General features: G+C 73.3%; 50 protein-coding genes and 1 pseudogene (1 of these 51 only partly in view). 20 read left to right on the top strand and 31 right to left on the bottom strand.

Annotated elements, in window-relative coordinates; genetic code table 11:
* The 3 genes in view from ngcE (GA0070562_RS27805) to GA0070562_RS27795 are tightly spaced (at most 24 nt apart) and all read right to left on the bottom strand, a layout consistent with a single transcriptional unit that may run on beyond the window.
* Positions 1 to 856, bottom strand: partial view of an N-acetylglucosamine/diacetylchitobiose ABC transporter substrate-binding protein gene (ngcE, locus tag GA0070562_RS27805; protein ID WP_091427483.1) — the 5' portion only. Its footprint begins 557 nt before the window's first position; 856 of the gene's 1,413 nt are visible here — the first part of the coding sequence; it begins with the start codon at positions 854 to 856; the stop codon falls past the left edge of the window.
* 24 nt (positions 857 to 880) lie between these two features.
* Entirely contained in the window at positions 881 to 1,630 is a 750-nt protein-coding gene (locus GA0070562_RS27800; protein ID WP_091427482.1) for an SIS domain-containing protein, read from the bottom strand.
* Positions 1,627 to 2,574: a MurR/RpiR family transcriptional regulator gene (locus GA0070562_RS27795; protein ID WP_091427480.1), complete on the bottom strand. Its 948-nt coding sequence runs from the start codon at positions 2,572 to 2,574 to the stop codon at positions 1,627 to 1,629. The genes GA0070562_RS27800 and GA0070562_RS27795 overlap by 4 nt, the downstream gene beginning before the upstream one ends.
* Before the next feature lie 157 nt (positions 2,575 to 2,731).
* On the opposite strand from GA0070562_RS27795, the gene GA0070562_RS27790 reads away from it, so the two are divergent.
* On the top strand, positions 2,732 to 3,721 hold the full coding sequence (locus tag GA0070562_RS27790; protein ID WP_091427478.1) for an N-acetylglucosamine kinase: 990 nt from the start codon (positions 2,732 to 2,734) through the stop codon (positions 3,719 to 3,721).
* A 138-nt stretch (positions 3,722 to 3,859) separates the two neighbouring features.
* Here the strand turns inward: GA0070562_RS27790 and GA0070562_RS27785 are convergent, their stop codons facing one another.
* The 4 genes from GA0070562_RS27785 to ngcE (GA0070562_RS27770) form a co-directional block, all read right to left on the bottom strand.
* Positions 3,860 to 4,456: a hypothetical protein gene (locus tag GA0070562_RS27785; RefSeq protein ID WP_091427477.1), complete on the bottom strand. Its 597-nt coding sequence runs from the start codon at positions 4,454 to 4,456 to the stop codon at positions 3,860 to 3,862.
* Positions 4,457 to 4,541: 85 nt separating this feature from the next.
* The gene (locus GA0070562_RS27780) at positions 4,542 to 5,447 is read right to left on the bottom strand and encodes a carbohydrate ABC transporter permease (RefSeq protein ID WP_091427473.1); all 906 of its coding nucleotides are present in this window, start codon (positions 5,445 to 5,447) and stop codon (positions 4,542 to 4,544) included.
* Entirely contained in the window at positions 5,444 to 6,352 is a 909-nt protein-coding gene (locus GA0070562_RS27775) for a carbohydrate ABC transporter permease (protein ID WP_013287344.1), read from the bottom strand. Before GA0070562_RS27775 ends, GA0070562_RS27780 begins: the two co-directional genes overlap by 4 nt.
* Entirely contained in the window at positions 6,352 to 7,767 is a 1,416-nt protein-coding gene (gene ngcE / locus GA0070562_RS27770; protein ID WP_091427471.1) for an N-acetylglucosamine/diacetylchitobiose ABC transporter substrate-binding protein, read from the bottom strand. Before ngcE (GA0070562_RS27770) ends, GA0070562_RS27775 begins: the two co-directional genes overlap by 1 nt.
* A 163-nt stretch (positions 7,768 to 7,930) precedes the next feature.
* Between ngcE (GA0070562_RS27770) and GA0070562_RS27765 the strand changes: the two genes are divergently transcribed.
* Positions 7,931 to 9,361, top strand: coding sequence for an acyltransferase family protein (locus tag GA0070562_RS27765; RefSeq protein ID WP_091427469.1), 1,431 nt, complete (start codon positions 7,931 to 7,933; stop codon positions 9,359 to 9,361).
* A gap of 3 nt (positions 9,362 to 9,364) precedes the next feature.
* Here the strand turns inward: GA0070562_RS27765 and GA0070562_RS27760 are convergent, their stop codons facing one another.
* Complete coding sequence (locus tag GA0070562_RS27760) at positions 9,365 to 10,660, bottom strand: aspartate aminotransferase family protein (RefSeq protein WP_091427468.1); 1,296 nt, start codon at positions 10,658 to 10,660, stop codon at positions 9,365 to 9,367.
* A 117-nt stretch (positions 10,661 to 10,777) separates the two neighbouring features.
* On the opposite strand from GA0070562_RS27760, the gene GA0070562_RS27755 reads away from it, so the two are divergent.
* A complete protein-coding gene (locus GA0070562_RS27755) occupies positions 10,778 to 11,740 on the top strand; it encodes a hypothetical protein (RefSeq protein ID WP_091427466.1) in 963 nt (320 codons plus the stop codon).
* Between the two features lie 57 nt (positions 11,741 to 11,797).
* Here the strand turns inward: GA0070562_RS27755 and GA0070562_RS27750 are convergent, their stop codons facing one another.
* Positions 11,798 to 12,484 (bottom strand): Tat pathway signal sequence domain protein, encoded by a 687-nt coding sequence (locus GA0070562_RS27750; protein ID WP_091427464.1) that lies wholly within the window; start codon positions 12,482 to 12,484, stop codon positions 11,798 to 11,800.
* A 345-nt stretch (positions 12,485 to 12,829) separates the two neighbouring features.
* Between GA0070562_RS27750 and GA0070562_RS27745 the strand changes: the two genes are divergently transcribed.
* From GA0070562_RS27745 to GA0070562_RS27735, 3 genes are all read left to right on the top strand, one after another.
* Positions 12,830 to 13,585 (top strand): TetR/AcrR family transcriptional regulator, encoded by a 756-nt coding sequence (locus GA0070562_RS27745; RefSeq protein ID WP_091427462.1) that lies wholly within the window; start codon positions 12,830 to 12,832, stop codon positions 13,583 to 13,585.
* Between the two features lie 183 nt (positions 13,586 to 13,768).
* A complete protein-coding gene (locus GA0070562_RS27740) occupies positions 13,769 to 14,398 on the top strand; it encodes a DUF6230 family protein (RefSeq protein WP_091427461.1) in 630 nt (209 codons plus the stop codon).
* A gap of 1 nt (position 14,399) precedes the next feature.
* A complete protein-coding gene (locus tag GA0070562_RS27735; RefSeq protein ID WP_091427459.1) occupies positions 14,400 to 14,930 on the top strand; it encodes a DUF6114 domain-containing protein in 531 nt (176 codons plus the stop codon).
* Positions 14,931 to 14,934: 4 nt separating this feature from the next.
* On the opposite strand, the gene murD is transcribed toward GA0070562_RS27735, so the two are convergent.
* Positions 14,935 to 16,281 carry a UDP-N-acetylmuramoyl-L-alanine--D-glutamate ligase gene (gene murD / locus GA0070562_RS27730; RefSeq protein ID WP_091427457.1) on the bottom strand — a complete coding sequence of 449 codons (1,347 nt, stop codon included), beginning with the start codon at positions 16,279 to 16,281 and terminating at the stop codon, positions 14,935 to 14,937.
* A gap of 87 nt (positions 16,282 to 16,368) precedes the next feature.
* On the opposite strand from murD, the gene GA0070562_RS27725 reads away from it, so the two are divergent.
* A complete protein-coding gene (locus GA0070562_RS27725) occupies positions 16,369 to 17,718 on the top strand; it encodes a MurL-like N-terminal domain-containing (RefSeq protein WP_091427455.1) in 1,350 nt (449 codons plus the stop codon).
* 348 nt (positions 17,719 to 18,066) lie between these two features.
* Here GA0070562_RS27725 and GA0070562_RS27720 read toward each other — a convergent pair whose 3' ends face one another.
* From GA0070562_RS27720 to GA0070562_RS27710, 3 genes are all read right to left on the bottom strand, one after another.
* On the bottom strand, positions 18,067 to 19,806 hold the full coding sequence (locus GA0070562_RS27720) for a PucR family transcriptional regulator (protein WP_455644521.1): 1,740 nt from the start codon (positions 19,804 to 19,806) through the stop codon (positions 18,067 to 18,069).
* A gap of 155 nt (positions 19,807 to 19,961) precedes the next feature.
* Entirely contained in the window at positions 19,962 to 21,413 is a 1,452-nt protein-coding gene (gene argG / locus GA0070562_RS27715) for an argininosuccinate synthase (RefSeq protein WP_091427451.1), read from the bottom strand.
* Between the two features lie 44 nt (positions 21,414 to 21,457).
* Complete coding sequence (locus GA0070562_RS27710; protein ID WP_244255551.1) at positions 21,458 to 22,270, bottom strand: TrmH family RNA methyltransferase; 813 nt, start codon at positions 22,268 to 22,270, stop codon at positions 21,458 to 21,460.
* 103 nt (positions 22,271 to 22,373) lie between these two features.
* On the opposite strand from GA0070562_RS27710, the gene GA0070562_RS27705 reads away from it, so the two are divergent.
* Entirely contained in the window at positions 22,374 to 24,206 is a 1,833-nt protein-coding gene (locus tag GA0070562_RS27705) for a thiamine pyrophosphate-requiring protein (RefSeq protein ID WP_091427445.1), read from the top strand.
* Positions 24,207 to 24,219: 13 nt separating this feature from the next.
* Here GA0070562_RS27705 and GA0070562_RS27700 read toward each other — a convergent pair whose 3' ends face one another.
* Positions 24,220 to 24,780 carry a dihydrofolate reductase family protein gene (locus GA0070562_RS27700; RefSeq protein WP_091427442.1) on the bottom strand — a complete coding sequence of 187 codons (561 nt, stop codon included), beginning with the start codon at positions 24,778 to 24,780 and terminating at the stop codon, positions 24,220 to 24,222.
* 137 nt (positions 24,781 to 24,917) lie between these two features.
* Here GA0070562_RS27700 and GA0070562_RS27695 point away from each other — a divergent pair, with 137 nt between their 5' ends.
* Complete coding sequence (locus tag GA0070562_RS27695; RefSeq protein ID WP_254663883.1) at positions 24,918 to 25,535, top strand: nucleoside/nucleotide kinase family protein; 618 nt, start codon at positions 24,918 to 24,920, stop codon at positions 25,533 to 25,535.
* A gap of 12 nt (positions 25,536 to 25,547) precedes the next feature.
* On the opposite strand, the gene GA0070562_RS27690 is transcribed toward GA0070562_RS27695, so the two are convergent.
* The 4 genes from GA0070562_RS27690 to GA0070562_RS27675 form a co-directional block, all read right to left on the bottom strand.
* Positions 25,548 to 27,800, bottom strand: coding sequence for a transglycosylase domain-containing protein (locus GA0070562_RS27690; protein WP_420811448.1), 2,253 nt, complete (start codon positions 27,798 to 27,800; stop codon positions 25,548 to 25,550).
* Positions 27,801 to 27,852: 52 nt separating this feature from the next.
* A complete protein-coding gene (locus GA0070562_RS27685) occupies positions 27,853 to 28,656 on the bottom strand; it encodes a hypothetical protein (protein ID WP_091427438.1) in 804 nt (267 codons plus the stop codon).
* Between the two features lie 128 nt (positions 28,657 to 28,784).
* Complete coding sequence (locus tag GA0070562_RS27680; protein WP_091427435.1) at positions 28,785 to 29,891, bottom strand: SPFH domain-containing protein; 1,107 nt, start codon at positions 29,889 to 29,891, stop codon at positions 28,785 to 28,787.
* Positions 29,892 to 29,896: 5 nt separating this feature from the next.
* On the bottom strand, positions 29,897 to 30,370 hold the full coding sequence (locus GA0070562_RS27675; RefSeq protein WP_091427433.1) for an NfeD family protein: 474 nt from the start codon (positions 30,368 to 30,370) through the stop codon (positions 29,897 to 29,899).
* A gap of 98 nt (positions 30,371 to 30,468) precedes the next feature.
* On the opposite strand from GA0070562_RS27675, the gene GA0070562_RS27670 reads away from it, so the two are divergent.
* Positions 30,469 to 31,779, top strand: coding sequence for a serine hydrolase domain-containing protein (locus GA0070562_RS27670; RefSeq protein WP_091427430.1), 1,311 nt, complete (start codon positions 30,469 to 30,471; stop codon positions 31,777 to 31,779).
* Between the two features lie 356 nt (positions 31,780 to 32,135).
* Here the strand turns inward: GA0070562_RS27670 and GA0070562_RS27665 are convergent, their stop codons facing one another.
* Complete coding sequence (locus tag GA0070562_RS27665) at positions 32,136 to 32,948, bottom strand: DUF3097 domain-containing protein (protein ID WP_091427428.1); 813 nt, start codon at positions 32,946 to 32,948, stop codon at positions 32,136 to 32,138.
* A 161-nt stretch (positions 32,949 to 33,109) separates the two neighbouring features.
* Between GA0070562_RS27665 and GA0070562_RS27660 the strand changes: the two genes are divergently transcribed.
* The gene (locus GA0070562_RS27660) at positions 33,110 to 33,904 is read left to right on the top strand and encodes a hypothetical protein (RefSeq protein WP_091427425.1); all 795 of its coding nucleotides are present in this window, start codon (positions 33,110 to 33,112) and stop codon (positions 33,902 to 33,904) included.
* 63 nt (positions 33,905 to 33,967) lie between these two features.
* On the opposite strand, the gene GA0070562_RS27655 is transcribed toward GA0070562_RS27660, so the two are convergent.
* The 7 genes from GA0070562_RS27655 to GA0070562_RS27625 all read right to left on the bottom strand — a co-directional run bounded on the left by GA0070562_RS27655 (position 33,968) and on the right by GA0070562_RS27625 (position 40,903).
* A complete protein-coding gene (locus GA0070562_RS27655; RefSeq protein ID WP_091048117.1) occupies positions 33,968 to 34,747 on the bottom strand; it encodes an HAD-IIA family hydrolase in 780 nt (259 codons plus the stop codon).
* Between the two features lie 33 nt (positions 34,748 to 34,780).
* Complete coding sequence (locus tag GA0070562_RS27650) at positions 34,781 to 35,812, bottom strand: ferrochelatase (RefSeq protein ID WP_091427422.1); 1,032 nt, start codon at positions 35,810 to 35,812, stop codon at positions 34,781 to 34,783.
* A gap of 57 nt (positions 35,813 to 35,869) precedes the next feature.
* Positions 35,870 to 36,637 carry an enoyl-ACP reductase FabI gene (gene fabI / locus GA0070562_RS27645; protein ID WP_091427420.1) on the bottom strand — a complete coding sequence of 256 codons (768 nt, stop codon included), beginning with the start codon at positions 36,635 to 36,637 and terminating at the stop codon, positions 35,870 to 35,872.
* Positions 36,638 to 36,660: 23 nt separating this feature from the next.
* Entirely contained in the window at positions 36,661 to 37,365 is a 705-nt protein-coding gene (gene fabG / locus GA0070562_RS27640; protein WP_091427418.1) for a beta-ketoacyl-ACP reductase, read from the bottom strand.
* 558 nt (positions 37,366 to 37,923) lie between these two features.
* A complete protein-coding gene (locus tag GA0070562_RS27635; RefSeq protein WP_091427416.1) occupies positions 37,924 to 38,874 on the bottom strand; it encodes a VWA domain-containing protein in 951 nt (316 codons plus the stop codon).
* Entirely contained in the window at positions 38,871 to 39,818 is a 948-nt protein-coding gene (locus GA0070562_RS27630; RefSeq protein WP_091427414.1) for a DUF58 domain-containing protein, read from the bottom strand. Before GA0070562_RS27630 ends, GA0070562_RS27635 begins: the two co-directional genes overlap by 4 nt.
* Positions 39,797 to 40,903 (bottom strand): AAA family ATPase, encoded by a 1,107-nt coding sequence (locus GA0070562_RS27625; protein ID WP_091427411.1) that lies wholly within the window; start codon positions 40,901 to 40,903, stop codon positions 39,797 to 39,799. Before GA0070562_RS27625 ends, GA0070562_RS27630 begins: the two co-directional genes overlap by 22 nt.
* 253 nt (positions 40,904 to 41,156) lie before the next feature.
* On the opposite strand from GA0070562_RS27625, the gene GA0070562_RS27620 reads away from it, so the two are divergent.
* The 3 genes from GA0070562_RS27620 (at position 41,157) to GA0070562_RS27605 (ending at position 43,703) form a co-directional block, all read left to right on the top strand.
* The gene (locus GA0070562_RS27620) at positions 41,157 to 41,366 is read left to right on the top strand and encodes a hypothetical protein (protein WP_091427410.1); all 210 of its coding nucleotides are present in this window, start codon (positions 41,157 to 41,159) and stop codon (positions 41,364 to 41,366) included.
* 73 nt (positions 41,367 to 41,439) lie between these two features.
* Positions 41,440 to 41,967: a PH domain-containing protein gene (locus GA0070562_RS27615; protein WP_091427408.1), complete on the top strand. Its 528-nt coding sequence runs from the start codon at positions 41,440 to 41,442 to the stop codon at positions 41,965 to 41,967.
* 443 nt (positions 41,968 to 42,410) lie between these two features.
* Entirely contained in the window at positions 42,411 to 43,703 is a 1,293-nt protein-coding gene (locus tag GA0070562_RS27605; RefSeq protein ID WP_091427662.1) for a PH domain-containing protein, read from the top strand.
* Positions 43,704 to 43,794: 91 nt separating this feature from the next.
* Here GA0070562_RS27605 and GA0070562_RS27600 read toward each other — a convergent pair whose 3' ends face one another.
* Positions 43,795 to 44,865, bottom strand: a complete 1,071-nt coding sequence (locus tag GA0070562_RS27600) for a phosphatase PAP2 family protein (protein ID WP_091427406.1) — start codon at positions 44,863 to 44,865, stop codon at positions 43,795 to 43,797.
* 112 nt (positions 44,866 to 44,977) lie between these two features.
* On the opposite strand from GA0070562_RS27600, the gene GA0070562_RS27595 reads away from it, so the two are divergent.
* Together GA0070562_RS27595 and GA0070562_RS27590 are read left to right on the top strand one after the other, a co-directional pair.
* Positions 44,978 to 45,382 carry a thioesterase family protein gene (locus GA0070562_RS27595; protein WP_091427404.1) on the top strand — a complete coding sequence of 135 codons (405 nt, stop codon included), beginning with the start codon at positions 44,978 to 44,980 and terminating at the stop codon, positions 45,380 to 45,382.
* A complete protein-coding gene (locus GA0070562_RS27590) occupies positions 45,379 to 46,206 on the top strand; it encodes an MBL fold metallo-hydrolase (RefSeq protein WP_091427402.1) in 828 nt (275 codons plus the stop codon). The genes GA0070562_RS27595 and GA0070562_RS27590 overlap by 4 nt, the downstream gene beginning before the upstream one ends.
* 13 nt (positions 46,207 to 46,219) lie before the next feature.
* Here GA0070562_RS27590 and GA0070562_RS27585 read toward each other — a convergent pair whose 3' ends face one another.
* Entirely contained in the window at positions 46,220 to 47,122 is a 903-nt protein-coding gene (locus GA0070562_RS27585; RefSeq protein WP_091427401.1) for an aminoglycoside phosphotransferase family protein, read from the bottom strand.
* A 7-nt stretch (positions 47,123 to 47,129) separates the two neighbouring features.
* Complete coding sequence (locus GA0070562_RS27580; protein ID WP_091427400.1) at positions 47,130 to 47,639, bottom strand: MarR family winged helix-turn-helix transcriptional regulator; 510 nt, start codon at positions 47,637 to 47,639, stop codon at positions 47,130 to 47,132.
* An 82-nt stretch (positions 47,640 to 47,721) separates the two neighbouring features.
* Between GA0070562_RS27580 and GA0070562_RS27575 the strand changes: the two genes are divergently transcribed.
* Positions 47,722 to 48,948 carry a multidrug effflux MFS transporter gene (locus tag GA0070562_RS27575; protein WP_091427398.1) on the top strand — a complete coding sequence of 409 codons (1,227 nt, stop codon included), beginning with the start codon at positions 47,722 to 47,724 and terminating at the stop codon, positions 48,946 to 48,948.
* A gap of 16 nt (positions 48,949 to 48,964) precedes the next feature.
* Here the strand turns inward: GA0070562_RS27575 and GA0070562_RS27570 are convergent, their stop codons facing one another.
* Positions 48,965 to 49,894: a carbohydrate kinase family protein gene (locus tag GA0070562_RS27570; protein ID WP_091427397.1), complete on the bottom strand. Its 930-nt coding sequence runs from the start codon at positions 49,892 to 49,894 to the stop codon at positions 48,965 to 48,967.
* A 336-nt stretch (positions 49,895 to 50,230) separates the two neighbouring features.
* On the opposite strand from GA0070562_RS27570, the gene GA0070562_RS27565 reads away from it, so the two are divergent.
* Positions 50,231 to 51,367: a lytic polysaccharide monooxygenase auxiliary activity family 9 protein gene (locus GA0070562_RS27565; protein WP_091427395.1), complete on the top strand. Its 1,137-nt coding sequence runs from the start codon at positions 50,231 to 50,233 to the stop codon at positions 51,365 to 51,367.
* Between the two features lie 55 nt (positions 51,368 to 51,422).
* On the opposite strand, the gene asnB is transcribed toward GA0070562_RS27565, so the two are convergent.
* Positions 51,423 to 53,384 carry an asparagine synthase (glutamine-hydrolyzing) gene (asnB, locus tag GA0070562_RS27560; RefSeq protein WP_091427393.1) on the bottom strand — a complete coding sequence of 654 codons (1,962 nt, stop codon included), beginning with the start codon at positions 53,382 to 53,384 and terminating at the stop codon, positions 51,423 to 51,425.
* Between the two features lie 113 nt (positions 53,385 to 53,497).
* Here asnB and GA0070562_RS27555 point away from each other — a divergent pair, with 113 nt between their 5' ends.
* Positions 53,498 to 54,973: an aminopeptidase P family protein gene (locus GA0070562_RS27555; RefSeq protein WP_091427392.1), complete on the top strand. Its 1,476-nt coding sequence runs from the start codon at positions 53,498 to 53,500 to the stop codon at positions 54,971 to 54,973.
* A gap of 264 nt (positions 54,974 to 55,237) precedes the next feature.
* Positions 55,238 to 56,334 (top strand): annotated as a pseudogene (locus tag GA0070562_RS27550) (hypothetical protein); the annotation flags it as partial.

Below are 56,334 nucleotides of genomic sequence, written 5' to 3'. Positions count from 1 at the left end.
TGCCCGGCAGCAGCAGCTTGTCCTTGACGAGCTTCTCCCACGGCTCCAGCGCCGCGACGATGCCGTCGGCCTTCCAGGCGCCGTCCTTCAGGTTGTCGATGTCGACGACGGCCTGCTTGCCGACCGCCTTCCAGATGCTGGCGAACAGCGCCCAGCGCGGGTAGTAGCCGTGGACCGCGTCGTGCACGTACGGCGCCATGCCCTTGGCCTTGATCTTCGGCGCGAGCGCGAAGAACTCGTCCCAGGTGGTCGGCGCGGTCCATCCCTCCTTCTTGAACAGGGCGGCGTTGTACCAGTTGCCCCAGACCGTGTACGCGACGTTGACCACGTAGAACTTGCCGTTCTGCGTACCGTCGGCGACGGTGCCCGGCAGCAGGCTGTCGGCGACAGTCCCCTCGCTGTCCCAGGCCGGCGCGGTGAGCAGGTCGTCGAGCGGCTCGATGGCGCCCTCGTTGATGAGCGTGCTGCGGTCCATCATGTCGGCGCCCGAGTTCATCACCAGGTCGCTCGGCTGCGTCGCCATCTTCGGCTGCTCTTCGGTCTTGATCTTCTGGGTCGAAGACATGTTGACCGTGACGTTCGCGTGCTTGGCGTTGAAGATGACCTTGTCTTCCTTGGCCCACTGGTCGCCCAGGCCACCGTTGAAGACCACCACCTTGACCGCGCTGCCGTCCTTGACGCCGAACGGGTTGTCCTTGCTCTTGGCCGCGCCGCCGCCGTCGGACTTGCTCGGCTCGCTGCCGGCGCAGGCGCTCAGCAGACCGGCCGCCGGTACGGCCAGCAGACCGGCCGCCGCGGCACGCCGCAGCAGCGTCCGACGGCTGACGTCGCCGAACTTCTCGGGGGAAACCGACATCTTGTCTCTCCTTGTGGTGTCGGGTCAGGCGGTCCGCCGGAGACGCCCGGCGTACCGCGACTCGAGGGCGAGGTTGTGCTCGTCCCCACCGGGGACGTTGGCGGAGAGGTAGACAGGGGGCACCTCTCCGGCCTGGTGGAACCGTCGTACGACCTCGGCGGTCAGCAGCTGCGCCAGCAGCGCCGCGGTGACCGACGAGACCGCACAGACCGCGCCGCCGCCCTCGAGCGGCAGCAGTGCGTCGCCGTACGGCGCGCCGTTGTCCAGCACGACGTCGGCAAGGTCGGCGAGCCGGTGCCCGGAGGGGTGCCGAGGAGCTACCCGGGCGGTGTGCTCGACCGAGGTGACAGCGATCAACGGGTGGCCGCCGCGCTTGACCAGCGTCGCCAGCTCGACCACCGAGCCGTTGATGCCGGACTGCGAGGCGACCACGAACACGTCCCCCGGCTGCGGCGCCGCCAGGGCGTAGAGCTGGTGCGCCACGGCCGGGTCGCGTTCCAGCTTCGGGTCGGCGAGCACGTCGCGGGGCGCGTCGCCGTGCAGCACGAGGTCGTGCAGGGAGAGCCGGTTGGTGGGGACCAGACCGCCGGCCCGGGCGACCAGCTCGGCGGCGAACGCCTCCGAGTGGCCGGCGCCGAAGGCCTGGAGGACGCCGCCCGCGCGCAGCCCGGAGGCGATCAGGTCGGCCGCCCGGTCCACCGCCACGGCCTGGCTGTCCACCAGCCGGTCGAGCACCGGGCGGACCGCGTCGGCGTACCGCTGGGCACTGATCATGAAAGGGCCCCCTTCGCGGCCTTGTGCCCGTCGACGGCCTGGGCGGTACGCCGGAAGGCCGCGTGGGCACGGTCGTGGGTGCGCTGCGCCACCGCGATGTAGAGCAGGTCGAGCACGACGAGCTGCGGGTGCCGGGCGGAGAGCGCGTCCGGCCGGAACGTGGTGGCCTGGCTGGCGGTGACCAGCACGATGTCGGCCAGCTCGGCCAGCGGCGAGCGGGGGAAGCCGGTGAGCGCGACGGTGGTGGCGCCGCGGCTGCCGGCCTCGGCGAGCAGCTCGATCGTCTCCCGGGTCTGCCCGGTGTGCGAGATGCCGAGCGCGACGTCCCCGGCGCCCAGCAGCGCGGCGCTGGCCAGTCCCTCGTGCACGTCGCTCCAGGCCCACGCCGCGACGCCGATGCGGTGCAGGCTGAACTGCATCTCCTCACCGACGAGCGCGCTGCCGCTGGCCCCGAAGATGTTCACGCGGTTCGCTCCGGCGATGGCCACCGCCGCCCGTTCCACCTCGGCCAGGTCGAGCAGCGCGGCGGTGTCGTGCATGGCTCGCGTGTCGGCGGCCATGATCTGGTCGAGCACCCGGGACAGCGGGTCGCCGGGCTGGATCTCCCGTCCGATGTCGACGGTCCAGCCGGCCGAGCGGGCCCGCCCGGTCTCGGCGGCGATGCCGAGCCGCAGGTCGGCGTAGCCCTCGAAGCCCATCGCCCGGCAGAACCGGGTGATGGTCGCCGGTGACGTGCCGCTGCGCTCGGCCAGCTCGACGATTGTCGCCCGCGCCGCCGCCTCCGGGTCGCTGAGCACGTGCTCGGCGACCCGGCGCAGCGCCCCGGTCAGCTCCCCCGTACCGGCCCGGACCCTGGCCAGCACCCCGTCGGCGCCCAGCCGGTCGGCCGGACCGGCATCGACCACCGCGGTCGCCGCGGAAGTCTCCACCTCGTGCTCGGCCATCGGCGGAAGCCTTTCGGAAAAGAGTGTTAACTGTTAGTGGTAAAAGTTCTTACTGAAGGCCCCTCCGTGTCAAGAGCGTGGGCGAAGTTTTCAAACTGTTACCTGGCGCACCGCCGCGATCTTGCGCCCGGCGACGCGGCCGACCAGCATGAGGACCATGTCGGACACCGTCGTGGTCGGCCTCGACGTCGGGGGCACCTCCACCCGCGCGACAGCGCTGAGCCTCGACGGCACGCGTCTGGGCACAGGCCGCGCCGGCGGCGGCAACCCCACCAGCCACGGCGCCGAGCGGGCCGCCGCCGAACTGCTCACCGCCCTGCGCGCGGCGCTCGCCGACATCGACCCGCTCCGGGTACGCGCCGGCGTCATCGGCCTCGCCGGCGCCGGCCGCCTCCTGGCCGACCCGCACGGCCGCGACGCGTTCGACCACGCGTGGGCCGAGGCGGGACTGCGCTGCCCGTACGCCGTGCACGGCGACGCCCTGGTCGCCTACGCCTCCGGCACCGCCGCCCCGGACGGCACCGTGCTGGTCGCCGGCACCGGCGCCATCGCCGCCCAGGTACGCGACCTGCGGCTGGACCGCACCGCCGACGGCCACGGCTGGCTGCTCGGCGACGCGGGCTCCGGATTCTGGCTCGGCCGCGAGGCGGTCCGGCGGCTGCTGACCGACCTGGACCGCGCGCAACCCCCCGGTGAGCTGGGACGCCGGGTGCTGGCGGAGCTGACCGGCACGACCGAGGTGGACGATCAGCCGCGCGCCACCGCCGGCGCCGTGGTGCAGGCGGTGACCCGGCGGCCACCGGTGGAACTGGCCCGCCTCGCGCCGGTCGTGGTGTCGTCGGCCCGCGACGAGGAACCGACGGCGGTCGCGCTGATCGCCGAGGCCGCGGCCCTGCTGGCGGAGAGCGTCTCCCGCATCCGCCCGCCCGGTGCCACCGACCCGGTGGTGCTCGGCGGCGGGCTGCTCACCGGCGACACCCCGCTGGCCGGCCCGGTACGCGCGGAACTGGCCGAACGGTGGCCGGGCGCACCGCTGCACAGCGCCGGGGACGGGGCGGCTGCCGCTGCCTGGCTGGCCGCCCGCGACCTGCCCGAGGTGACCGACCCGGCGGCACTGCACACCCGCCTGGTGCCCTCACCCACCTGACCCACCCGCCGCGCCGCCCTGCGCCGTGCGGTAGCGCTCGGGTGGAACGCCATGGGTGTCACAACGTCGGTTTGACACCCATGACGTTCCACCCGCCGTTTCCGGCAGACGTTCGCGTGCGCAGGGCTCCCGGGCTGATCAGTATCGGTCTTGGGGGTTCGGCTGATTCGGGTGCCAGCCCTGCGGAGCGGGCTGGCCAGGGTGGGCCTGCGGCGCGGGGCCGTACTGCGCGGGCTGACCCGGGTGGCCCTGGGGCGCGCTGCCCTGAGCCGGCTGAGTCGGGTGCCAGCCCTGCGGAGCGGGCTGAGCCGGGTACCCCTGCGGCGCGGCGCCGTACGGGGCGGGCTGACCCGGGGCGGGCGGGTACGCCGGACCGGGCTGACCGTGCCCCGCACCCGGGTACATGCCCTGCTGCTGTCCGCCCGGGTACTGCTGCCCGCCCGGGTACTGCTGCGCGTCCGCGAACTGCGGCGCGGCGGCCTGCTCGCGGGCCTCCTTGCGTGCCTTCACGGCGCGCACGATCAACAGGATCGGCAGCACGAAGACGTAGAAGAAGATCCGGTAGCTGTCGCCGTCGAAGAGGAAGAGCAGGTAGAAGCCGTACCCGAAGAAGGCCAGGCCGATGACCACGTTGAGGATCCGGGAGCCCTTGCCCTGTTCCTTGACGGCTATGCCCACCGCGATCATCGCGATGCCGCCGAGCAGCAGCAACAGCGTGTAGAGGAGGAAGAACATGAGATTCCTGTCGATAGATGAGCGTGCCGGCCCACCCTAGGTCAGCTCGATCTTCCCCACTGCCCCGTTGCCTGTGGCAACCACCTCACTTGAGCTGCCCGGCGGTCAGTCCGGACTGGACCTGACGCTGGAACGCCACGTACACCACGAGCACCGGCAGCACCGCGATGGTCAGGCCGGCGAACAACTGGGCGTAGTCACCGGCGTAGCCCTGGCTCACCGCGAGCGAACTCAGCCCCTGGGCGAGCATCCGGTCCTGCCCGTCGCCCGGCAGCAGCACCTGCGGCAGCAGGAACTGGTTCCAGTGGCTCAGGAAGTTGAAGATCCCGACACTGATCAGTCCCGGTCTCGCCATCGGCAGCATCACCCGGAAGAACAGCCGGAAGTGCCCGCAGCCGTCGATCAGCGCGGCCTCCGCGACCGAGGTCGGCAGCGTCCGGAAGAACGCGGTCAGGAAGAACACCGTGAACGGCAGCGAGTACGCCGTGTAGACCAGGATCAGGCCCGGCCAGGTGCCGAGCAGGCCGACGCTGCGGACCACGAAGAACAGCGGCACCAGGGCCAGGAAGACCGGGAACATCATGCCGCCGACGAACAGGTAGTAGACCACCTGCCGGCCACGGAACTCGTAGCGCGCGAAGACGTACGCGGCGGTGGCGCCGAGCAGCATGGTCAGGCTCAGCGAGCCCGCCACCACGACCAGGCTGTTGAAGAAGAACCGGCCGATGTGGGCGCTGGTCCAGGCGCGCGACCAGTTGTCGAACCGCAGCGCCTCGGGCAGCCCCCACGGCTCGGAGATGATCTCGCCGTTGCTCTTGAGTGAGCTGAGCACCATCCAGGCCAGCGGCAGGACCGTCATGGCCCCCCAGAGCAGCAGGAAGCCGTGCGAGAAGACGTTCGCCACGCCCAGCTCGCGCCGCGGCGGCCGGTCACCCGGGGTGGCCGCGCGGGTCGCCTCGGCGGCCGGGGCGCCGGTGTCCACTGTGGTCACGAGTACTCGATCCGATCACGCCGGGCGGTGCGCAGTGCCAGTACCGCCACCGAGAGGGTCAGGAAGAACATCGCCACACCGATCGCCGAGGCGTACCCGAACTTGTTCTCGCTGCCGAACGACGTGTCGTACATCCGCAGCCCGATCACGTCGGAGGAGAAGTTCGGCCCGCCGTTCGTCATGAGCTGGACCAGGATGAAGCCGTCCAGCGCCGCGATGGCCAGGTAGATCCAGGCGACCTGGATGGTGTCCCAGAGCAGCGGGATGGTGATCTTCCGCAGCATCGTCGTACGGGACGCGCCGTCGAGCAGCACCGCCTCGTAGATGTCGCGCGGAATCGCCTGCATGGCGGCGCCGAAGAGCACCACGTAGAAGCCGACGTTGCTCCACACCATCACCGCCAGCACGCACCAGAACGCGAAGCGCGGGTCGCCGAGCCAGGCCGGGGTGGCCAGCCCGACGGCGCGCAGGGCGCCGTTGAGCAGGCCACTGGTCGGGCTGTAGATCTCCTTCCAGAGCAGCGCGATGATCACCACCGAGAGCACCTGCGGGAAGAAGTAGACGAGCCGGTAGACCGAGGTGCCCCGCACCCCGGTCACCCCGGCCCGGCCCTTGCGTCCGCCCATGGTGAGCATGCTGGCGAAGAACAGGCCCAGCCCGATCGTCACCACCGGCACCACGGCGAGCAGGATCGCGTTGTTCTTCAACGCGTTCCACACGTACCCGTCGTGCAGCAACGTGCGGAAGTTCGCCATGCCGACCGGGTCGGCCTGCGCGGAGTAGCCCATCCAGTCGGTGGTGGAGATCTGAAAGGCCTGGAGGTACGGCGACAGCACGAAGATGCCGTACAGCGCCAGTGGGGGCAGCAGGAACGTGAGGATCAGGGGGAGGCGGCCCTGTCGCATCACGCCGACCGCTTGTACTTCTTGACCGAGCTGTCCTGGGCGATCGAGTCGGCGCCCTTCTGGCACTGGTCGAGGAACTCGGCCGGGGAGATCCGGCCGCTGAAGAACTCGCCGCAGGCCGCGTCGACCAGGTTGCGCTCCAGCTTGCGGTAGTAGTTGTTGTAGACCCAGTTGAAGCCGTTGGACCCGGACGCGTCGAGCGCCTTGACCACGGTGCCGAGCCCGTACGGCAGGTCGATGCCCTCGGTGGCGCCGGCGACCACGGGCAGGCTGGCGACCTTCCGGGTGAAGTCCTGGGCGCCCTTGCGGGAGAGCATGGTCCGGAAGTACTCCAGGCCACCGGCGACGTTGCGCGCCTTCGCCGGCACCATGAACGGCTCGCCCGCGGTGCCGCGGATCGCCTCGTACGGCAGCTTGTCGCCGCTGCCCAGGCTCGGCGTCGGCGCGACGGCCATGTTGAACCCGGGCGGCGTGACGTCCTTCTGCTCGCTCTCCAGCCAGGAGCCGCAGGAGATGAACGCGGCCTTGCCCTGGCACCACGCGGTCTGCGACTGCTTGTGGTCCAGGCCCGGGGAGCCGTCCAGGATGAACTTGTCCTTGACGATCTGGTGCCAGGCGTCGGCGGCGGTCTTCATCGCGTCCGACTTCCAGGCGTTGGGCTCCAGGTTGTCGATCGCCAGCGCGACCGACGGGCCGCCGAGCTTGATCGCGGTGGAGATCAGCGGCCAGCTCATGTAGCGGGGGTGCACACCGGCGTACGTCCAGGGGGCGATGCCCGCGGCCTTGATCCGGCGGCAGAGCGCGATGTGGTCGTCCCAGGTCTTGGCGTCCTCCCAGCCGCGGTCGGCGAACAGCTTGGTGGAGTGCCAGATTCCGTACACCGTGTAGGTGTAGTTGAGCACCAGGAAACGGCCGTCGTAGGAGCCGACCTCGACGGTGCCGGGCAGCAGCGTGTCCTTGACCGTCTTGCCGGGCGTGTCGAGGCTCGGCGCGGCGAGCAGCTCGCCCAGGTCGGCGAGCGCGTTCTGGGAGACCAGGCCGTTGAAGTCGATCTGGCCGGCGCCGGAGTTGTTCACCACGTCCGGCGGGCTGCCGTCGACGAACCGGGGCTGGAGCGTCTTGCTGATCTCCGCGGTGGCCGAGTGCTTGATCTCCGCCTTCGGGTACCGCTCCTTGTACATGGCCTCGTGGGCCTTCGCGTAGTCCTCCCCGAAGCCGCCGTTGAAGATCACTACCTCGAGCGGGGCGTCCTCGGCCACGCCGAGCGGGTTCTGCTCGCTCTTGGTGCCCTTGTACGCGCCCTTGTCGCCCTCGTCGCCGCCACCGGAGGTGGCGCAGCCGGCGAGCAGCCCGGCGGCGGGGGTGGCCAGCAGACCGGCGGCGGCGCTGCGCCGTAGGATCTCACGCCTGTTCATCGCATCTCCTCGGTCCGGGTACGCGCGGTGAGCACCCTGTCGCTTGTCTTCACAAGACGCATTTCCAATGAAGAATTTCTACGACAGTGCGACGGGGACCACAAGACCTCTCGACCGATCCGTTATCCGTACCGGTCGGCGCCGGCTGGCCTAGCCTGACCACATGCGCCGCCTGCGGCAGCTCGCGCAACGCACGCCGCCGGGGCGCGAGCGCTACATCGACCTGCTCCGGGCGCTGGCCATCACCATGGTCGTGCTCGGCCACTGGGGCGTCACCGCCATCGGGTACGACGACGGCCGCCCGGCCGGCCACTCGGCGCTGGCGGATCTGCGCTGGGCCTGGCCACTGACCTGGGTGGCCCAGGTGATGCCGGTGTTCTTCCTGGTCGGCGGCTACGCCAACGCCGCCTCGCTGGCCGCCCGCCGGCGCCGGGGCGGGTCGGCGGCCGGGTGGCTGGTGGACCGCAGCGCCCGGCTGGTCCGCCCGACCACCGTGTTGCTGCTGGTCCTCGCGGCGGGCGCGGCGATCGCGACGCTACGCGGCGCCGACGCGACGCAGGTGCGCGCGGTGGTCTGGTTCGCCACCATCCCGCTGTGGTTCCTGGTCGCCTACGTCGCGGTGGTGGCGCTGACTCCGCCGATGTACGCGCTGCACCGCCGGTTCGGGCTCGCCGTGCCGGTGGCGCTCGTGGTCCTCGTGACACTCGGCGATCTCGGCCGGCTCCTCGGCCCGGCCGCGCTCGCCGACGGCAACTACCTGTTCGGCTGGCTGGCCGTACACCAGCTCGGTTTCGCCTGGTACGACGCCACCCGGGCGGCCAACCGCCGCCCAGGCGACGCGACCGGCGCCGGGGCGACCGCCGGCGACGCGGCCGCTGCCGGAAGCCAGGGCCTGTTGCGCCGCGGGCTGCCGCTGTCCCGGCGGGCGGGCGCGGTCCTGCTCGGCGGTGGGCTGGTCGCGCTGGTGCTGCTCACGGCGGTCGGGCCGTACCCGGTGGCGATGCTCCACGTGCCCGGCGAGCGGCTGGACAACGCGGCGCCGCCGAGCCTGGCGCTGATGGCCGCGGCCGCCGCCCAGCTCGGCCTGATCCTGCTGCTGCGCCGCCCGGCCGGGCGATGGCTGCGCCGGTCCGGCCCGTGGCAGGCGGTACTCACGGTCAACGCGGTGGTGCTCACCCTCTTCCTCTGGCACCTGACCGCCGCGGTGCTGCTCGTCGGGCTGCTGGACGCGCTCGGCGTGCTGCCCACTCCCCCGGTCGGCTCGGCGGCCTGGTGGGCGTGGCGCGTACCGTGGCTGCTCGCGCTGGCCGCGGTGCTGGCCGTCCTGGTCGCCGTCTTCGGCCCGGTCGAGGCCCGCACCCGCCGACCGCCCGCGACCGGGCCGGCCGGGGCGGGTGGCCGGCGGCTGCGCGCCGGCCTGGCCGTCGCCGGGTACGCGGGCGTGCTCGCCGGCCTGCTGCTGAACAGCCTGGCGCCCAAGACCGCGCCGGAGCCGCTGGGCCTGCCCGCCCCGGCGCTGGTGGCGTACCTGGCCGGGGCGGGCCTGCTGCGGCTGCTCAGGTCCGGACGGGCAGGACGGCACCGGCCGGGTTGACGCTCACCCCCCGATCGAGCTGCGGATGGCGTCGACCATGATCGCCAGGCCCTCCCGGGCCTCGTCCTCGGTGAGCGTCAGCGGCGGGCCCATCCGGATCACGTTGCCGTACAGGCCGCCCTTGCCCACCAGCAGGCCGCCGGCCCGGCACGCCTCGAACACGCGGGTGGTCAGCGCCGCGTCCGGCTCGACGGTTCCCGGGTGGACGAACTCGACGGCGAGCATCAGGCCCTTGCCGCGCACCTCGGCGACCTGGTCCAGCCCGGCGGTGGCCGCGCGCAGGCCGTCGCCCAGGATCGCGCCGACCCGGGCGGCGTTGGCCTGGAGGTCGTGGTCGAGCAGGTAGTCGAGCACCGCGTTGCCGGCGGCTGTGGAGACCGGGTTGCCGCCGAACGTGGAGAAGCTGATCGCCGGCACCGACTCCAGCACCTCGGCCCGGCCGACCACCCCGGCCAGCGCGAAGCCGTTGCCGATGCCCTTGGCGAAGGTGAGCAGGTCCGGCGTCACGCCGTGCGCCTGGTAGCCCCAGAAGTGCTCGCCGGTACGGCCCCAACCGGTCTGCACCTCGTCGCTGATCAGCAGGATGCCGTGCTCGTCGAGCACCTTCTTCCAGGCGGCGAAGAGCCCGTCCGGGCCGTGCACGAAGCCGCCGACGCCCTGGACCGGCTCGGCGATCAGGCAGGCCACGTCGCCGGCGGTCTGGGTGGCGAGCACCTCGCGCAGGTCCTCGACCGCCGCGTCGACCCGGTCGGCGGCATCCAGCCGGGCCAGCAGCCCGCGCAGCCGTTCCCCGGAGTGCAGCCAGGCCACCTGTAACGGGTTGAGCGCGCTGGCCGACCAGCCGCGGTTGCCGGTGACGCCCATCGTCGCGTACGACCGGCCGTGGTAGCTGTTGCGGACCGCGAGGATCTGGTGCGAGCGCCGGTGGTTGGTGGCGACCAGCAGCGCGGCCTCGTTCGCCTCGGTGCCGGAGTTGGTGAAGAAGACGCGGGCGTCCGGGATGCCGGAGAGCCGGGCGATCTTCTCGGCCAGCTCGACCTGCTGACGAATCAGATAGAGCGTCGAGGTGTGCACGAGGCCGGTACGCAGCTGCCGCTCGACCGCCTCCCGGATCTCCGGGATGTCGTGACCGACCATCGTGGTCAGCACCCCGCCGAAGAAGTCCAGATAGGTCCGGCCGGCCGCGTCGGTGACCCGGCGGCCGGAACCGGCGACGAGTTCCAGGGGTTCGGCGTAGTAGAGCGGCATCCAGGTCGGGAGCACGGCCCGGTGCCGGGCCAGCAGGTCGTCGGAGGTCATCGGCGCACCCTTCAGCGGAGGTGGATCCCCGCACGCTCCCACCACGACCGGGGCCGGGACAACCGGCACTGCGCGAGTCGGCCCGGCGGTAGCATCCGCCGGGTGCGGACGGAACAGGTGACGCTGCCGGGCGGCGCGGCGGGGACGACGCGGGAGCGGCTCCTCGCCGGGGTCCGGTCCTGGGTGGAGTCCACGCCGGTGCGGCGTCTCGTGACGCACTTCGGCGGCGACTGGCCCGACGGCGACCTGGCGGCGGTGCTGGCCGGGCTGGACGCTTTCTCCGCCCGCCGCTGGGACTTCCGGCAGGGACGGGAACGCCCGGACGCCCGCGAGCCGGCGTTCGACCCAGCCACCGCCGGGCTGGTGCTGAGCGCCGCCGCCGAGCTGGGCCTGGTCCGCGCCGTCACGCCGGCCCGATCCGGGTACGCGCACCTGCTGGTGCTCGGCGGGCTGGCGCACGCCTGCCTGCGGCGCACCGCCTACGCGGCGGTGCTGGCCCGGACGGCGGCGGAGGTGACCGGCGAGGTGGCGGTGCTGGGCAGCTTCCGGCCCCTCTCCGCGGCGGAGTCCCGCACGCTCGACGCCGCCGGGCTGTCCGGCTGCGCCACCGAGGTGGACGTCCTCGACGCCGGCGTGCGGCTGGCGTTCGGGGTGACCGAGCCGGACGACGAGCGCGGCGAGCCGGCCGGTCATCCGCACCGGGCCTGGTCCTCGCGCACCTACCGGCCGGCCGGGCTGCCCCCGGTACGGGTGCTCGCCGCGCCGTCGAGCGAACCGGACCGCCGTCGCGCGCACACCGCCGACACGCAGCGGTTCTGGGCCGAGCACGTGCGGCTGCGCGCGGGCGACCCGGTGCTGATGGTGACCGCCCCGATCTACGTGCCGTTCCAGCACTGCGACGCGCTGCGGACGCTCGCCGTGCCGTACGGGTGCGGCATCGAGACGGTAGGGGTGGATCCGGCCGCGCGCGCCGCGGTCGACGTACCGGAGCCGACCCTGACGCCGGGCCGCTACCTCCAGGAGATCCGGTCGGCGCTGCGGTCGATGCGCGCGCTGCACGCGACGCTGGCGGCCGGCTGAACCGGCGCGCGGGCCGGTGCCCGGCGAATCGCCGCGCACCGGCCCGAGTGCCGGGTGTCAGTTGACGTAGACCGCCGGGCTGCCGGTCTTGCTGGTGTCCCTCACCGGCGAGTACGTCGCGGTGAAGTACGCGGTGCCGAAGCAGAGCGACGGGCCGGAGAACTTGGTGAGCGGCTGGTTGGTGAAGCTGATCGAGTTGGTGCCGTTGGACGCCGCACCGGTGAGCGAGTTCGTGCTCGTCCGGTAGACGCAGGTGATCGTTCCGAGCAGCGAGTTGAGCACGACGGTGCTCTGGATCGGCGCCGCCGTCGTCCCGGAGATCTTGACGACGCCGGCGCTGGTCACCGAGGTGGTGTAGGGCAGGTTGTTGACCGTCACGCTCTGCACGCCGGTGGTGCCGAAGACGTTCGTCGTGCAGCTGGAGAACGACTGCGCGGTCAGGCTCTCGGTCGCGGTGCCGGGAGCGGTCGGGTTGGTCAGCACCTTGGCGCTGAAGCTGGACGCGGCGCACTTGATGCCGGTGGTGCCGCTGGTCGAGTTGTAGAACGTGGCGTTGGTGCCGCTGCGCAGGCTGGCCTGGATGACGTCGCCCACCGACACGGCGGTGCCGGCGACGGTCGGGTAGGTCAGCACTGCGCTGGCGAGCGAGGTGGTGGGTGCGGCGGAGGCGGGGGCAGCGCCGACCAGACCGGTCAGCAGCGTCAGGGCGGCGAGACCCGCGCCGATACGTCCGTACCTGGGCATGGTTGTTCCTTCCGGCGGTGGGACAGGAAACGGTGCCGGCGGCGTCCGGAGTGGACGGAGCCGGTGGTGCGGCGGCCGGGATGGGGCCGCCGGTGGTGGTGCGCCGTTGCGGCCTCAGTGGGCCGGGCGGCGTGGCGCAGTGCGGCGTCGCCGCGTCACCTGGATCTCTCCGGCCTTGGGGGGACGGGTCCGCGCGGCGATAATGGCAGCCATCCGGCCCTCCTTCGACGCGTTCGGGTGACCGATCAGGAGAGATCACCAGCGGTGACGAGGCATGAACTGAGCGTGTCGAAAGTTATAAACCCCGGAGGGTCGTAAAGTCAACGCATCAAGAAAGGTCGATGAGTGACAGTCCCGAGCCCGCCGTCGCCGGCACCCGTGCCCCTGCCCGGGGCCCGCCACGGCCGCGACCCGGACCGCGCCATCAAGCGCGGCCCGCGCCGGGTGCCGGCCGAGGAGGTGGCGGCGACCCAGCGCGACCGCCTCTTCGACGGGCTGGTCCGGGAGGTCGCCACCCGGGGGTACGACAACGCCCGGGTCAGCGACATCTGCCACGCCGCCGGGGTCACCCGGCCCGCGTTCTACGCGCTGTTCAGCGGCAAACAGGACGCGTTCCTGGCCGCGTACCGGCACGGCATCGCGGTGGTCTCGCACCTGATGGAGGACGCCTACCGCGACGCCGGTCCGGCCTGGCCGGAGGCCGCCCGGGCGGCGCTGCGCACGCTGCTCGACGTGCTGGCGAGCGTGCCCGCCTTCGCCCGGATGGCGCTCGTCGAGGTGGACGCGGCCGGCCCGGACGCCCGCCGGGAGCGCGACGCGCTGCTGCGCAGCTTCCGCCGGTTCTTCGCCGGCACCGGACCGGATCCGGCCGGCGTGGACCGGGAGGCACTGTTGTCCACTGTGGTCGGCGGCATCCACGCCACCATCCGCGAGCGGGTGGCGCAGGGGCGGGCGGAGGAGCTGCCGCTGCTGCTGCCGGCGCTCACGTACGCGGCCACCGCGCCGTTTCTCGGCCCGTCCGAGGCGGGCCGTGTGGCGCGGGCGGCGGGGACGGACGACGGCCCGGCCGCCACCGCGCCCTGCGCACCCGGCCAGCCCTGACCGGTCGGAAACCGCAGCGGTTTTTCACTTTGGCCGCTTTTGGCAAATGCCGCTCAACGATCTGCTACAGGCAGTTGACCGCCCCTTTACTCAGCGGTAACTTCGGCCTGCGCCCCTCGGCGCGCACATCCTGCGAATCGACTCGCATCGTCGCAGGTGAATTGATCTCGAAAGGGGCCGGGCATGCCGGAGCAGATCGAGCAGATCGAGACCGATCAACCGAGAAGCGGCGTGCGCTGGCGCCGGTTCGCCGTCACGTTCGGCGCCGTGGCGGCCGGCGCGGCCGGCATGGTGGTGCTGACCGCGCAGGGTGTGCTCGGCGCGCAGTTCGCCATCTCGGGCATGCCGTTCACGGTCACCGCCGACAAACTGGAGGGCACCGGGTTCGAGCAGTTCGCCACGCTCGACCAGATGATCCCGGACAGCCCCAACCAGGGCGACACCGGCGGGCAGGTGCTCGTGATCGTCTCGGCCATCGACAAGGCCGAGCTGACCAATCTCTGCCAGAGCATCAACCTGGGCGGGACCAACCTGCGGATCACCGCCGGCAATTCCGGCAAGCCGGTGAGCGCCCGCACGCTGGTGGTCGACGGTGACGAGATCGCCGGTAACGCCTCCTTCAAGAACATCGACGTCGGGCAGGACGCCAGCACCGTCGACAAGGTCCCCGGGGTCAAGGGCAACCCGGGCGTGTTCGCCCAGCAGGCCGACACCGTGACCATCACCAACCTGCGGCAGAACAACTACGCCACCACCGCCGCCGTCTTCACGCTGCCCAACCTGCGCATGGGCTTCAGCTCCGAAGGGTGCTGACGTGACAGCGGGACAGCACTCGGCGCCCGCCGCCGGCGTCCGTACACGCTGGCGGCGCTGGCGCCGGGCGCGGCCGTTCACCGCCGGGCTGCTCATCGCGCTCGGCGGCGCGGAGATGCTCGTGACGCTGCGCGCGCCACTCGGGGTGCTGCTGCACGTCGGGCCGCAAGGGCTGGCCGCGTACCTGGTCCCGGCCATCCTGGTCATCTGCGGCGTGCTGCTGATCACCACGCCGCAGCAACGCGTCTTCTACGCGGTGCTCTCCCTCGTGCTCGGGCTGGTCTCCTGGCTCACCTCGAACCTGGGCGGGTTCCTGATCGGCATGCTGCTGGCGCTCGTCGGCGGCGCGCTCGCGTTCGCCTGGACGCCGGTCAAGGCGCGGGCGGCCCGCAGCGCCCCGGAGGCGAAGCCGGCGGAGACCGTCCCCGAGCCCCGGGAACCGGTCGACAGCTCCGCGCCGACCGAGTCCCTCGACGCGATCCTGTCGGCCGAGCCGGGGCCGCCGAGGAACGCCCGGGCGGAGCGCGGCTGACCGCTCAGCGGGCGGTGTCGGCCACCGCCTGCGCGAACACCTCGGAGCGGTGCTCGAAGTTGCGGAACCGGCCGTAGCTAGGCGCGGCCGGGGACAGCAGCACCACCCCGCCGGCCGGGGTGAGCTTGCGGGACAGCCCGACGGCGGCGACCAGGTCGTCGGCCAGTTCGGTACGCACCGACGGCAGGCCGGACAGCGCCTCCACGATGCGGGGGCCGCTGTCCGGCACGCCGATCACGGTGATCTCCCGGTCGGCCAGGTGCGCGCGCAGCGGGCTGTAGTCCAGCCCTCGGTCGGCGCCGCCGACGATCACGGTCAGCGGCCGTCCCTCGTACGCGTCGATCGCGTGCATGGCCGCGTACGGGCTGGTGGCGAGCGTGTCGTCGACGAACGTGAGCCCGGACGGGTCGGCGATCTCGGTGAGCCGGTGCGCCAGACCCTGGAACTCGGCGACCGCCACGGCGAGGCTGTCCTTGCGTGCCACCACGTCGACGCCGAGCGCGTCCAGCACGGCCAGCGCGACGCAGAGGTTGCCCTCGTTGTGCCGCCCGACCAGCGGCAGCACCGCGCGCGGGAACAGCGGCGTGTCCCGCAGGTGGAACCACTGCGCGCCGTCCGGCCCGGTGGCCACGTGCGTGGTGTCCGGCGAGCCGGCCCGTACCGCGGCCCGGTCGCCCAGCTCCGCCGCCAGGCGCGGGTCGGCGCCGTTGACCACCACGGCGTGCGGGCCGTGCGCGATCAGGTTCAGCTTGTCCCGGTAGTACTCCCGCTCGCCGCCGTGCGCGTCCAGGTGCTCGGGGAACAGCGCGGTCACCACCGCCACCCGCGGCGAGTCGGTCAGGTCGGAGCACTGGTAGCTGGACAGCTCCAGGACGTACAGCTCCGCCTCCGGCAGGTCCAGCAGCGGCACCCCGATGTTGCCGCCGAACACGTTCGGCCGGTCCATCGCGGTGAGCAGATGGCTGATCAGGCTGGACGTGGTGCTCTTGCCCTTGCTGCCGGTCACCCCGACGGTCCGGTCCGCGTGGTCGGCCATCCACAGCGCGCTGCCCTGCGTGACGGGCACGGACCGGCGGCGCAGCTCCACCATCCACGGGTGGGTGTTCGGCACGCCCGGCGAGCGGACCACCACGTCGGCGGCGGCCAGGCGCTCGAAGCCCTCCTCGCCGGTGACGAGCGGCGCCGCCGCGGCGAGCGGACCGTCCCAGGGCAGCGTGAGGAAGTTGGCGCTGTCGTCGACGACGACCAGGCCGGCCGGCCCGTGCGCGGCGATCGCGGTCACCGCGGCCCGGCCCTCGCGGCCGGCGCCCCAGACGGCGACATGACGTCCGCGCAGATCAGACAGGCGCACGGGCTCTCCTCGGACTCGGTCGACGCACGGCGGGCAGGGTCCGGCCCAGCCGGACACGGACGGACGAACCAGGGCCTAGTATGGCGTGTGCCCAACGAGCAGCTGCGGCGGATGGACGCCTTCACCTTCCCGTCCTACTCGATCGACTACGCCACCGGCGAGGTCCTGTTCGACTACGCCCTGACCGGTCCCGACGGCGAGCAGCGGTTCACCGAGGTGATCACGCTTCCGCTGCCGGCCGAGCCGGTCTCCGACGCCACAGCGGCGACCCTGGCCCGGGTGCTGGAGCTGCTGCACGTGGTCGCCGGCGTCAGCTACTACAAGGCCGCCGCGCCGCCCCGGCTGGTGCTGCCCGCGCCGCTGGGCGCCGCCGCCGTCGAGCTGGTCACCGCCGTCTACACCAAGGGCCTCGCCGAGTACGCGTACCGCAACGAGCTGCCGCACGTGCTGGAGCTGCGTCCCGAGGTGCCGTCCGGCACCGTGGACCCGGCCGTGCCGGTGGACAACTCCGACCTCCGTCCGCTGTCGGCGGTGGGCGGCGGCAAGGACTCCATCGTCACGCTGGAGGCGCTGCGACGCGCCGGCCTCGACCCGGTGCCGTTCTCGGTCAACCCGAACCACGTGATCGTGTCGGTGAACGAGGCGTCGGACCTGGTGCCGCTGGCCGCCCGGCGGCGACTGGACCCGGTGCTGTTCGAGCTGAACGCCGCCGGCGCGCGCAACGGGCACATCCCGGTCACCGCGATCAACTCGCTGATCGCCGTGGCCACCGCCGTCCTGCACGGGCTCGGCCCGGTGGTGATGTCGAACGAGCGTTCCGCCTCCGACCCGAACCTGATCTGGAACGGCCACGAGATCAACCACCAGTGGTCCAAGGGCGTCGAGGCGGAAGGGCTGCTGCGGGCGGCGCTGGCCGAGCACGCCGGGCTCGTCGAGCCGTACTTCTCGCTGCTGCGCTCCCTGTCCGAGCTGCACATCGCCCGCCTGTTCGCCGAGATCGACCGGTACGACGCGGTGGTGACCAGCTGCAACGCGGCGTTCAAGCTGCGGGACGCGAGCGAGCGCTGGTGCCGCGACTGCCCGAAGTGCCGGTTCGTGTTCCTGGCCATGGCGCCGTTCATGCCGCGGGAGCGGCTCACCGGCATCTTCGGCGGCGACCTGCTGGCCGACGAGTCCCAGGTCCCCGGCTACCGGGAGCTGCTCGGCATCGACGGGCACAAGCCGTTCGAGTGCGTGGGCGAGGTGGAGGAGTCGGTGGTCGCGCTCAGCCTGCTCGCCCAGCAGGAGCAGTGGCGCGACGCACCTGTGGTACGCGCCCTGGTGGCGGCGCTGCCCGACACCGCCTGGCAGGCGGCCGCGACCTCCGACGTGTTCACCCCCGGCGGCGACAACTTCGTCCCCGCCCCCTACGCCAAAACCCTCACCGCCCTGACCTGACCCCCGCCCTCTCCCCTTCCCTCCCGCGCCCGCCCCGCCCGCCCCGTCGCGTCGATCATGAAGTTGGCGGGGCAAATTCGGGGCAGAACACCGGTTCAACCTCATGATCAACGCTCGCCCCCCTCGCGATCTTGGAGCTGTGGCGCCGCGCAGACCTCGCGTCAGGGGGCATTCCGGGCACCACAACTCCAAGATCGGCGAGCAAGCCCCAGCCCCGCGCGCCCCGTGGGCGATCATGAAGTTAGGCCGGCGAAATGTCCGGATCGGTGCCGTCAACTTCATGATCGTCGCGGCCGGTGAGGGGGCGGGCCCGGGGGCGGGCCGGAGGGCCCCCGGGGCCGGGGAGGGTTAGGGGGTGCGGATGGCGTCCAGGGCCAGCAGGGCCACGTGCAGGGACAGGCACCTGTCGACCGAGTCGAGGTCGGCGTCGAGGACGCGGCCGATACGGGCCAGCCGCTCGTAGAACGCCGGCCGGGACAGGTGCGCGGCGGCCGCACCGGCCGACTTGTTCCGCCCCTGTTCCAGGTACGCCCGCAGCGTGCCGAGCAACTGCTCGCGTGGATGCTGGGCGTCGTAGGCGAGCAGTGGCCCGAGTTCACGCTCGACGAACGTCTGCAACCGGGGCTCGTCGCGCAACAGGTGCAGCAGCCCGGCCAGCCCGACGTGCGGCAGGCGGTAGCAGGGCAGATCCCGGGGATCCCGCCGCGCCGCCTCGGCGACCTGCCGCGCCTCGATCAGCGAACGGCGCGCCTCACGCAGGCTGCCCACGCCGGATCCGGCGGCCACCACGATCGCGGCCCGGGGCGAGACGTCGACCGGGCGGGCGGCGGGGGCGGCGGGAGCGGCGTCGAGGCGTACCCGACGCAACGCCGCGGCGAACGCGGACAGTGCCTTCTCCTCGGCGGCCGGGTCGGGAAGCGCCAGCAGCGCGCCCACCGCCTGGTCGTCGAGCGGGCTGGTCAGCGCGGTGAGCTTGGCGTCCCGGACGGCCTGGCTGACCGCCTCGGCGAGGTCACGCAGCCGGGCCGGACCGGCTTCCGGTCCTTCGGCGTCGGTGTCGCGGCGCTGACCGCGCCGGGCGGGGGCGGGCTCGTCGTCGGGGGCGCCCGCGTCACCGGCGGGCTCGTCGGCGCGGTGCCGGACCACGACGCCGACCAGGTGCCGGCGGTCCAGGACGACGCCGAGCGCCTTGGCGCGCAGCGCCACCTCGTCCACCGGGCGGGTGTGGTCGATCAGGGCGGTCAGCAGCGTACGGTGGATCTGCCGTTCCAGGCCCTCGGCGTCACGCCGGATCAGCCGGCCCAGGGCCAGCGTGGAGGCGGCCCGTTCGATCAGGATGGTCAGCCGGGTCGGCGGGGTGGACTCGGTCGCCGGCCAGCGCAGCAGCAGCCGGCCCCAGTCCTGTCCCCGGGCGCCCACCGTGGTGACGAGCCAGCCGCTGTCCGGGTCGTACGCGGTGCGCCCGGCCGGGCGGATCTGCCGCGAGTGCCGTTCCCAGCCGTCCAGCAGCAGTTGGGCGTTCTCCCCCGCCGGGTCGTACGCGAGCACCTGCCGGGACAGGTTCTCCAGCACGATCGGGCAGCCGGCCAGCTCGGCGGCCTGCCGCAGCACCTCGGCCGGTTCGGCACCCTCCACCGACAGTTCGGTGAACCGCTGGTGGATCTCCTCGGTGGCGCGCAGCTCGGTGAGCTGGGCGTCGACGATCAGCGCGTGCACCGCCTCGGTGATCCGGACGAACGGGGTGCCCCGGCGCAGCTCGATCAGGGGCAGGCCGCGGCGTTCCGCGGCGGCGGCCATCACGCGTGGTACTCCGCTGACGTAGCGGCGGCCCAGCTCGACCACCAGCCCGGAGACGCCGACGTCGGCCAGGGCACCGATGAACTCGCGGAGCCCGGCGTCGTCACCCGGCAGGCCGATCCCGGTGGTCAGGACCAGTTCCCCGCCGCCGAGCAGGGTGGCGATGTCCGGCACCTCGGCGATGTGCACCCAACGCACCGGCCGGTCCAGCCCGGCGTTCCCGGCGACCAGGCGCGGCGCGCCGTGGCGCACGGGCACCAGGTCCAGCACCTCACGCACGGTAGGGAACACGGGCGACACGCTACCCTGCGTCACCACCGTTGCCGAGAGCCGGACCGTCACCGGCCCGCCGGCGCGGCGGGACCGGCGGGCGGGGCGACGAGACGAGCCGCGGACCGCTGCCCGGCCGGGCAGCGGTCCGCGTACGTTCGTGCGGGAGGCAGCGGTCAGTCGACGCCGAACTCCATCGCGGCCCGGTCGAGCGCCTCGTCCTCGGCGGTGGGTACGCCCCGGGACGCGATGGCCTCCGCGCCGCCCTGCGGCATCGCGCCGATCAGCCCGGTCGAGGCCGCCTGGGCGGCGCCGACGATCCGCTGGGGGGTGCCGCCGCCGACCATGCCGACGGAGGCGTACTGCTCCAGCTTGGCCCGCGAGTCGGCGATGTCGAGGTTACGCATGGTGAGCTGGCCGATCCGGTCGGCCGGGCCGAACGCCGAGTCCTGGGTGCGTTCCATCGACAGCTTGTCCGGGTGGTAGCTGAACGCCGGCCCGGTGGTGTCCAGGATCGAGTAGTCCTCGCCCCGGCGCAGCCGCAGCGTGACCTCGCCGGTGACCGCCGTGCCGACCCAGCGCTGCAGCGACTCGCGCAGCATCAGCGCCTGCGGGTCCAGCCAGCGGCCCTCGTACATGAGGCGGCCGAGGCGGCGGCCCTCGTTGTGGTAGTTGGCGAGCGTGTCCTCGTTGTGGATGGCGTTGACCAGCCGCTCGTAGGCGGCGTGCAGCAGCGCCATGCCGGGGGCCTCGTAGATGCCCCGGCTCTTGGCCTCGATGATCCGGTTCTCGATCTGGTCGGACATGCCCAGGCCGTGCCGGCCGCCGATGGCGTTGGCCTCCAGCACCAGGTCGACGGCGCTGCCGAACTCCTTGCCGTTGATCGTCACCGGGCGGCCCTGGTCGAAGCCGATCGTGACGTCCTCGGCCGGGATCTCCACGGACGGGTCCCAGAACTTGACGCCCATGATCGGCTCGACCGTCTCGATGCCGGTGTCCAGGTGTTCGAGGGTCTTGGCCTCGTGGGTGGCGCCCCAGATGTTGGCGTCGGTGGAGTACGCCTTCTCGGTGCTGTCCCGGTAGGGCAGGCCGCGCTCCAGCAGCCACTCCGACATCTCGGTGCGCCCGCCCAGTTCGGTGACGAAGTCGGTGTCCAGCCACGGCTTGTAGATCCGCAGCTGCGGGTTGGCCAGCAGGCCGTACCGGTAGAACCGTTCGATGTCGTTGCCCTTGAACGTCGAGCCGTCGCCCCAGATCTGCACGTCGTCGGCGATCATCGCCCGGACCAGCAGCGTGCCGGTCACGGCCCGGCCCAGCGGCGTGGTGTTGAAGTAGGCCCGCCCGCCGGAGCGGATGTGGAAGGCGCCGCAGGTCAGCGCCGCCAGCCCTTCCTCGACCAGCGCGGCGCGGCAGTCGACGAGCCGGGCGACCTCGGCGCCGTAGGTGTGGGCGCGGCCGGGCACCGAGGCGATGTCGGGCTCGTCGTACTGGCCGATGTCAGCGGTGTAGGCGCAGGGGACGGCGCCCTTGTCGCGCATCCACGCGACGGCTACCGAGGTGTCGAGGCCGCCGGAGAAGGCGATGCCGACACGTTCGCCGATGGGCAGGGAGGTGAGAACCTTGGACACAAGGAAGATTATGCACGGTCTCGCATGGTCATGCAAGCCGATCCTCAGAGCGCGTCGTCCCGCCCCAGCTCCCAGAACGCCACCGCCGCGGCTGCGGCCACGTTCAGCGAGTCCACGCCGCGCCGCATCGGGATCACCACCCGCACGTCGCTGGCCGCCTGCGCCGCCGCGGTCAGGCCCGGCCCCTCGGCCCCGAGCAGCAACGCCGCCCGCTCGCGCTGCGCCGGGGTCAGCCGCTGCATCGGTACGGCATCAGGCGCGGGCGTCATCGCGAGCACCGTGAACCCGGCCGCGCGAACCTGGTCCAGCCCTTCGGGCCAGCTGTCGAGCTTGGCGTACGGCACCGCGAACACCTCGCCCATGCTGACCCGTACGCTGCGCCGATAGAGCGGGTCGGCGCAGGTCGGGGACAGCAGCACCGCGTCGACGCCGAGCGCGGCGGCGCCCCGGAAGATCGCGCCGAGGTTGGTGTGGTTGTTGACGTCCTCCAGGATCACCACCCGCCGGGCGGCGGCGAGCACCTCGTCGGCCGAGCGAAGCGGCTTGCGGTGGAACGACGCGAGCACGCCCCGGTGCACGTGGAAGCCGGTGGCGCGCTGGAGCACGTCCGGCGTGGCCGCGTACACCGGCGCGTCCCCGGTGTCCAGGTCGGCGAGCTGGTCGACCCGCTTGGCGTCGACCAGGTACGACCGGGCCGGGTAGCCGGCCCGCAGCGCCCGCCTCAGCACCAGCTCCCCCTCGGCGATGAACAGCCCGTGCGGCGGTTCCCAGCGGGTACGCAGCTCCACGTCGGTGAGCGCGCGGTAGTCGGCGATCCGGTCGTCGTCGGGGTCGGTGATCTCGTGGACGGGCACCAGGCGATTCTGCCCGGCCCGCCCGGCCGCTCCGGCACGGGCCGGGTTTCCGTCGCCCCGGGCGGGGAACGGAGCCGGAAGGCCGGACGGCGACGGAGGGAACCAGATGGGCGCGGATCACGACGGCAACCTCCCCCGCGACGCCACCGTCGCCGACTACCTGGTGGCCCGTCTCGCCGAGTGGGGCGTGCACCGCTACTACGGCTACCCGGGCGACGGGATCAACGGCATGACCTCGGCGTTGCAGCGCGCCGAGGGGCGGGCCCGGTTCATCCAGGTCCGGCACGAGGAGACCGCCGGCTTCGCGGCCGGCGCGCACGTCAAGTACGGCGGCGGTCCGCTCGGCTGCGTGGTGGTGACCAGCGGTCCGGGCGCGATCCACGCGCTGAACGGCCTCTACGACGCGAAGCTCGACCACCAGCCGGTGGTGGCGCTGCTCGGGCACACCGCGCTGCCCGCCGAGGGCGGCGGCTACTACCAGGAGGTGGACCTGCTCTCGCTCTACAAGGACGTGGCGTCGGCCTTCCTGGCCCAGCTCGACGACCCGTCCCAGGCCCGGCACCTGGTGGACCGGGCCTGCCGCACGGCGCTGGCCCGGCGTACCGTGACCGCCCTGGTCCTCCCCTCGGACGTGCAGGACCTGCCCGCGGTGCCGCACCCGCCGCACGCCCACGGCTACTACCACACCAGCGCGGTGCCGAGCAGCGAGCCGACAGTGCCGCCGGAGGCCGACGTGCGCCGCGCCGCCGAGGTGCTGCGCGGCGGCGAGCGCGTGGCGATGCTGGTCGGGCAGGGCGCGCTCGGCGCCGAGGACGAGGTACGCCGGATCGCCGACCGGCTCGGCGCCGGGGTCGCCACCGCGCTGCTCGGCTTCACCGCCGTCGACCACCGGCAGCCCTGGGTGACGGGCGCGATCGGCCTGCTCGGCAGCCGCCCGAGCTGGCAGCTCATGCGCGAGTGCGACCGGCTGCTGATCGTCGGCAGCCAGATGCCGTACTCGGAGTTCTACCCGCCGGAGGGCCAGGCCCGGGCGGTGCAGATCGACATCGACGGCACCCGGATGGGGTTGCGCTACCCGACCGAGGTGAACCTGACCGGCGACGCCGGGCCGACGCTGCGCGCCCTGCTCAAGGAGCTGGGCCCGGGGCCGGGCCCGACCGCCTGGCGGGCCACCCTCGCCGACGCCACCGGCAAGTGGCGGGCCTCGCAACGCGAGGTCGCCGCCCAGCCCGCCGACCCGGTCAACCCGCAGTCGCTGTTCGCCGCGCTCGACGACGCGCTGCCAGACGACGCCATGCTCGCGGTCGACTGCGGCACCGCCACCGCCTGGTACGCCCGGCACGTGCGGGTCCGCCCCGGCATGCTGGCCAGCCTCTCCGGCACGCTGCTGTCCATGGGCGGCGGGATGCCGTACGCGCTGGCGGCGAAGTTCGCCCACCCGGACCGGCCGGTGATCGCGTTGCTCGGCGACGGCGCGATGCAGATGAACGGCGTCAACGAACTGATCACGGTGGCGAAGTACTGGCGGGAGTGGGCCGATCCCCGGTTCGTGGTGCTGGTGCTCAACAACCGGGATCTCGCGTTCGTCAGCTGGGAACAGCGGTCCGGCGAGGGCACGCCGATGTTCCCGGACAGCCAGGACCTGCCGGACGTGGCGTACCACAGGTGGGCGGAGGTGCTGGGCCTCGGCGGTGAGCTGGTCGACTCCCCCACCCGGGTGGACGGCCTGTGGCAGCGGGTGCTCGACGCGGACCGGCCGGTGGTGGTCAACGCGGTGGTGGACCCGGCCGAGCTGATGCTGCCGCCGCACTTCACCGTCGAGCAGGCACGCAAGACCGCCGCGGCGGTGCTGCGCGGGGACAGCGACCGGGCCGGCATCGTGCGGCGCGGCGTGCCCGCCGCGCTCGCCACGTACCGGCCCCGCCGCCGGGGCCGCTGACCGCCGCTGACCGTCAGGCCCGCGCGTAGCTCAGCAGCACCGACCGCCCGTCGAAGGTGCGCGTGCCGGCCAGCCGCAGGCTGCGGCGGTCCAGGTCCGGCAGCAGCCGCTTGCCGCCGCCGAGCAGCACCGGGTGCACGATCACGTGGAACTCGTCGACAAGGCCGAGCGCCGTCAGCGACGCCGCCGCGCCGGTCCCGCCGGTGAGCAGCACGTAGCCGTCGATCCCGTCGCGCACCGCGGCCACCTCGGCGGCCAGGTCACCGCCGCCGACCACCCGGGCGCCGTGGTCCGCCTCGGTGAGCGTCCGGGAGACCACGATCTTCGGGGTACGCCGCCAGATCGGCGCGAACGCCAGGTCGTGCGGGTGGTCGGAGATCGACTCGACCTGCGGCCAGTAGCCGGACATCATCTCCCACACCCGCCGGCCGTAGGCGAAGGCGTCGGCCCGCTCGGACAGGTCGATGGAGTACGCGGACAGCTCGTCCCCCATCTCCGGCCAGTCGAACTCGCCGTCGGGCCCTTCGATGAACCCGTCGACCGACGTGTGCACCCAGTAGACGATCCTGCCCATGCCGTGCTCCTTCGCGTTGGCGGCGCGTCCCGGTCGGGCGCGCTCACCTGTGGGTCGGAGCCGCCGGGCCGGATCCGACACGTCGCGCGGGTGGTTGTCCGGGTGCGTTAGCGTCCGGGCATATGGGCCGCCCCGTGATGATCGCACTTATCGGCGTCGACGGCTCCGGGAAGACCACGCAGGCCAAGGCGCTCGCGGCGCGGCTGCGCGAGCGAGGTGTCCGGGCGCGGTACTTCGAGAACGCCGGTGGGCGGCCGCTGTGGAACCGGCTGGCCCGGGCGCTCGGCCGGCCCGACGGGGTGGCGCTGTTCGGCCGTACCCTCTATCCGGCGCTGGAGGCGACGGTGCGCGCGGCGGCGATGGCCCGGACCGTCGCGGTGGCCCGCCTGACCGGACGGGCGGCGGTGCTGGACCGGTGGACCTGGTGCCAGGACGTGATCATGGCGGCCCGGGGCGACCGGGGACGGCGCGTGGTGCGCGCCGCGTACGCGGTCTTCCCGCGCCCGGCGGTGGTGTGCTTCCTGGCCACCTCCCCGGAGGTGGCGCGGCTGCGGGTGGCCGCGCGGGGCATCGACACCGAGGAACCGGCGCACCTGCGCGCGCTGGACGCCGCCTACCGGGCGCTGTCCGACTTCGGCACGTTCACGGTGCTCGACGGCGACCGTGCCCCGGCGGAGGTGGCCGCCGCCCTGGACGCCGCGCTCGACACCGCGCTGACGACCCTGGCGACCACCCTGCCTCCACCGGACGCGTGAGGCGGGCCCGGCTCAGCCCCGCTCGCGCAGCCAGCGGAGCACGTCGGAGGGCAGCTCGCGGTCCTCGCGGTCCTCGCGCTGCTCGCGTCGGTCCGGCTCGGTCCGGCGGGGCGGCTGCGGGCGCTGCGGGTCGCCGACCAGCGCCCGGCTCGGCGCGGTGAAGCCGGCCACCGGCTTTCCGGTGAGCGCCGTCTTGATGGTCCGGGCCACCGCGTCGATCACCTTCGCCTGCACGGCGGAGCCGACCAGATCGTTGACGTCGTCCGGGTTGGCGGCGATGCCGGCCACCGCGACCTGCGGGGTGTACCCGACGAACGTCTCGGTGGCGTTGCGCTCCGAACTGCCGGTCTTACCGGCCACCGGGCGGCCGACGATCGAGTCGACGGCGGTGGCGGTGCCGCCGTTGCACTGCCCGAACGCGGACTGCTGACCGACCGGGCAGCGGGCCGCGTCGGTGGCGGCGCGGGCCACGTCCGGTTCGAGCACCCGCTCGCAGGACGGCTGCGCCACGTCGACGGCGTCGCCGTCGGGCGCGGTCACCGAGACCACCGGCAGTGGCTTGCAGTACGTGCCCTCGGCGGCCACCGTGGCGTACGCGTTGGCCAGGTCCAGCGGGGTGGTGGCGGCCACGCCGAGCGTGAACGCGCCCCAGTTCGCGGCGTTGTCCCGGGCGAACGCGGCGTCGGAGTCGGCGCGGAAGGTGATGCCGAGGCGCTGGGCCATCTCCACCACCTTGTCCTCGCCGACCTGCTCGGCGAGCCAGACGAAGTACGTGTTCACGGACCGGCCGAAGCCGTCCCACATCATCCGGTAGCCGTCCATCCACTGCGGGTTGGCGTTCGCCGGGCACCACGTGCCGTCGCAGTTGCCCTCGTCGTCCGAGGCGTACCGGGTGGGCAGCCGGCTGGGGGCGTCGAAGCCGGTGGCAAGCGGCTTGCCGGCCTCCAGCGCGGCGAGCATGGTGAACATCTTGAACGTCGAGCCGGCCTGGTAGCCGTCGACGCTGGCGCCGCCGGAGATCAGCGGATTGACCGTGTTCGGGTGGTTGGCCTGCCCGGCCGGGTTGTCGTCGAGGCTGTAGTGCCGGTTCACCGCCATGGCGAGGACCCGGCCGGTGCCGGGCTCGACCGCCGCGATCGGCAGCGCCCGCTTGTTGCCGTACCCGTAGACCTTGGTGGCCTGCTCCTGCGCGGTCTGCTGGATCTTCGCATCCAGCGTGGTGACGACGCGGTAGCCGCCGCGGCGCAGCGCCTGCTCCCGCTCCTCGGGCGTGCTGCCGAACGCCGGCTGGGTGAGCCACCAGCGGCGCAGGTAGTCGCAGAAGAAGCCCCAGTCGTCGTGCCCCTGGGCGGTGGCGGTGCAGCCGTTGGGCTGGGCGGTCGGCCGCAGCGTCAGCGCCTCGGCCTTCGCCGCCGCGGCCTGCTGCGGGGTGATCGCGCCGGTCTCGGCCATCGCGTCGAGCACATACCCCCGGCGGGTCAGCGCCTGGTCCTTGTCGCCGTCGATCGGGCTGTACGCGTCCGGCGACTGGACCAGGCCGGCGAGCAGCGCCGCCTCGCCCAGCGTCAGGCCGGCCGGCGCCTTGCCGAAGTAGCGCTGGCTCGCGGCGGCGACGCCGTACGCGCCGGAACCGAAGTACGCGATGTTGAGGTAGCGGTTGAGGATCTCGTCCTTGGACAGCGACTGCTCCAGGGCGTTGGCGTACCGGATCTCCTGGAGCTTGCGCCCGACTGTCTGCTCGGTGGCGGCCTGCCGCTCCTCCGGGGTGCGGTTCGGGTCGGTCTTGAGCACGTTGCGGACGTACTGCATGGTCAGCGTGGAGCCGCCCTGCTCGGTGCCGCCGCCCTTGACGTTCGCCACCAGCGCCCGGGCGATGCCGCGCAGGTCCGCGCCGCCGTGCGAGTAGAACCGCCGGTCCTCGGCCGCGATGATCGCCTGCCGCATCACCGGGGCGATCTCGTCCAGCGACACGTCGGTGCGGTTCACGTCGTAGAACGTCGTGATCAGCGTCTTGCCGTCGTTGGCGTAGAGGTAGGAGCGCTGCGGCTGCACCGGGGTACGCAGCGCGTCGGGCAGGTCCGCGTACGCGCCGAGCGCCGCCCGGGCGGCGAACCCGCCGAGCAGGCCGCCGGGAAGCGCGGCGACCGCGAGGACGAGCCCGGCGAGCAGGCCGGCCAGCAGCACGGTAAACAGCCGCGACAGCGGCGACCTGGGAGACAGACGGCATGGACGCAAGGATTGCCACGAAAGCCGCCTACCGGCCACCTCGCCAGGCAACTGTCAGTTACTTCACGGCGACCGCCCAGCTCCGAAACGGTCAGCCCGCCCCGAGTGGGCCCTTCGGTGACGCGGGCGGCAGCGGTGCGGCGGCGACGCTGGCCGCGGCCGCGTCCCGGGCGATCGTCTCGGGCACGAGGCGGCCGCTGCGGTAGCCGATGCCGATGCCGGAGACCAGCACGAAGATCGCACCGAACGTCTGGAGCGAGCCGATCAGCGCGCCGCCGAGCCCGAGCAGCGGGGCGGCGATCATCAGCATCGTCCCGTCGCCGTAGGAGAACATCCCGGACCGGGCGACCGACCAGCCGGTCAGGAACCAGCCCACGCTGTAGAGGGTGGCGCCGAACAGCACGATGCCACGTGCGGTCACGCCGAACACCGGTGTCTGCTCGGCCAGCCCGGCGAACGGCAGCATCAGCACCATCCCGCCGATGCTCGCCAGCAGCCCGGCCAGTGCGACGCGGCGGCAGCGGGTGGCGGCGAGCAGGCCGGTGAGCGCGAGCAGGGCGAGCAGCCCGAGCCACACCGCCGCAACCCAGCCGACCAGGTAGAGCGGCCGGCCGTCGGCCGGATACGGGTCGTTGCCCACCCCGCCGTCGCTGGCCATCGCCACCAGGCCGTAGAGCACCGCGTACGCCGGCAGCAGCCAGACCGCCGCGCGGGCGAACCGGCGGATCGACCAGGCCCAGGTCGCGTCGGTGGCCGGCGCCCCCGGGCCGGGCTCGGAGACGAACGGCAGGACCCCGAAACCCCCTCCGGTACGCCGGGAGCCGATCGGCCCGGCGGGGTCGTGCGCGCCGGGGACCGGGGTACGGGAGAACAGCCGGTTGGCCGGGTCCTTCATGCCTCACCTCGTTCGCGCCGCGGGCGGCCCGGGACGCGCAACGGCGCTCCGGCCCTGCTCACCACCCGTCCTGAAACCGATGGTGGCAGCCGCCGGAGCGCCGTATGAGGGATTCTCGGATTTGCCGGTCAGCCCCGCTCGCGCTGGTCCGCCGGGTCGTTCACCAGGCTGGCCGGTGACACCGGCTCCGGCGCCGGCAGACCCTGCGGGGTGTTGCCGCCGGCGGCCTGCGCCTCGGCCACGCGTACCTCGTTGTGGATCTCCTGGGCGGCGATGGCCGCGGCCTGGGCCGCCTCGGCGGCCTCCCGCTCGACCTCGCCGGCGCTCTTGGCGGCCTCCGGCGACGGCTGGTCGCCGACCATGTTGGCCAGCCCGCCCAGCGCGCCACCCATGCCCTCCAGGGCCTTGGTCAGCTCGGTCGGGACGATCCAGACCTTGTTCGCCGTGCCGTTGGCGATCTGCGGCAGCGCCTGGAGGTACTGGTAGGCCAGCACCTTCTGGCTCGGGTTGGCGGTGTGGATCGCGTCGAAGACGGTACGGATCGCCTTGGCCTGGCCCTCCGCCTGGAGGATCCGGGCCTGCCGGTCACCGTCGGCGCGCAGCACGGCGGCCTGCTTCTCACCCTCGGCGGTGAGGATCTGCGACTGCTTGTGCCCCTCGGCGTTGAGGATCGCGGCGCGGCGGTCCCGCTCGGCGCGCATCTGCTTCTCCATCGAGTCACGGATGCTCGGCGGCGGCTCGATCGCCTTGATCTCGACCCGGGTCACCTTGATGCCCCAGCGGCCGGTGGTCTCGTCCAGCACGCCGGACAGGTGCCGGTTGATCTCCTCGCGGCTGGTCAGCGCGCGCTCCAGGTCCAGCGAGCCGATCACGTTACGCAGCGTGGTGACGGTGAGCTGCTCGATCGCCTGGAGGAAGTTCGAGATCTCGTAGGTGGCCCGGACCGAGTCGACGACCTTGAAGTAGAGCACGGTGTCGATCGAGACGACCAGGTTGTCGGAGGTGATCACCGGCTGCGGCGGGAAGCTGACCACCTGCTCGCGCATGTCGACCTTGGTACGCACCGCGTCCACGAACGGCACCAGCAGGTTCAGGCCCGGGTTGAGCGTGCGCTTGTACTTACCGAGCCGCTCGACCACGTCCTGCCGCTGCTGCGGCACGATCCGTACCGCCTTGAACAGCGTCACCACACCGATCAACGCCACCGCGATCATCAGGATCGCCAGAAACTCCATACCGTTCACCTTTTCGCTTCGGGCAGCTCGCCCGGGGTGGAAATGTCGTCCTGCCATACCAGGGCGGTAGCGCCCCGGACCTTTATCACCTGCACCCGCTCACCCTCGGCGTACGTGCGCGTCGCGTCGTACGAGCGGGCCGTCCACAGCTCACCATCGATCTTGACCATGCCCCGGTCGGCGTCGACCGGCTCCAGGACCACAGCGGTGGCCCCTTCCAGCGCCTCGACCCCGAACGGCTGCTCGCCGGTCTCCAGCGACGGCCGGGCGTGCCGCCGGACCACCGGACGCACCACCACCACCGACAGCGCCGACACCACCGCGAAGATCACCGCCTGGAGCGCCACCGGCGCACCGAGCGCCGCGGCGCCGGCCGCGGCGAACGCCCCGACCCCGAACATGATCAGGAAGAGCGTCGTCGTGAAGATCTCGGCGACCGCTAGTACCACACCCAGAACGATCCAGAAGACGGCGTCCACGAGAACAATCCTGACACGTCAACGCACGTGTCATCGAACTGTCATGATCGCTAGGCTCGGCACGGCGTACCGCACCCCCGGCCGACGAGGAGGACGACATGTCCCTGCTGCCCGAGACCGCGCGTCAGGTGGACCTGCTGGTCGCCCGGGCCCAGGCCGAAGGGCGAGGTCCCTCGCTCGCCCTCGGCGTGGTCCGCGACGGTCACCTGGCCCACCTGGCCGTCGCCGGCGAGACGCCCCGCCCGGACGGCGACCTGCAGTACCGGGTCGGCTCGATCACCAAGACCATGACCGCGGTGCTGGTGATGCAGCAGCGCGACGCCGGCCGACTGGCGCTCGACGATCCGCTGGACGCGCACCTGCCCGGCACCCCGGTCGGCTCACTGACCGTGCGCCGGCTGCTCGGCCACGTCAGCGGCCTGCAACGCGAACCGGACGGCGAGTGGTGGGAGCGCGCCGGGGGCACGGACCTGGACACGCTGCTGGCCGGACTGACGCCGGACAAGATCGCCCACCCGCCGCACTTCGTCTACCACTACTCGAACCTGGCGTACGGGCTGCTCGGCGCCGTGCTGGAGCGGATCACCGGCACGCCGTGGGCGGACCTGCTGACCGAACGGCTGCTGACGCCGCTGGGCATGCGCCGCACCACGTACCACCCCACCGAGCCGTACGCCCGCGGCTACGTCGTGCACCCCTGGCACGAGACGCTGCGGGAGGAGCCGCTGACCGACAGCGGGGCGATGGCAGCGGCCGGCCAACTCTGGTCGACGGTCGAGGACCTGGGCCGCTGGGCCGCGTTCCTGGCCGACCCGGACCCGGCGGTGCTCTCCCCCGCCACGCTCGCCGAGATGTGTGCCCCCGTGGTGATCAACGACCTGGACTCGTGGACCGGCGGGCACGGCCTCGGCATCGAGCTCTACCGGGTCGGCGACCGGGTGTACGTCGGGCACGGCGGCTCCATGCCCGGTTACGTCGCCGGCCTGGCCGTGCACCGGCCCACCCGTACCGCCGTGGTCAACTTCGCCAACTCGTACGGGCTGCGCGGCCACCACATCGGCGCGCTCGGCCGGGAGGCTCTCACGCTGGTGCTGGACGCCGAACCGGCCGCGCCCGCCCCCTGGCGCCCGGCCGACCCGCCCGCCGCCGACGTGGCCGCGCTGACCGGCCGCTGGTGGTGGATGGGCGGCGAGTACGAGTTGCGCGTCGACGCCGCCGGGGACCTGGTCGGCGGCCTGGTGGGCAAGCCGCTGCTCCGGTTCACTCCCGAGGGACCGGACCGGTGGCGGGGCCGCTCCGGCTCCCAGGACGGCGAGATCCTCACCGTCGTCCGCGACGACTCCGGCACCCCGGTAGCCCTGGACATGGCGACATTCGTCCTGACCCGCTCCCCCGACCAGGCCCCCTAAACCCCGCTCTCACCCCTCGCCACCCCCGCCCACCCCACCCGCCCCGTCGATCTTGCACTTGTGGCCCTCGTTTCGCCCCGCTATGCCCGATCCGTGGGGGCCACAACTCCATGATCGACGCACACACCCGCACCGCCCGACCGCGGTGATCAAGGAGTTCGTGTCGGCGTTGATCTCCAGCACGCCCGCGAACTCCTTGATCAACCAGGGGAGGGCACCGGGGACGGAGTCCGGAAGGGAGCCTGGGCCGGGGGCGGTCGCCCCCGGCACTCGACCGCAACCACCCCGGGCGCAAGCCGAGCCCTGACAGCAACCGCAACCACCGCCGGAACGCAGCTACCCCGAGCCGCAACCACTCACCCGGGCTCGGTGACGAAGTCGATCAGGCGCTCCATCGCGTTGATCAGCGGCGTCTCCACGTCGGCGAAGCTGTCCACCCGGGACAGGATGTGCCGCCACATGTCGGCCGGCTCGGCCACCCCGAGCGCCGCGCAGACGCCTTCCTTCCAGGGCTGCCCCGGAGGCACCACGGGCCACGCCGCGATACCGAGCGCCGCCGGGCGTACCGCCTGCCACACGTCGACGTAGGGGTGCCCGGTGACCAGCACGTGCGAGGAGTTGACCCGGGCCACGATCCGGCTCTCCTTCGAGCCGGGCACGAGGTGGTCGACGAGCACGCCGAGCCGGCGGCCCGGGCCGGGCGCGAACGCGCGTACCTCGTCGGCGAGCGCGTCGATGCCGTCCAGCGGTTCCACCACCACGCCCTCGATGCGCAGGTCGTCGCCCCAGATCCGCTCGACCAGCGCGGCGTCGTGCACGCCCTCGACCCAGATCCGGCTGGCCTTGGCGACCTGCGCCCGTACGCCGTCCACAGCGATCGAGCCGGACGCGGTACGCCGGCGCGCGGCGGGCACCGGGGCGCGGGCCGGCCGCCGCAGCGTGACCGGCTTGCCGTCGAGCAGGAACGCGGCGGGCAGCAGGGGGAAGTTGCGCCGCCGACCGTGCCGGTCCTCCAGCACCACGGCGCCGGAGTCGAAGCCGACGACGGCGCCGCAGAACCCGGAGTCGGCGTCCTCGACCACCAGGTCGGGTTCGGCGTCGACCTCGGGGGTCACCTTCCGTCGTCGCCAGTCGCCGGCCAGCACGTCCCCGTCGTATCGCCCCGCCATGCCGCAGACGCTAGCCAGCGTCCCGGCGTGTCGCTCGGCGACGCGCCGACCGGGCCGTCATCCGTCGGCACGAAACGGTGCGAAGGGGGTAGTTGGGACCAGGTCGCGCCGCCGGAGCGGCAGCCGAGACAGCAGCGGCGCGGAGCACGTACCCTTTCCGCATGTCCTCCCCCGCAACGGGCGCGGCCACGCTGGCTCCGCGCCGGTCGAGCCGGTTCGTCGCCTGGGTGCGTGCCTGGCGAGCCGGCCTGGTGCCGTTCGACGAGGTGGCCGACGCCGTCGCCGGCGACGAGGAGCACCTCGTCGCCGACGCCCCCGGCACCTGGACCGACGTGTCGCTGCGGGAGGCGCTGCCCAGCCTCGCCAAGCATTCGCCCGACGACATCCGCCTGGTGCTGCCCGCGCCCGGCGACCCGCGGGGTCTGCCCGGTCCGGGCGCGTTCGCCGGGGCGGCGCTGGTGGCGGGCGAAGCGGTGGTGGCGAGCGGGATGGGGCTGGTGCCCGAGGTCCGTACGCACACCTCCGGCTCGGGAATGATCTGGGAGACGGTGCTCTGGCGGGTCCATCCGCTGCCGGCGGACGCGCCGAAGGCGTCGCTCGCCACGCCGGGCGCGGCGGAGGCCGAGGCCGAGCTGGCCGCCGTGCTGGCCGAGACCACCGCGACGCTGACCCGGCTGGACGTCGCGCAGTGGCGCCCCGAGCTGGCCGGCGCGCTCGCCGCGCTGCGCCGCCCGGACGGCGCGACCGACCTGCCTCCCGGCTTCGACCCGCGGGCCCGCCGCCTGTTCGCCCGCGCGGCGGTGCTGGACCGGGTGCTCGCGCTGGCCGGGGAGAGCGCGCCCGGCGGCGCGGTGAACACCTACGAGGCGCAGCAGCGGGACGCGGCGCTGCGACCGCTCACCACCGCGTGCCGGCAGGCGCTGGTGGCCGCCTGCAACGCGCCGCTGCGGCTCTAGCGCCGCAAGCGCCACCGACAGCGGCCGGGCGAGCAGCAGCCGGAGCCGTAGGAGAGCTCGCGCTCAGACCTCGTCGATCAGGTCGGCCACCGAGTCGACGATCCGCGACGGCCGGTACGGGTACCGCTCCGCCTCGGTCCGGCTGCTGATGCCGGTGAGCACCAGGATCGTCTCCAGCCCGGCTTCCAGGCCACACAGGATGTCGGTGTCCATCCGGTCGCCGATCATCGCGGTCGACTCGGAGTGCGCGTCGATGGTGTTCAGCGCCGAGCGCATCATCATCGGGTTGGGCTTGCCGACGAAGTACGGGTCGACCCCGGTCGCCTTGGAGATCATCGCCGCCACCGATCCGGCCGCCGGCAACGCGCCCTCCATCGACGGGCCGGTGGCGTCGGGGTTGGTGCAGATGAACCGGGCGCCGTCGTTGATCAGCCGGATCGCCTTGGTTATCGCCTCGAAGCTGTAGGTGCGCGTCTCCCCCAGCACCACGTAGTCCGGGGCGAAGTCGCTGAGCACGTAGCCCACCGCGTGCAGCGCCGTGGTCAGGCCGGCCTCACCGATCACGTACGCGGTGCCGCCCGGCCGCTGGTCGGCCAGGAACTGGGCGGTGGCCAACGCGGAGGACCAGATCGCCTCCTCCGGCACGTCCAGCCCCATCCGGGCCAGCCGGGCCTGGAGGTCGCGCGGCGTGTAGATGGAGTTGTTCGTCAGCACCAGGAACGGCTTGCCGGAGGCACGCAGCTTCTTGACGAACTCCGGGGCGCCGGGCACCGGCTGCCCCTCGTGCACCAGCACGCCGTCCATGTCGGTGAGCCAGCTCTGCACCGGCTTGCGGTCAAGCATCGTGTCGTCCCCTGGGGTGTCGTCGGGTCGGGCTCAGGGCCGGCGGGCCGGGGGCACGCAGCACAACGCCGGGCAGGTGTCCCAGGCGGGCAGCTCGCCCAGGCGGCGGCGCAGCCGCTCCCCGTCCGGGGCGGTGCGCTCTCCGACCAGTTCGCGGACCATCGCCACGAACCGCGGGTCGGTGCCCGGCGTGCCGGCGCGGACGAAGTCCAGGCCGAGCTGCTTGGCCGTCTCCAGCGCCTCGGTGTCCAGGTCCCACACCACCTCCAGGTGGTCGGAGACGAAGCCGATCGGGCTGACCACCACGCCCGTCACGCCCTGCTCGGGCAGCGTGGCCAGGTGGTCGTTGACGTCCGGCTCCAGCCACGGCACCTGCGGCGGCCCGGACCGGCTCTGCCAGACCAGGTCGTACGCCAGGTCGGGCGCGGCCGCGGCGTGCACCAGCCGGGCGACCTCCTCGAGCTGGGCGGTGTAGCGGCCGCCGTGCGGGCCGGCGGTGGCCGCCGCCGACATCGGGACCGAGTGCGCGGTGAAGACCAGCCGGGTGCTGTCCCGCTTCGCCGGGTCGAGCTGGGCCAGCGCGGCACGGACCGCGTCGGCGTGCGGCTCGACGAAGCCGGGGTGGTCCCAGAACTGGCGCAGCTTCTCGATCAGCGGGGCGTCCGGGCCGACCGCGGCGCGGGCCGAGGCGATGTCCTCCTGGTACTGCCGGCAGGACGAGTAGCCGCCGTACGCGCTGGTGACGAACGCCAGCGCCCGGGTGATCCCGTCGTCGCGCATCCGCGCGACGGTGTCGGCGAGCATCGGATCCCAGTTGCGGTTGCCCCAGTAGACCGGCAGGTCGACGCCGTTGGCGGCGAAGTCGTCGCGGATCGCCGCGAGCAGGTCACGGCACTGCTGGTTGATCGGCGACACCCCGCCGAAGTGCAGGTAGTGCTCGGCGACCTCGGCCAGCCGCTCCGGGGGCACCCCCCGACCCCGGGTCACGTTCTGCAGGAACGGGAGAACGTCCTCGGGCCGCTCCGGGCCGCCGAAGGAGACCAGCACCAACGCGTCGTACGCCATGGGGACCATTGTCCCTCGCGGCCCGGGGCGGCGCGGCGGCCACCCCGGGTCCGGGTGTCAGGCGCCGATCGCGTGGTAGCCGCCGTCGACGTGGACGATCTCGCCGGTGGTGGCCGGAAACCAGTCGGACAGCAGGGCCAGGCAGGCCCGGGCGGCGGGCTCCTGGTCGGTGAGGCTCCAGCCCAGCGGGGCCCGCTGGGTCCAGGCGTCCTCGAACTGGTCGAACCCGGGGATGGACTTGGCCGCGATGGTACGCAGCGGTCCGGCCGCGACGAGGTTGCTGCGGATGCCCTGCTTGCCCAGGTGCAGCGCCAGGTAGCGGGAGGCGGACTCCAGCCCGGCCTTGGCCACGCCCATCCAGTCGTAGACCGGCCACGCCTTGGTGGCGTCGAAGGTGAGGCCCACCACGGCGCCGCCGGCGGACATCAGCGGCAGCGCGGCCATGGCGAGGGACTTGTACGAGTAGGTGGAGACCTGGAGCGCGGTCGCCACGTCCGCCCAGGGGGCGTCGAGGAATCCGCCGCCGAGGCAGCTCTGCGGGGCGAACCCGATCGAGTGCACGACGCCGTCCAGGCCGTCGACGTGCTCGCGTACCTTGTCGGCCAGGCCGGCCAGGTGTTCCTCGTTGCTGACGTCCAGCTCGATCACGGGCGCCGGCTCGGGCAGGCGCTTGGCGATCCGCTCCACCAGGGAGAGCCGGCCGTAGCCGGTGAGCACGACCTGTGCGCCGTTCTCCTGGGCGAGCTTCGCCACCGAGAAGGCGATCGACGCGTCGGTGATGACGCCGGTGACCAGCAGCCGCTTACCGGCGAGAAGTCCGGACATTGCGTGTCTCCTCCGTGCTCTGCTCAGTGACCCATGCCGAGGCCGCCGTCGACCGGGATGACGGCGCCGGTGACGTATCCGGCCGCGTCCGAGGCGAGCCAGGTGACGACCCCCGCGACCTCGTCCGGGGTGGCCATCCGGCCGGCCGGGATCGACTTGCGGATCTCCGCCCTGCGCTCCTCGGGCAGGCCCGCGGTCATGTCGGTGTCGATGAACCCGGGCGCCACCACGTTCGCGGTGATGTTGCGGGTGCCCAGCTCGCGGGTGATCGAGCGGGCCACGCCGACCAGGCCGGCCTTGCTGGCCGCGTAGTTGACCTGACCCGCGCCGCCGGAGAGACCGACCACCGACGAGATGAAGATCATCCGCCCCCAGCGGCCGCGGAGCATCTTCGTCGAGGCCCGCTTGGCGACCCGGAACGAGCCGGTCAGGTTGGTGTCGAGGACGCGGGCGAACTGCTCCTCGGACATCCGCATGATCAGCGTGTCGTCGGTGATGCCGGCGTTGGCGACCAGCACCTCCACCGGGCCGAGTTCGGCCTCGACGGTGGTGAACGCGGCGTCGACCGACTCGGCGTCGGTCACGTCACACCGCACACCGAACAGGCCCTCGGGGGCTTCGCCGCTCCGGTACGTCACCGCCACCCGGTCGCCCTGCTTGGCGAACGCCTGCGCGATGGCCAGGCCGATCCCCCGGTTCCCGCCGGTCACCAGCACGGTTCGGGCCACGGATCCCCCTCTGTTCCAGTGATCTCTCGGTCGGTCGGAGCCTAGGGGTTACCGACAGGTAAGCGCTAACCCGCGCAGGTCACAGGGCCGCTCCAGCCGGGGTCCGCGGGAGCGGCGGCCGCGCACGCGACACCCGCACACCCCGGTGTACGATGATCGCGTCTGCGGGCCGGTCTGCGCCCGCGCCGGGCCCCGCCGACCGCAGGAGGTGATCGCTGTGCGAGATAGCGATCCTCCCAGTCGTGGCCGGGCCCACCGTCAGCCCCGCTGAGCCACGGCTCCGTCGACGCGGCTGACCCGCTTCCCGCCCCCCGCACCGCATCCGCTCTCCGGCTGACACACCGGGGGTGGCCCTGCCGCGCGGCGGAGCACCCGGTCACGACTTCGTGCGCGTACGCCCCGACCCCCCGACGGCCCGCACCGGGCCGACCGTCGCCACGGAGCACACTCATGAGCCGTTACGTCGCCCCGCTGGGCTTCACCCTCGCCGCCGTCTGGGTGGCCGTCCTGTTCGTGCTGGCCGGCGGCGGTCACTGACCACCGCCGGCCGGTTCCGGCTCAGACCAGCCGGGACGTCCAGAGCAGACTCAGCCCGCCCGCGCACAGGGCCAGCAGCAGCGCGATCCCCGCGTACCACTGGGTGATCTCGCGCGGCTCGGTCCGGTAGCCGATCGAGCTGCCCATGTCCTGGTAGACCTGCTTCAGCTCGCTCGCCGACGCGGCCTCGTAGAAGAAGCCCTGCGTGGTCTCCGCGAGCTGGGACAGCGCGGTACGGTCCACCGGCACCCGCTGGAGCTGCCCGCCGATGTCGACCTGCCCCGAGTCGGTGCCGAACGCGATGGTGGACACCGGCACGTTCGCCGCCTGCGCCGCCGCGGCGGCCTCCTCCACCGAGCGGCCCGACGTGCGGTAGCCGTCGGACAGCAGCACGATCCGGGCCGGCGGGATGCCGGCGGCGCCGTCGGCCGGCACCGAGCGGATCGACTCCAGGCAGGTGAAGACCGCCTCGCCGGTGGCGGTCGCCTCGGCCAGCACCAGCCCGTCGATCGCGGTGGTGACGGCGGCCCGGTCCTTGGTCGGCGGCACCAGCACGTTCGCCGACTTGGCGAACGAGACGAGCCCCAGGTTGTAGCTCTCCGGCAGCTCGCCGACGAACTGCTTGGCCGCCTCCTGCGCCGCCTCCAGGCGGTTCGGCGACACGTCGTCGGCCTGCATCGACAACGACACGTCGATGGCGAGCATCACCGTGGCCCGCTCCAGCGGCTCCCGGGTGTCGATCGCCGGCCGGGCCAGCCCGGTCGCCAGCACCAGCAGGCAGAGCAGGAACGCGGTCGCCGCGATGTGCCGCCGCCAGCCCAGCCCCTTCGGCGCGACGGTACGCAGCAGGTCGACGTTGGTGAACCGCAGCGCGTACTGCCGGCGGTGCAGTTGCCGCCAGACGTACGCGGCGGCGAGGGCGAGCACCGGCAGCACGGCGAGCAGCCACCACGGTTGCAGAAAACGGATCATCGAGTCGTCCCTCGGGTGCGGGCGTGCCGCTGCGCGGCGACGAAACGCACCATGTCCAGCAGCCAGTCTCGGTCGGTACGCAGGCGCAGGTGGGCCGCGCCCGCGGCGCGCAGCTCGGCGGCGATCGCCCCGCGCTGGGCGGCCGCCGCCTCGGCGTACCGGCGGCGCAGGCCCGGGTCGGCGGTCTGCACCTCATGCAGTTCCCCGCTCTCCGGGTCCACCACCGGCAGCACCCCCACGTCGGGCAGTTCCAGTTCCCGCGGATCGACCACCTCGACGGCCAGCACGTCGTGGCGGACCCGCAGCTTACGCAGCGGCCGGCCCCACTGCTGCGGCGGCGCGAGGAAGTCGGAGATCACCACCGCCACGCCGCGTCGCCGGGGCGGCCGGTTGAGCGTGTCGACGAGCGCGCCGAGGTCGCTGCGGCCGGGCCGGACCTCGGCGCCGGCGACCGCCCGCAGCAGCCCTTGGGCCTCCTTGCGGCCGGAGCGGGCGGGCAGCCGCAGCATCGTGCCCGGCCCGCCGGTGCCCACCACCGCGCCGATCCGGTTGCCGCCCCGCACGGTCAGGTGGGCCAGCGCGGCCACCGCGGCCACTGCCACGTCCCGCTTGAGCCACCGCCCGGTGCCGAAGTCCAGGCTGGCCGACATGTCGACGGCCAGCCAGGTCTCCAGTTCGCGGTCGGCCACCGTACGCCGCACGTGCGGCATCGTGGTGCGGGCGGTGACCGGCCAGTCCATCCGGCGCACGTCGTCGCCGGGCCGGTACTCCCGGGACTCCCCCGCCTCGCTGCCCGGGCCGGGCAGCAGCCCGGCGTAGTCGCCCTGGAGCAGCCCGTCCAGCTTGCGGGTGACCATGAGCTGGAGCCGGGCCAGCGCGGCCCCCGAGCGGTCGCCGGTGGCGCTCAGCCGGGTGGGCGGGGTCACGGCCGCTGCCCGGGCCACCCGTTGTGCGGCACGGCCGGCGGCGGTGGTGTGGCCTGCTGGCGGGGCGCGACGGCGGGCAGCGGGATGGTCGACATCACCCGGTGCACGATGTGGTCGGCCGGTACGTCGTCGGCGAGCGCGTCGTAGCTGAGCACCAGCCGGTGGCGCAGGATGTCCGGCGCGATGTCCTGCACGTCCTGCGGCAGCGCATAGTCCCGGCCCCGCAGCAGCGCCAGCGCGCGGGTGGCCCGGACCAGGCCGAGCGACGCGCGCGGGCTGGCGCCGTACTGGATGAGCTGGGCCACGTCGGGCATGCCGTGCTCGGCCGGCGCCCGGGTGGCGAGCACCAGCCGGACCGCGTAGTCGACGAGCGCGTTGTGCACGAACACCTGGTCGGCCTTGTGCTGGAGGGCGACCAGATCCGGGGTGTCGAACACGCGGGCCGGCTCGGGCGGGGCGACGCCCATCCGGTAGACGATCTCGCGCTCCTCGGCGTCCGTCGGGTATCCCACGACGATCTTCATCAGGAACCGGTCCCGCTGCGCCTCCGGCAGCGGGTAGACGCCCTCCTGCTCGATCGGGTTCTGGGTGGCCATGACCAGGAAGGGGTCGGGCACCCGGTGGCTCTCGCCGCCGATGGAGACCTGCCGCTCGCTCATCACCTCCAGCAGCGCCGACTGCACCTTGGCCGGCGCGCGGTTGATCTCGTCGGCGAGCAGGAAGTTGACGAAGACCGGGCCCAGCTCGACGTCGAACTTCTCGCTGGACTGCCGGTAGATCCGGGTGCCCATGATGTCGGCGGGCACCAGGTCGGGGGTGAACTGGACCCGGGCGAACGAGCCGCCGACGACCCGGGCCAGCGTCTCCACGGCGAGCGTCTTGGCCACGCCCGGCACGCCCTCCAGCAGGCAGTGGCCCCGGGCGAGCAGCGCGACGAACATCCGCTCGACCATCCGGTCCTGGCCGACGATCACCCGCTTGGTCTCGAACAGCGCCCGCTCCAGCAGCGTGGCGTCCTGAGCCGGGGTGGTGCCCGCCGGGGGCGGCGTGTCCGGCGCCACCTCGGTCGGGTTCGGCACGTCGGGTGTGGTCGGCTGGGCCACCGGTCCTCCACAGCAGGGTCGTCGTCGCGGCGTGGTGCGTATCAAGACTGTCATGCCTCGCTGAGAGCCGAGGGCGGGAGAGGCACGATTTTCGCCCGGCCGTCCGTCCACGCCGTCCCGCCGCACGGGAAACGCTGAACACGGGTGGACAACAAGGGGTCCGCAGTGTGTACGATTCACCCCGTCGCCGGGCGGCTCCCCCCGTGGCCGCCCGGCGCTAAAACTCCCGGTGTGCGGCCTCTAGACTCGCCCGGTGACGACTCCCACCACCCCGGACGAGACGCTGATCTGCTCGGCGCGGGGGTGTCGCGCGCCCGCCGCCTATCAGCTCCGCTGGCACAATCCCCGCCTGCACGCGCCCGACCGGCGCAAGACCTGGCTGGCCTGCCCGGAGCATCGGGGCTCCCTCGGTGACTTCCTCGACGCACGCGGCTTCCTCCGCGAGGTGGTCCCGCTGCCCTGATCGCCTACGCTCGAAGCGTGAGCGAGCAGATGATCCGAGCCCGTACCGGCGGCGAGCACGGCAGGTCCTCCCGATGAGCGGTGACGGCCCCGCCGGCCTCCCGCCCGCCTCGCGCAGCGCGTTGGAGCCCTGGCCGGACACGGTCCGCTGGCAGCCGATCTCGCGCGACCTGATCTGGGTGGAGCTGATCCGGCTCGGCATCGGGCTGGCGGTGGCGCTCGTGGTGCTCGGCGTGGCCTGGGCGCTGGCCGGGCACTGGCTGCTCGGCGCCGCCGTCGGCGGGGCGCTGCTGCTGGGCGTCTGGCGGTCGATCACCATCGTGCGCGCCGTCCGCGCCTGGGGGTACGCCGAGCGCGACGACGATCTGCTCGTGCGGCACGGCCTGCTGGTGCGGCGGCTGTCCATCGTGCCGTACTCGCGGATGCAGTTCGTCGATGTGAGCGCGGGTCCGCTGGAGCGCGCCTTCGACCTCGCCACCGTGCAATTGCATACGGCGGCGGCCGCGAGCGACGCCCGCGTGCCCGGGCTGCGTCCGGCCGAGGCGTCCCGGCTGCGCGACCGGCTCACCGCGCTGGGCGAGGACCGGGCGGAGGGCCTGTGAGCGAACGGAGCGACTCCGGCGCCCCGCCGCCCCACGACGACCGGCCCGACCCGACCCCCGGCCCACCCGCGCCGCCCGGCCCGCCCGCGCCGGGACAGCCTCCCGCGCCGGGGCAGCCGGCCAACGGGCATCCGTGGCCGCCCGCGCCGGGTGACGGCCCGCCCGCAGCGCCGTCCGGATACGGCCCACCGCCCGGCTATGGGCCACCGCCCGGCTACGGGCCACCGCCCGAATACGGGCCACCGTCCGAATACGGACCGCCTCCCGGGTACGCACCGCCACCCGGCCATGGACCGCCCGGCTCGGCGGCGGCACCCGGATACGGCCCGCCGCCCGGCCCCGACGCGGCGCCCGGGCCGTGGCCCGCGCCGCTTCCGCCGTACCCGGGACCGTGGGGGCCGGCGGCCGGGCCGCCCGCCGCCGGCGAGGAGCCACGGCAGCGGCTGCACCCGCTCAGCCCGGCACTGCACGGCGCGAAGTCGCTGGTCGTGGTGATCGCCGGGCTCTCCTGGTCGACGCTCTCGCGCGTCGGGTTCGGCTGGTTCGCGGTGCTGGTCACCGTCTTCGTGCTCGGCGCCACGGTGCTGTCGGTGGTGAGCTGGTGGAACACCGGCTACCACCTGGTGGGCCGCGAGCTGCGCGTGTACGAGGGTCTGCTGTGGCGGCGTACCCGGGCCATCCCGCTGGAGCGGCTGCAGGCGGTGGAGGTGGTCCGGCCCCTGCTGGCCCAGCTCACCGGCCTGGCCGAGCTGCGGCTGGAGGTGGTCGGCGGGGGCAAGACCGAGGCGCCGCTGGCGTACCTCAGCGTGGCCGAGGCCACCGCGTTGCGGCAGCGGCTGCTCGCGGTGGCCGGTCGCTCCGCCCCGGCGCCGGTTCCGGCGGCCGAGCCCGGCGCGCCGGTCACGCCCCTGCCGGAAGAGCGCCGGCTGCACGCCGTCCGCAACCAGGACCTGCTGATCAGCCAGTTGCTCACGCCGCAGGCGTTCCTGCTGCCGCTGGGCCTGGTGTTCGTCGGCGCCCAGTTCCTCTCCGAGGGCTCGTGGTCGTTCGTCGCGGTGGCGAGCACGCTCACCGCGATGGCCGGCGTGGTGCTGCAACCGATCCGCCGGGTGCTCGACGACTGGAGCTTCCGGCTCGACCGGGACGACGGCACGCTGCGCGTGCACAACGGCCTGCTGGAGACGCGGGTGCAGACCGTGCCGCTGCACCGGGTGCAGACCGTACGGGCGACCTGGCCGCTGCTCTGGCGGATGAAGGGGTGGCTGCGGCTGCGGCTGGAGGTGGCCGGCTACTCGACCGGTGAGCCGGACGACCGCAACCGCCCCGACCGGCTGCTGCCGGTCGGCGACGCGGGCACCGGCGCGATGATCGTGGCGGAGGTGCTGCCCGGCGTACATCTGGACGCGCTGCCCGCCACGCCGCCCCCGTCGCGGGCCCGGTGGCTGCGCCCGCTGAGCCGCAAGGTGGTCGGCGCCGGCCTCGACGAGCAGGTCTTCGTGGCCCGCTCCGGGCTGCTGACCAGGCAGTTGACGCTGGTCCCGTACGCCCGGATCCAGAGCGTGCGCGTCACCCGCGGTCCGGTGCAGCGGCTGCTGCGGCTGGCCACCGTGCACGCGGACACCGCCGGTGGGGCCGGGGCGGCGGCCGTCGACCGGGATCTGGCCGACGCGTGGGAGCTGGCCGCGGAGCTGACCGAGCGCTCGCGCGCCGCCCGCCGGACCGACAGCGACCGCTGACCCGCCGGCTGCCGGGCGGCTGTGGGCGCGGCGGCCGGTCCGCTGTCACGGAAGCCGACCGGCAGCCGGGACGGCGGACCGCGCCGACGGTCTACCGGCGCTCGGCGGGCACCGCGTCCCGGTCGCCGGCCACCCGGTCCGTGGTGTCGGCAGCGGTGTCGTCGTCGGCGGGCGGGGCGCCCGCGGCGGCGGCGGGCTCGCCGGCACGCCGGGCCCGCCGCGCCGCCCACCAGCGCTCGGCCAGGCCGACCACCAGGAACGTCATGCCCACGTACGCCCAGCCGACGAGCACGTCGATCAGGTAGTGCTCACCGCTGTACATCAGCGTGAACGTCATGGCCAGCGGGTACGCGAGCATCAGCGGCCACCAGCGCTTACGCACCGAGCGCATGAAGAACAGCACCACGAACAGCGCGAACGCGGTGTGCAGCGACGGCATCGCGGCCACCGGGTTGGAGGCGATCTGCCCGGCGTTGAGCAGGTTGCCCGCGCCGTGCATGCCGATCTCCTTCCAACCCCGGGTGGAGATCCGCGCGACCTCGGTCAGCAGGCCGTTCTGCGCCGCCCACCACGGCGGCGCGGCCGGGTAGGCGAAGTAGGTGACAAGTCCGGCCGCGCACAGGAAACCCCAGCGCGACATGTACGCGATCCAGCGCCGCCGGTTACGCATCCACAGCACGGCCGCGGCGGCGAACGTCGCCACGAAGTGCGAGAAGTAGATCCAGCTCACCAGCACGTCCCACCAGCGCACCTCGGACGCGTCGTACAGGCGCTCCTGGAGCCAGATCGTCGGCACCTCGCCGCCGGTGAGCCAGCCGGTGAGGAAGCGGTCGGCGACGATCAGCTCCATCGCGTGCGGGGTGGCGCCGTTGTCGGCGAACCCCCGGGACAGGTTGTACGCGGCGAGCAGCAGCACCACCGGGATCCAGTCCCGGGCGAACTGCAGGTGGCTGCGCCACGGGCGGGCCGAGTTCCACGCGACCGTGCCGGCCCAGATCCAGAGGAACGCGTACGCCGGGTCGGTGGGCAGGCCGATGGCGAGCCAGGCGACGACGAACGCGACGCCCCAGATGGTCATCGCGATCACACGGCGGCGCCCACCGTCGGGCGACTCGGTGGTCGCGTCGGGGGCGGGGGTCGGAGATTGTGTCAGCTCGGCCATCGCGGACAAGGTTAGCGGCGGGCGACCGGCGGGCCTGCGGGCGGGCGGTGACCGGGCCGGCGGCGGCTCGGACGCCGGACGGCCACGGGTCGGCTGCACTAGGCTCGGCCGCATGCAGGAGCAGCCGGAGTCGCCCTTCACGCCGGGCCTGACCGCCCGGGTCGAGCTGACAGTGACCGACGCCGACACCGCCCAGGCGGTCGGCTCCGGGGACGTGCCGGTGCTCGGCACACCCCGGGTGCTGGCGCTGGCCGAGGCGGCGACGGTGGCCGCCACCGGGACCCGGATGCCGTCCGGGTCCACCACCGTGGGCGTACGGGTGGAGCTGGAGCACCGTGCGGCCACGCCGGTCGGCCGGACCGTGACCGCCCACGCCGAGCTGGTGAAGGTCGACGGGAAGCGCCTCGTGTTCGACGTGACAGTCACCGACGGGCCCACCGTGGCGGCGCAGGGGCGCGTCGAGCGGGCGCTGGTCGACCGGCAGCGCTTCGTCGAGCGGGCCGTGCGCCAGTCATGACCGCCGTTTTCACGGAGGTCGCCGCCGGGGTGCACGTGAGACGTGAGCCGGTGCTCGCGGTGAACGTCGTGCTGGTGGTCGGTGACGGCGCGGCGCTGCTCGTGGACACGCTCTCCACCGCCGGGCAGGCCCGGGATCTGGCGGAGGCGGCGCGGGCGGTCACGCCGTACCCGTGGACGATCGTGAACACGCACCACCATTTCGACCACTGCTTCGGCAACGCCACGCTCGCCGGGCCGGAGACCGCGATCTACGCGCAGGCACAGGCCGCGGCGGCGCTGCGGGACCGGTCCGACGCGGTGCGCCGCGCCGCGTACGAGGAGATGCGCGCCGGGCATCCGGCCCTGGCCGAGGAACTGGCGCACACCGAGCTGCGGCCGCCGACGCACGAGGTGCACGAGGAGACGGTGCTCGACGTCGGTGGCCGGCGGGTGGTGCTGCGCCATCCCGGGCACGGGCACACCGACGCCGACCTGGTGGTGCACGTGCCGGATGCGGACGTGCTGGTCGCGGGCGACCTGGTGGAGCAGAGCGGGCCACCGGCGTTCGAGGAGTCGTACCCCTTGAAGTGGCCGGACGCGCTGGCCGACCTGCTGCGGCTGACCACGCCCGCGACGGTGGTGGTGCCGGGTCACGGCGAGCCGGTCGGCGTGGACTTCGTCCGCGAGCAGCACGCGCAGCTCGCGCGGCAGGCGTGGCTGATCCGCGCCGGGCACACCGGCAGCGCCCCGCCGGAGCGGGTGGCGGCCGAGTCGCCGTTCGGCGCCCGGCCGGGCCTGATCGCTGCCCGCCGCGGCTACGCGGAGCTGGACGGAACGGCCTGAGCGGGGGCCGGGCTCATCCGGCGTCGGCCAGGATCTCGCGGAGGCGGTTGCGGCACTCGGCGACGAACGCCGGGAACGTGTCCCAGTAGTAGGAGACGCCGCTGGCCGCCACCCCGAGCGCCCAGGCGCGGGCCCGCGCCCAGGTCACGTCGTCGACGCCGAGCGCCTCCCGGTAGGCGAGCCGGGCCGGCCGTGGGAGGTCCCAGATCGGCGCGTGTTCGGCGTCGGGGTGCCCGACGGTCAGGCCGCCGAAGTCGATGACCGCCCGCAACCGGCCGTCGCGCACGAGCAGGTTGGTGGGCTTGAGGTCGCCGTGTAGCCAGACGTGCGGGCCGGCCGGTTCGGGCAGGGTGAGGGCGTCCCGCCAGAGCCGGACCAGGGTGTCGACGTCCGTCTGGTCGCCGATCCGGTTCCGGCAGTCGTCGAGCGCCGCCGAGATCCAGGTGTCGCAGGGGTGGAGGCTGCCGCCGCGGTAGCCGCTGAGCGGGCCCGCGCGGGTCGCGCCGAGCAGGTCGGCCGCGTGCAGGCGCCGGACGAACACGGCGAGGTCGGCTCCGAGCGCGGCCCAGTCCTCGACCGTGCCGGGCCGGACCTCGTCGCCCGGTATCCACCGCTGCACCGACCACGGCAGCGGGAAGGCGTCGGCCGGGACGCCGGCGTACACCGGTTCGGGCACCCGGTACGGCAGCAGCGGCGCGAGCCGGGGCAGCCACAGCTGCTCCTTGCGCAGGGCGCCGGCCTTCTCCGCGGTCCGGGGCAGCCGGACGAGCAGGTCGGCGCCGAGCCGGTACATCGTGTTGTCGGTCCCGGCGCCGGCCGGCGTCAGCGGCAGCGCGGCCCACTCGGGGCGCTGGTCGGTCAGCAGTGCCCGGACGACCTGTTCGCCCACGGGTATCTCGTCCTGGTGCAGCGCCATCCGGTGATCATGTCGGGCGGGCGGGTGGGACGGCCACCGGGTTTCCGGGTGCCCGCCCGGGCGGTTCCGGCCGAGCGTGTCCCCGCAGGGCGCCGAGCAGCGCGTCGAGGTGCGGGGCGGCGGCCAGGATCGCCGCCCGTGCCGCCGGATCCAGCTCGGCCAGTGCTTCGTCGAGCAGCGCGGCCCGGTTGGTCTCGTAGTCGGCCATCCGCGCCCGGGCGGCCTCGGTCACGCGCAGCCGCAGCACGCGGCGGTCGCCGGGGTCGCGGTCACGGGCCAGCAGCCCGGCGTCGGCGAGGTCGCGGACCAGCGTGCTCACCGTGTTGGGCGCCGTGCAGAGGCGCCGCGCCACCTCCTTGCCGCTGATCCCCGGCGTCTCCCGGACCAGCAGCAGCAACTCGACCTGCGCCTCGGGCAGCGGGTCTCGTCCCACGCGCGCCCCGGTCCGGCGGCGCAGGAGGCGGTGCAACTCCCCCACGACCGCTCCGACGCGCGCGACCTGCTCGTTCGCCGTCACGGGGTCACCCGCCTCACATCGCGATAGTTCTGACTACAGATGTAAGGTACCCGGACGCACCGGATCCAGGGGGGACCCACTCGTGAGCAACGCCGCGCCGGCCGCCGCGCGCCCGACCGCCGACCGCACCACGGCCACCACCGGTGGCGTGACGCTGCTGGTGCTGCTCGGCACGCTCACCGCGATCGGCCCGCTGTCGCTGGACATGTACCTGCCGGCGTTCCCGGCCATGACCCGCGACCTCGGCGCCGACCAGGCCGGCATCCAGCTCTCGCTGACCACCTGCCTGATCGGTCTCGCCCTGGGTCAGCTCGTCACCGGTCCGCTCAGCGACCGCTGGGGGCGCCGCCGTCCGGTGCTGGTCGGCGTGGTCGCGTACACGGTGCTGGCCCTGGTGTGCGCCGCGGCGCCGAACGCCCCGCTGCTGGCCGCCGCGCGGTTCGCCCAGGGCGTTGCCGGTGGCATGGGCGTGGTGGTCGCCCGCGCGGTGGTCCGCGACCTCTACTCCGGCCGGGACGCCGCGAAGTACTTCTCCCGGCTCACCCTTGTCTTCGGGGTGGCGCCGGTGGCGGCGCCGGGCGTGGGCAGCCTGGTGCTGCGGTTCGGCTCGTGGCGGGCCGTCTTCGTGACGCTCGCCGTCATCGGGGCGGTGCTCGCCGTCGCGGTCGCGCTGCGCCTGCCGGAGACGCTGCCGGCCGAGCGCCGCAGCACCGGCGGCCTGGGCGCCACCGTCCGGACCATGCGGTCGCTGCTCGCCGACCGGGTCTACCTCGGGTACGCGCTGACGCAGGGCTTCGCGTTCGCCGGGCTGTTCGCGTACATCTCCGGGTCGTCGTTCGTGTTCCAGGACGTCTTCGGCGTCTCCGCCGCGGTGTTCAGCGTCATCTTCGGCGCCAACGCGCTCGCCCTGGTGGCGGTCGGGCAGGCCAACGCCCGGCTGCTCGACCGGTTCACGCCGCGCCGGCTGCTGGTCACCACGCTCGTGGTCGGCGTGGTCACGGCGGTCGGCGTGCTGACCGGCGCGCTGGCCGGCAGCCTGGCCGTGACGGCGGTGGCGCTGTTCGCCTTCGTCGGCTCGCTCGGCATGGTGATGCCGAACAGCACCGCGCTGGCGCTGGACGCGCACGCCCGGCACGCGGGCACCGCCGCCGCGCTGATGGGCGGCATCCAGTCGGTGGTGGGCGCGCTGGCCGCGCCGCTGGTCGGGCTCGGCGGCGAGGGCAGCGCGCTGCCGATGGCGGTGGTCCTGGCCGGCGCCGCGCTCCTGTCCCTGACCGCCGTCCTGACGATGGCCCGCCCCCGCCCCTGAGCACGGGGCGGGCGGGTCACGGGAAGCGGGCGGCCACCCGGGTGCGGGTGGGCATGGCGGTGGCGCCGCCCGGGGACTCGCACACCACTGCCGCCACCCGCAGCGCGAACGCGACCCGCTCCCGCCAGCCGGCCGGGTCGACCGGCTCACCGGCGGCCAGCAGGTCCGCCACCAGCGCGCCCATCACCGAGTCGCCCGCGCCTGTCGCGTCCACCGCGGCCACCTTCGGCGCGGGTACGCGTACCACGTCGTCGGCGGCGGCGACCAGGGCGCCGTCCGCGCCGAGCGTGACCACGACGGTGCTCGCGCCCAGCTCCCGCAGGTACGCGGCGACGCCTTCGACCGGCTCGTCCGGGTAGAGCAGCCGCGCGTCGGCACTGCTGAGCTTGACCAGGTGCGCGGAGGCGGCGAACTCGGCGACCACCGCGCGCAGCCCGTCCAGCGCGCCGGGCGCGGTGAGCAGGCGGGGGCGCACGTTCGGGTCGAACACCCGCAGCGCGCCCGCGATCGACCAGGCGCGCCGGGCGGCGGCCAGCACCGGCGGGTCGAGCAGCACGATCGAGCCGCAGTAGAGCACGTCCGCGCCCTCGACGAGCGCCACGTCCAGGTCGTCCGGGCCGAGCAGCGCGTACGAGCGGGGCTCGCCGTAGAAGCGGAAGTCCGGCTCCGCGCCGGCGAACGTGGCCACCGCCAGCGCGGTCGGGGCCGGCACCGTCACCGTCCCGCTCACGTCCACGCCGACGTCGGTGAGGAAGGCGCGGATCCGTCCGGCCAGCGCGTCGTCGCCGAGCGACCCGACGAACCGCGCGTCCCCGCCGAGCCGGGCGATCGCCACCGCCACGTTGAGCGGGCCGCCGCCGATCGCCTGCCGGTAGACGGGTTCCCCGTCGTGCTCGGCGTCGAGCAGGTCCACCAGCGCCTCGCCGAGCACCACCGCGTAACCCATCCTGGCTCCCCTCGTCGTCCTCCCCCGATCCTGGCGCATGCCGGGGTCGCGGCGCGTCCGGACCCGGGCATCGAGCGGCACCTATTGCGGCTCGTGCCCGGACGTGGTGGGATGGCGATGCCGGGTGACGACGCGGGAGGGCTGCCGCGTCGCCGGCTGCCGGGTAGAGCCGACGCGAGGGCATCCACGGTCCGTGGGCAACGGACCGCAGACGGTGCGCGCCCGTCGACGGCCCCGGCCGCATGCCGACCGGGCGCGGGCACCGCGATCGTCGCATCCGCTCGTCCCAGCGGAGCGGGCCGAACCGGGCCTCGCTCCGCGAGTCAGGAGATCCCCGTGCACCGAACCCGATCCCGTACGGCCGCGTTGCTCACCGCGGCCGCCACCCTGACCCTGGGCGCGTTCGCCCTGGTCACCAACTCCGGACCGGCGGCCGCGCACGGCGCGGCCATGACGCCGGGCGCCCGCACCTACCTGTGCTGGAAGGACGGCCTCACCGGAACCGGTGAGATCCGGCCGAACAACCCCGCCTGCTCGTCGGCGGTGGCCGAGAACGGGGCGAACTCGCTGTACAACTGGTTCAGCGTGCTGCGCTCCGACGCCGGCGGGCGGACCGTCGGGTTCATCCCCGACGGCAAGCTGTGCAGCGGCGGCAACCCCGGCTTCAGCGGGTACGACGCGGCGCGCACCGACTGGCCGGTCACGCACCTGACGGCCGGGCGGTCGATCGAGTTCCGGTACAGCAACTGGGCCCACCACCCGGGCACGTTCTACTTCTACGTGACCAAGGACAGCTGGAGCCCGAATCGGCCGCTGGCCTGGAGCGACCTGGAGGAGCAGCCGTTCCTGCAGGTGACCAACCCGCCGCAGCGCGGCGCTGTCGGCACCAACGACGGCCACTACTACTTCAGCGGCAACCTGCCGTCGAACAAGAGCGGCCGGCACATCATCTACTCGCGCTGGGTCCGCTCGGACAGCCAGGAGAACTTCTTCGGCTGCTCGGACGTGACGTTCGACGGCGGTAACGGCGAGGTGACCGGGATCGGCTCGGGCGGCAGCAACCCCCCGACGACCGCGCCGCCGACCACCGCGCCGCCGACGACCGCGCCCCCGACGACCGCGCCGCCGACCTCGCCTCCGCCGGTGACGACCAGCCCGACCATGCCGTCGGGCTCCTGCATGGCGGTGTACAAGGTGGTCACCGCCTGGGGTGGCGGCTTCCAGGGCGAAGTGACGATCATGAACCACAGCACCCGGACGTACTCCGGGTGGACCGCGAACTGGACCTGGCCCAGCGGCCAGACCATCAACCAGGTGTGGAACGGCACGTTGAGCGGCAGCGGGGCGTCGGTGAGCGTCTCCAACGCCGCCTACAACGGCAGCGTCCCGCCGGAGGGCACCACCACGTTCGGCTTCACCGCGAACTTCTCCGGCACCAACTCCCTGCCGACTGTCACCTGCACCGGTCGCTGATCAGGCACTGAGAAGGGCCCCCGGATGCTCCCGGGGGCCCTTCGTCACGCGGGGATCAGCGGACCATGCTGCCGACGACCGGCTTGGTGAGGAGCGCGGACTGGTTGCGCTGGATGCCCGGGTCGAGCGTCTTGGCCACGAAGATGGCGTGCCAGATGCAGAAGATCAGCACGGTCCACACCTTGCGGGAGTGGTCGGCCTCCTCCCGCTTGTGCTCGTCCAGCAGGCGCAGCGCGTACGACAGGTCGATCAGGTCACCGGCGCCCGAGGTGGACAGCACGTGCCGGGCCCACTCGTACATCTCGCCGCGCAGCCAGACCCGGGTCGGGGTCGGGAAGCCCAGCTTCTTGCGGTTGACGATGGCCGGCGGCACGACGCCCTGCAGGGCCTGGCGCATCGCGTACTTGGTGGCCTCGGAGCGGGGCGGCAGCTTCAGGTCGACCGGGATGCCGGCGGCGACGTTGAACACCTCCCGGTCCAGGAACGGCACCCGCACCTCCAGCGAGTGCGCCATCGAGATCCGGTCGGCCTTGACCAGGATGTCGCCACGCAGCCAGGTGTAGAGGTCGACGTACTGCATCTTGGTGACGTCGTCCAGCTCGGTGCACTCGGCGTAGATCGGCGCGGTCACGTCGGTGTAGCGCACCGAGGGGTCGTAGCGGCGCAGCAGGTGCTGCTTCTCCTCCTCGGTGAACATCCGGGCGTTGCCGTAGTAGCGCTCCTCGATCGGGGTCGTGCCGCGCTCCAGGAAGCTCTTGCCCTTGACCCCCTGCGGGATGGCCTTGGACACCGCGCGCAGACCCTTCTGCACGCCGTCGGGCAGGCTGTTGACCGCGTTGAGCGACAGTGGCTCCCGGTAGATCGTGTAGCCGCCGAAGAACTCGTCCGCGCCCTCGCCGGAGAGCACCACGGTGACGTGCTCGGCGGCCTTCTTCGCCACGAAGTAGAGCGGCACCAGCGCCGGGTCGGCGACCGGGTCGTCCAGGTGCCAGATGATCTTCGGCAGCGCCTCGATCATGTCCTGCGGCCCGATCTTGGTCGGGATCGTGGTCACGTCGAGGTGCCGGGCCGACTCCTGGGCCACGTCGATCTCGGAGTAGCCGGGCACGTCGTAGCCGACGGTGAAGGTGAGGATGTTCGGGTTGAACTCGCGGGCCAGCGCCACCACGGCGGTGGAGTCGATGCCGCTGGACAGGAACGAGCCGACCGGCACGTCCGAGCGCATGTGCATCCGGACGCTCTCGCGCAGCGTCTCCCGGATGTCGTGGTAGAGCCGCTGCTCGTCGGAGACCGGGGCCGGACGGAACACCGGGCGGTACCAGCGGCGCACCTCGATCCGGCCACCGGGGGTCCAGGTCAGGTACTCCCCCGACCCGATCCGGCTGATCCCCTTGTGCAGCGTGCCCGGCTCCGGCACGTACTGGAGGGTCAGGTAGTGGCTCAGGTTCGCGGTGTCGATGCCCGCGTCGCCCTGGTACGCCGAGTGCGCGAACGGCAGCAGCGCCTTCTTCTCCGAGGCGAGGTAGAGACCGTCCTGCGTCTCAAGGTAGTGCAGCGGCTTGATGCCGAAGTAGTCACGCGCGCCGAAGGCCCGCCGCTCCTGCCGGTCCCAGATCACGAACGCGAACATGCCGCGCAGCTTGGTGAGCACCTGCTCACCCCAGTAGTGGTAGCCGGCGACGATCACCTCGCCGTCGCCGTTCGTGGCGAACTGGGCGCCGTAGTCGCGGATCAGCTCCTCACGCAGCTCGATGTAGTTGTAGATCTCGCCGTTGAAGGTGAGCAGGTAGCGCCCGCCCGCGTAGGGCAGGGGCTCGTGGCTCAGCGCCACGTCGATGATCGCCAGGCGCTTGTGCGCGAACACGCCGTCCGCGTACCGGCCGGAGGCGTCGCCGACCACCTCGACCCCTGTCTCGTCCGGGCCACGGTGGTGCAGGCACTCCAGTGCGCCGGCGATGTTGTCGCGGTGGGCGGCGGCGTCGCCGCGCGCGCTGAAGAAGGCCAGGAGTCCGCACATGGCCGCCATCTTTCCACGCGCCGGAAGCCACCGTCGCGGCACCGCAGGCACCTCCCGCTGTCGTGCGCGCGGTACCGTCGGGACCAGCGACGAGGCTCAGGGAGGGGCGGATCATGACCGAGGAGCGGACGCGGCAGGGCGAACCGGCGGACGGCACGGAGTCGCACGATCCGGATTTCCCGGAGGCGTTCCTGTCGTTCATGCGCCAGGGCTGGCGGGACACCGAACTGCCGGTCACCCCGCGCCCGGAGGTGCCCAACCACGCCAAGCGCCGGGCCGCGCTGGCCGAGGCCTTCCCGGGCGAGACGCTGGTCATCCCCACCGGCAACGAGAAGGTACGCGCCAACGACACCGACCACCGGTTCCGGCCGGGCAGCGACTTCGCGTACCTGACCGGCGACCTGGAGCCGGACAGCGTCCTCGTGCTGCGGCCGGGCGGCGAGCCCACGCTGTTCATGCGTCCCCGCTCGTCCCGGGCGACCGACGAGTTCTTCCGCAGCCGCCACGGTGAGCTGTGGGTGGGCCGCCGGCCGACGCTGCGGGAGAAGTCCACCGAGCTGGGCCTGCCGACGGCCGACCTGAGCGAGCTGGACGCGGCGCTGGCCGAGCTGGCGCCGGGGCGTACCCGTGTGCTGCGCGGCTTCGACGCCCGGGTGGACGCGGCCGTGCGTCCCTACGACGGCGCGCGCGCCGAGGGGCAGCCCGGCCGCGACCGGGAGCTGGCGATCACGATCGCCGAGCTGAAGCTGGTCAAGGACGAGTGGGAGATCGCGCAGCTCCAGGAGGCGTGCGACGCCACGGTGCGCGGCTTCGAGGACGTGGCACGGGCGCTGCCGGCCGACCGCGGGGTCTCCGAGCGGCTGCTCGAAGGCGTCTTCGCGCTGCGCGCCCGGCACGACGGCAACGACGTCGGCTACGGCTCGATCGTCGGGGCCGGCGAGCACGCCACGATCCTGCACTGGGTGCACAACCACGGCGCCACCCGTCCGGGTGAGCTGTTGCTGATGGACATGGGCGTGGAGAACCGCAACCTCTACACCGCCGACGTGACCCGGGTGCTTCCGGTCGACGGCCGGTTCACGCCGTTGCAGCGTCAGGTATACGACGCGGTGTACGCCGCCCAGCAGGCCGGCATCGAGATGTGCCGGCCGGGCGTGGCGTTCCGGGACGTGCACCTGGCCTCGATGCGGGTGCTGGCCGAGGCGCTGAAGGATCTCGGGCTGCTGCCGGTGAGCGTGGACGAGGCGATGGACCCGGCCTCCACGGTCTACCGGCGGTGGACGCTGCACGGCACCAGCCACATGCTCGGCATCGACGTGCACGACTGCGCCAACGCGCGCAAGGAGACCTACCGGGAGGGGCCGCTCGGCGAGGGGTTCGTGCTCACCGTCGAGCCGGGGCTCTACTTCCAGCCGGAGGACGAGCTGGTCCCGGAGGAGCTGCGGGGCATCGGCGTGCGGATCGAGGACGACATCCTGGTCACCTCCGACGGCCCGGTGAACCTGTCCGCCGGGCTGCCGCGCGCCTCCGCCGAGGTGGAGACCTGGCTGGCCGAGCAGCGTGAGGCGGGCCCCCGCCTGCCCGGCTGATCCCCGCGGGCCGCGATTCCGGCGGGCCCCACCACCGCGCCTCTACGGCCGGTGGTGGGGCCCGCCGCCGTCTGGGCCGTTCCGGTCCGCTCATGTGGTTGGTCACGGACCGCCGATCGTGGGAGGAATGCGGAGTTTTTTCGGATACGTCTTCCTCGCGAGGAACCTTCTCATACGGTGCTGATCAGAGGCTACAACCGGTTTGTAGCTGGTCGCCCGGCCTGGGGCGGTGCGACCCGTTTGGGAAGAACCGAAAGGGCTCTCATGTCGAACGACGTAACGACACCCGACGGCGGCGCTCCGATGGCGCCTCCGCCGCAGACGAGCAGGCGGCGGGCGCTCTGGGTCGCCACCGGCGTGGCCGGGCTGACCGGCGTCGTCGGGCTGGCGGCACTCGGCGGTCTCGCCGCCCGCGACGACAAGTCCGGCACCGAACCGGTGGCGGAGAACCACGCCGCCGCGCCGCAGAACGCCGGTGACGACTCCCGCGCCGAGGGCGGGAAGGGCGGCGAGAAGGGCGAGGACGGGTACGGCAAGGACGGCAAGGACCGTGGCCAGGAAGGCCGCGACCGTGGGGAGTGGGGCCCGGACAAGGGCAAGGACGGCAAGGACGGCAAGGACGACCACGGCAAGACCCGCGAGGTCGCCTGCGACGACGACGCCCTGGTCGACGCCCTCGAACTGGCCAACCGCGACCACGGCGGCACCCTGAAGCTCGCCGAGAACTGCACCTACGAACTCGGCGTCAAGGACCGCAAGTTCGGCTCCGCCCTGCCCGAGATCAAGCAGGACGTCACCATCAAGGGCAACAACTCCACCATCAAGCGCGACGCCGAAGACACCTTCCGCATCTTCCGCGTCGTCGACGGCGGCGACCTCACCCTCAAGGACCTCACGGTCAAGGGCGGCAACGCCAACGAGTTCAAATACCCGGGTGGTGGGGCTCCCGGCGGCGGCCAGCCGCCGGCCGCCGCTCCGGCCGCCGCCCCGGCGGTGGCGGCCCCGGCTGCCGCCCCGGCTGTCGCGGCCCCTGCCGCGGCGACCACTGCCGCCGCTGCCGCGCCCGTCGCCGACGGCGGCATGAACGGCGGCAAGGACGACGACAAGCGCGTCGAGGGTGACGGCGGCGCGCTGCTCGTCGAGCGCGGGGGCAGCGCCTACCTGGACAACGTCAAGCTGGTCGACAACAACGCCGAGGGCGACGGCGGCGCCATCGCCAACTACGGCCGCACCTGGCTCAAGGAGAGCAAGGTCGTCGACAACCACGCCCAGGGCGACGGCGGCGGCGTCTACAACGAGGGCATCCTCAAGGTCGAGGAGACCCACGTCGACGACAACACCGCAGGCGGCAACGGCGGCGG

It is taken from the genome of Micromonospora tulbaghiae (assembly GCF_900091605.1).
In the GTDB taxonomy this organism is placed as follows: domain Bacteria; phylum Actinomycetota; class Actinomycetes; order Mycobacteriales; family Micromonosporaceae; genus Micromonospora; species Micromonospora tulbaghiae.
The sequence above is the reverse complement of the archived record's forward strand: the minus strand, read 5'-3'. Positions and strand labels throughout refer to the sequence as shown.

What these genes read in the sequence shown, in the direction of transcription:
- GA0070562_RS27765 (WP_091427469.1), top strand. Translation starts at nt 7,931, where the DNA reads ATGCGCCGCCTGCGGCAGCTCGCGCAACGCACGCCGCCGGGGCGCGAG.
- GA0070562_RS27595 (WP_091427404.1), top strand. Translation starts at nt 44,978, where the DNA reads ATGCAGGAGCAGCCGGAGTCGCCCTTCACGCCGGGCCTGACCGCCCGG.
- GA0070562_RS27650 (WP_091427422.1), bottom strand. Translation starts at nt 35,812, where the DNA reads ATGGCGTACGACGCGTTGGTGCTGGTCTCCTTCGGCGGCCCGGAGCGG.
- GA0070562_RS27760 (WP_091427468.1), bottom strand. Translation starts at nt 10,660, where the DNA reads ATGACCTCCGACGACCTGCTGGCCCGGCACCGGGCCGTGCTCCCGACC.
- GA0070562_RS27750 (WP_091427464.1), bottom strand. Translation starts at nt 12,484, where the DNA reads ATGCCCAGGTACGGACGTATCGGCGCGGGTCTCGCCGCCCTGACGCTG.
- GA0070562_RS27680 (WP_091427435.1), bottom strand. Translation starts at nt 29,891, where the DNA reads ATGGAGTTTCTGGCGATCCTGATGATCGCGGTGGCGTTGATCGGTGTG.
- ngcE (WP_091427471.1), bottom strand. Translation starts at nt 7,767, where the DNA reads ATGAACAGGCGTGAGATCCTACGGCGCAGCGCCGCCGCCGGTCTGCTG.
- GA0070562_RS27740 (WP_091427461.1), top strand. Translation starts at nt 13,769, where the DNA reads ATGCCGGAGCAGATCGAGCAGATCGAGACCGATCAACCGAGAAGCGGC.
- GA0070562_RS27665 (WP_091427428.1), bottom strand. Translation starts at nt 32,948, where the DNA reads ATGGCGGGGCGATACGACGGGGACGTGCTGGCCGGCGACTGGCGACGA.
- GA0070562_RS27800 (WP_091427482.1), bottom strand. Translation starts at nt 1,630, where the DNA reads ATGATCAGTGCCCAGCGGTACGCCGACGCGGTCCGCCCGGTGCTCGAC.
- GA0070562_RS27700 (WP_091427442.1), bottom strand. Translation starts at nt 24,780, where the DNA reads ATGGGCAGGATCGTCTACTGGGTGCACACGTCGGTCGACGGGTTCATC.
- GA0070562_RS27695 (WP_254663883.1), top strand. Translation starts at nt 24,918, where the DNA reads ATGATCGCACTTATCGGCGTCGACGGCTCCGGGAAGACCACGCAGGCC.
- fabI (WP_091427420.1), bottom strand. Translation starts at nt 36,637, where the DNA reads ATGTCCGGACTTCTCGCCGGTAAGCGGCTGCTGGTCACCGGCGTCATC.
- GA0070562_RS27655 (WP_091048117.1), bottom strand. Translation starts at nt 34,747, where the DNA reads ATGCTTGACCGCAAGCCGGTGCAGAGCTGGCTCACCGACATGGACGGC.
- GA0070562_RS27555 (WP_091427392.1), top strand. Translation starts at nt 53,498, where the DNA reads ATGACCGAGGAGCGGACGCGGCAGGGCGAACCGGCGGACGGCACGGAG.
- GA0070562_RS27635 (WP_091427416.1), bottom strand. Translation starts at nt 38,874, where the DNA reads ATGATCCGTTTTCTGCAACCGTGGTGGCTGCTCGCCGTGCTGCCGGTG.
- GA0070562_RS27660 (WP_091427425.1), top strand. Translation starts at nt 33,110, where the DNA reads ATGTCCTCCCCCGCAACGGGCGCGGCCACGCTGGCTCCGCGCCGGTCG.
- GA0070562_RS27615 (WP_091427408.1), top strand. Translation starts at nt 41,440, where the DNA reads ATGAGCGGTGACGGCCCCGCCGGCCTCCCGCCCGCCTCGCGCAGCGCG.
- GA0070562_RS27775 (WP_013287344.1), bottom strand. Translation starts at nt 6,352, where the DNA reads ATGCGACAGGGCCGCCTCCCCCTGATCCTCACGTTCCTGCTGCCCCCA.
- GA0070562_RS27590 (WP_091427402.1), top strand. Translation starts at nt 45,379, where the DNA reads ATGACCGCCGTTTTCACGGAGGTCGCCGCCGGGGTGCACGTGAGACGT.
- GA0070562_RS27600 (WP_091427406.1), bottom strand. Translation starts at nt 44,865, where the DNA reads ATGGCCGAGCTGACACAATCTCCGACCCCCGCCCCCGACGCGACCACC.
- GA0070562_RS27795 (WP_091427480.1), bottom strand. Translation starts at nt 2,574, where the DNA reads ATGGCCGAGCACGAGGTGGAGACTTCCGCGGCGACCGCGGTGGTCGAT.
- GA0070562_RS27685 (WP_091427438.1), bottom strand. Translation starts at nt 28,656, where the DNA reads ATGAAGGACCCGGCCAACCGGCTGTTCTCCCGTACCCCGGTCCCCGGC.
- GA0070562_RS27585 (WP_091427401.1), bottom strand. Translation starts at nt 47,122, where the DNA reads ATGGCGCTGCACCAGGACGAGATACCCGTGGGCGAACAGGTCGTCCGG.
- GA0070562_RS27790 (WP_091427478.1), top strand. Translation starts at nt 2,732, where the DNA reads ATGTCGGACACCGTCGTGGTCGGCCTCGACGTCGGGGGCACCTCCACC.
- asnB (WP_091427393.1), bottom strand. Translation starts at nt 53,384, where the DNA reads ATGTGCGGACTCCTGGCCTTCTTCAGCGCGCGCGGCGACGCCGCCGCC.
- GA0070562_RS27670 (WP_091427430.1), top strand. Translation starts at nt 30,469, where the DNA reads ATGTCCCTGCTGCCCGAGACCGCGCGTCAGGTGGACCTGCTGGTCGCC.
- GA0070562_RS27705 (WP_091427445.1), top strand. Translation starts at nt 22,374, where the DNA reads ATGGGCGCGGATCACGACGGCAACCTCCCCCGCGACGCCACCGTCGCC.
- GA0070562_RS27570 (WP_091427397.1), bottom strand. Translation starts at nt 49,894, where the DNA reads ATGGGTTACGCGGTGGTGCTCGGCGAGGCGCTGGTGGACCTGCTCGAC.
- GA0070562_RS27785 (WP_091427477.1), bottom strand. Translation starts at nt 4,456, where the DNA reads ATGTTCTTCCTCCTCTACACGCTGTTGCTGCTGCTCGGCGGCATCGCG.